The sequence below is a fragment of the Spongiactinospora rosea genome (assembly GCF_003315795.1).
Taxonomy (GTDB): domain Bacteria; phylum Actinomycetota; class Actinomycetes; order Streptosporangiales; family Streptosporangiaceae; genus Spongiactinospora; species Spongiactinospora rosea.
In genome coordinates this window covers 1-57671 of sequence record NZ_QMEY01000033.1, presented here as the reverse complement: position 1 = coordinate 57671, position 57671 = coordinate 1, and the positions used below count along the sequence as shown (strand labels likewise).

The 57671-nt window shown below is 71.7% G+C and carries 50 protein-coding genes and 2 rRNA genes (1 of these 52 running past the window's edge); 22 read left to right on the top strand and 30 right to left on the bottom strand.

From position 1 onward, the window contains the following. Positions 1–326, bottom strand: the 5' portion of a protein-coding gene (locus tag DP939_RS40705; RefSeq protein ID WP_225878809.1) for a hypothetical protein. The gene continues 217 nt to the left of window position 1, outside the view; 326 of the gene's 543 nt are visible here — the first part of the coding sequence; its start codon is at positions 324–326; its stop codon lies off the left edge, out of view. Positions 327–536: 210 nt separating this feature from the next. Between DP939_RS40705 and DP939_RS40700 the strand changes: the two genes are divergently transcribed. Together DP939_RS40700 and DP939_RS40695 are read left to right on the top strand one after the other, a co-directional pair. Further along, a complete protein-coding gene (locus DP939_RS40700; RefSeq protein ID WP_113986216.1) occupies positions 537–1856 on the top strand; it encodes an FAD-dependent oxidoreductase in 1320 nt (439 codons plus the stop codon). Next, entirely contained in the window at positions 1856–2992 is a 1137-nt protein-coding gene (locus tag DP939_RS40695) for a DUF6986 family protein (RefSeq protein WP_113986184.1), read from the top strand. The genes DP939_RS40700 and DP939_RS40695 overlap by 1 nt, the downstream gene beginning before the upstream one ends. 14 nt (positions 2993–3006) lie before the next feature. Here the strand turns inward: DP939_RS40695 and DP939_RS40690 are convergent, their stop codons facing one another. From DP939_RS40690 to DP939_RS40660, 7 genes are all read right to left on the bottom strand, one after another. Beyond that, on the bottom strand, positions 3007–3687 hold the full coding sequence (locus DP939_RS40690) for a copper homeostasis protein CutC (RefSeq protein WP_113986183.1): 681 nt from the start codon (positions 3685–3687) through the stop codon (positions 3007–3009). Between the two features lie 111 nt (positions 3688–3798). After that, the gene (locus DP939_RS40685) at positions 3799–4413 is read right to left on the bottom strand and encodes a GNAT family N-acetyltransferase (RefSeq protein WP_113986182.1); all 615 of its coding nucleotides are present in this window, start codon (positions 4411–4413) and stop codon (positions 3799–3801) included. Positions 4414–4565: 152 nt separating this feature from the next. Beyond that, entirely contained in the window at positions 4566–5315 is a 750-nt protein-coding gene (locus tag DP939_RS40680) for a GntR family transcriptional regulator (protein WP_113986181.1), read from the bottom strand. A gap of 657 nt (positions 5316–5972) precedes the next feature. After that, positions 5973–6236, bottom strand: a complete 264-nt coding sequence (locus DP939_RS40675) for a hypothetical protein (RefSeq protein WP_113986180.1) — start codon at positions 6234–6236, stop codon at positions 5973–5975. Between the two features lie 9 nt (positions 6237–6245). Then, positions 6246–7091, bottom strand: a complete 846-nt coding sequence (locus tag DP939_RS40670; RefSeq protein ID WP_113986179.1) for a pentapeptide repeat-containing protein — start codon at positions 7089–7091, stop codon at positions 6246–6248. Positions 7092–7133: 42 nt separating this feature from the next. Then, the gene (locus DP939_RS40665; RefSeq protein ID WP_113986178.1) at positions 7134–8687 is read right to left on the bottom strand and encodes a glycoside hydrolase family 3 protein; all 1554 of its coding nucleotides are present in this window, start codon (positions 8685–8687) and stop codon (positions 7134–7136) included. Positions 8688–8732: 45 nt separating this feature from the next. Further along, positions 8733–10157, bottom strand: coding sequence for an alkaline phosphatase D family protein (locus DP939_RS40660; protein WP_113986177.1), 1425 nt, complete (start codon positions 10155–10157; stop codon positions 8733–8735). Between the two features lie 164 nt (positions 10158–10321). On the opposite strand from DP939_RS40660, the gene DP939_RS40655 reads away from it, so the two are divergent. Together DP939_RS40655 and DP939_RS40650 are read left to right on the top strand one after the other, a co-directional pair. Beyond that, a complete protein-coding gene (locus tag DP939_RS40655) occupies positions 10322–10948 on the top strand; it encodes a TetR/AcrR family transcriptional regulator (RefSeq protein WP_225878805.1) in 627 nt (208 codons plus the stop codon). Then, positions 10945–11628, top strand: coding sequence for a DNA alkylation repair protein (locus DP939_RS40650; protein WP_113986175.1), 684 nt, complete (start codon positions 10945–10947; stop codon positions 11626–11628). Before DP939_RS40655 ends, DP939_RS40650 begins: the two co-directional genes overlap by 4 nt. 31 nt (positions 11629–11659) lie before the next feature. On the opposite strand, the gene DP939_RS40645 is transcribed toward DP939_RS40650, so the two are convergent. From DP939_RS40645 to DP939_RS40625, 5 genes are read right to left on the bottom strand one after another with little or no spacing between them, the layout of a single operon-like run. Continuing rightward, the gene (locus tag DP939_RS40645) at positions 11660–12571 is read right to left on the bottom strand and encodes a carbohydrate ABC transporter permease (RefSeq protein WP_199565740.1); all 912 of its coding nucleotides are present in this window, start codon (positions 12569–12571) and stop codon (positions 11660–11662) included. Positions 12572–12581: 10 nt separating this feature from the next. Further along, positions 12582–13484 carry a carbohydrate ABC transporter permease gene (locus tag DP939_RS40640; protein ID WP_113986173.1) on the bottom strand — a complete coding sequence of 301 codons (903 nt, stop codon included), beginning with the start codon at positions 13482–13484 and terminating at the stop codon, positions 12582–12584. Positions 13485–13511: 27 nt separating this feature from the next. Further along, positions 13512–14939, bottom strand: a complete 1428-nt coding sequence (gene ngcE / locus DP939_RS40635) for an N-acetylglucosamine/diacetylchitobiose ABC transporter substrate-binding protein (protein WP_113986172.1) — start codon at positions 14937–14939, stop codon at positions 13512–13514. Positions 14940–14975: 36 nt separating this feature from the next. Then, on the bottom strand, positions 14976–15737 hold the full coding sequence (locus tag DP939_RS40630; protein ID WP_113986171.1) for a sugar isomerase domain-containing protein: 762 nt from the start codon (positions 15735–15737) through the stop codon (positions 14976–14978). Between the two features lie 7 nt (positions 15738–15744). Then, on the bottom strand, positions 15745–16623 hold the full coding sequence (locus DP939_RS40625; protein ID WP_113986170.1) for a MurR/RpiR family transcriptional regulator: 879 nt from the start codon (positions 16621–16623) through the stop codon (positions 15745–15747). Positions 16624–16696: 73 nt separating this feature from the next. Here DP939_RS40625 and DP939_RS40620 point away from each other — a divergent pair, with 73 nt between their 5' ends. After that, positions 16697–17707: an N-acetylglucosamine kinase gene (locus DP939_RS40620; RefSeq protein WP_113986215.1), complete on the top strand. Its 1011-nt coding sequence runs from the start codon at positions 16697–16699 to the stop codon at positions 17705–17707. Between the two features lie 15 nt (positions 17708–17722). Beyond that, a complete protein-coding gene (locus DP939_RS40615; protein WP_113986169.1) occupies positions 17723–18379 on the top strand; it encodes a MerR family transcriptional regulator in 657 nt (218 codons plus the stop codon). 12 nt (positions 18380–18391) lie between these two features. Here DP939_RS40615 and DP939_RS40610 read toward each other — a convergent pair whose 3' ends face one another. Further along, positions 18392–18829 carry an ATP-binding protein gene (locus tag DP939_RS40610; protein WP_113986168.1) on the bottom strand — a complete coding sequence of 146 codons (438 nt, stop codon included), beginning with the start codon at positions 18827–18829 and terminating at the stop codon, positions 18392–18394. A 119-nt stretch (positions 18830–18948) separates the two neighbouring features. Here DP939_RS40610 and DP939_RS48320 point away from each other — a divergent pair, with 119 nt between their 5' ends. From DP939_RS48320 to DP939_RS45720, 6 genes are all read left to right on the top strand, one after another. After that, positions 18949–19794: a helix-turn-helix domain-containing protein gene (locus DP939_RS48320; RefSeq protein ID WP_158578957.1), complete on the top strand. Its 846-nt coding sequence runs from the start codon at positions 18949–18951 to the stop codon at positions 19792–19794. Positions 19795–19814: 20 nt separating this feature from the next. Then, entirely contained in the window at positions 19815–20015 is a 201-nt protein-coding gene (locus DP939_RS48315) for a DUF397 domain-containing protein (protein WP_225878804.1), read from the top strand. Positions 20016–20253: 238 nt separating this feature from the next. Further along, a complete protein-coding gene (locus DP939_RS40595; RefSeq protein WP_113986165.1) occupies positions 20254–22308 on the top strand; it encodes a protein kinase domain-containing protein in 2055 nt (684 codons plus the stop codon). A 46-nt stretch (positions 22309–22354) separates the two neighbouring features. Next, a complete protein-coding gene (locus DP939_RS40590) occupies positions 22355–23449 on the top strand; it encodes a sialidase family protein (RefSeq protein WP_113986164.1) in 1095 nt (364 codons plus the stop codon). 320 nt (positions 23450–23769) lie between these two features. Then, positions 23770–25257, top strand: coding sequence for a CHAP domain-containing protein (locus DP939_RS40585; protein WP_113986163.1), 1488 nt, complete (start codon positions 23770–23772; stop codon positions 25255–25257). A gap of 538 nt (positions 25258–25795) precedes the next feature. After that, positions 25796–27139, top strand: a complete 1344-nt coding sequence (locus tag DP939_RS45720) for a helix-turn-helix domain-containing protein (RefSeq protein ID WP_147268335.1) — start codon at positions 25796–25798, stop codon at positions 27137–27139. A gap of 60 nt (positions 27140–27199) precedes the next feature. On the opposite strand, the gene DP939_RS40575 is transcribed toward DP939_RS45720, so the two are convergent. After that, positions 27200–28132 (bottom strand): inositol monophosphatase family protein, encoded by a 933-nt coding sequence (locus DP939_RS40575; RefSeq protein WP_113986161.1) that lies wholly within the window; start codon positions 28130–28132, stop codon positions 27200–27202. Beyond that, positions 28129–28902, bottom strand: a complete 774-nt coding sequence (locus DP939_RS40570; RefSeq protein WP_199565739.1) for a phosphotransferase family protein — start codon at positions 28900–28902, stop codon at positions 28129–28131. Before DP939_RS40570 ends, DP939_RS40575 begins: the two co-directional genes overlap by 4 nt. A 257-nt stretch (positions 28903–29159) precedes the next feature. Here DP939_RS40570 and DP939_RS40565 point away from each other — a divergent pair, with 257 nt between their 5' ends. Then, positions 29160–30002 carry an NAD(P)-dependent oxidoreductase gene (locus DP939_RS40565; RefSeq protein WP_113986160.1) on the top strand — a complete coding sequence of 281 codons (843 nt, stop codon included), beginning with the start codon at positions 29160–29162 and terminating at the stop codon, positions 30000–30002. Here DP939_RS40565 and DP939_RS40560 read toward each other — a convergent pair. The 6 genes from DP939_RS40560 to DP939_RS40535 all read right to left on the bottom strand — a co-directional run bounded on the left by DP939_RS40560 (position 29950) and on the right by DP939_RS40535 (position 37598). Then, entirely contained in the window at positions 29950–31851 is a 1902-nt protein-coding gene (locus tag DP939_RS40560) for a PASTA domain-containing protein (RefSeq protein ID WP_113986159.1), read from the bottom strand. The genes DP939_RS40565 and DP939_RS40560 overlap by 53 nt on opposite strands. A 121-nt stretch (positions 31852–31972) precedes the next feature. Beyond that, positions 31973–32815: a GNAT family N-acetyltransferase gene (locus DP939_RS40555; protein WP_113986158.1), complete on the bottom strand. Its 843-nt coding sequence runs from the start codon at positions 32813–32815 to the stop codon at positions 31973–31975. A 108-nt stretch (positions 32816–32923) separates the two neighbouring features. Then, entirely contained in the window at positions 32924–34570 is a 1647-nt protein-coding gene (locus DP939_RS40550) for an alpha/beta hydrolase (protein ID WP_404828631.1), read from the bottom strand. A 187-nt stretch (positions 34571–34757) separates the two neighbouring features. Then, complete coding sequence (ispG, locus tag DP939_RS40545) at positions 34758–35927, bottom strand: flavodoxin-dependent (E)-4-hydroxy-3-methylbut-2-enyl-diphosphate synthase (protein ID WP_113986157.1); 1170 nt, start codon at positions 35925–35927, stop codon at positions 34758–34760. A 229-nt stretch (positions 35928–36156) separates the two neighbouring features. Next, positions 36157–37338 (bottom strand): 1-deoxy-D-xylulose-5-phosphate reductoisomerase, encoded by a 1182-nt coding sequence (dxr, locus tag DP939_RS40540; protein ID WP_113986213.1) that lies wholly within the window; start codon positions 37336–37338, stop codon positions 36157–36159. 29 nt (positions 37339–37367) lie between these two features. Then, a complete protein-coding gene (locus DP939_RS40535; RefSeq protein WP_199565737.1) occupies positions 37368–37598 on the bottom strand; it encodes a hypothetical protein in 231 nt (76 codons plus the stop codon). Positions 37599–37779: 181 nt separating this feature from the next. Here DP939_RS40535 and DP939_RS40530 point away from each other — a divergent pair, with 181 nt between their 5' ends. The 3 genes from DP939_RS40530 to DP939_RS40520 all read left to right on the top strand — a co-directional run bounded on the left by DP939_RS40530 (position 37780) and on the right by DP939_RS40520 (position 40817). Further along, positions 37780–38979 (top strand): sensor histidine kinase, encoded by a 1200-nt coding sequence (locus DP939_RS40530; protein ID WP_113986156.1) that lies wholly within the window; start codon positions 37780–37782, stop codon positions 38977–38979. Then, a complete protein-coding gene (locus DP939_RS40525) occupies positions 38976–39659 on the top strand; it encodes a response regulator (protein WP_113986211.1) in 684 nt (227 codons plus the stop codon). Before DP939_RS40530 ends, DP939_RS40525 begins: the two co-directional genes overlap by 4 nt. A gap of 213 nt (positions 39660–39872) precedes the next feature. Continuing rightward, the gene (locus DP939_RS40520; protein ID WP_113986155.1) at positions 39873–40817 is read left to right on the top strand and encodes a trypsin-like serine peptidase; all 945 of its coding nucleotides are present in this window, start codon (positions 39873–39875) and stop codon (positions 40815–40817) included. A gap of 16 nt (positions 40818–40833) precedes the next feature. Here the strand turns inward: DP939_RS40520 and DP939_RS40515 are convergent, their stop codons facing one another. After that, a complete protein-coding gene (locus tag DP939_RS40515; protein ID WP_113986154.1) occupies positions 40834–42261 on the bottom strand; it encodes an aldehyde dehydrogenase family protein in 1428 nt (475 codons plus the stop codon). 224 nt (positions 42262–42485) lie between these two features. On the opposite strand from DP939_RS40515, the gene DP939_RS40510 reads away from it, so the two are divergent. Then, entirely contained in the window at positions 42486–43115 is a 630-nt protein-coding gene (locus tag DP939_RS40510) for a TetR/AcrR family transcriptional regulator (protein ID WP_113986153.1), read from the top strand. Positions 43116–43124: 9 nt separating this feature from the next. On the opposite strand, the gene DP939_RS40505 is transcribed toward DP939_RS40510, so the two are convergent. After that, complete coding sequence (locus DP939_RS40505; RefSeq protein ID WP_113986152.1) at positions 43125–44585, bottom strand: PucR family transcriptional regulator; 1461 nt, start codon at positions 44583–44585, stop codon at positions 43125–43127. Positions 44586–44702: 117 nt separating this feature from the next. Between DP939_RS40505 and gabT the strand changes: the two genes are divergently transcribed. Together gabT and DP939_RS40495 are read left to right on the top strand one after the other, a co-directional pair. Next, on the top strand, positions 44703–46055 hold the full coding sequence (gene gabT, locus DP939_RS40500; protein ID WP_113986151.1) for a 4-aminobutyrate--2-oxoglutarate transaminase: 1353 nt from the start codon (positions 44703–44705) through the stop codon (positions 46053–46055). A 163-nt stretch (positions 46056–46218) separates the two neighbouring features. Beyond that, positions 46219–46503, top strand: a complete 285-nt coding sequence (locus tag DP939_RS40495) for a hypothetical protein (protein ID WP_225878802.1) — start codon at positions 46219–46221, stop codon at positions 46501–46503. A 6-nt stretch (positions 46504–46509) separates the two neighbouring features. Here the strand turns inward: DP939_RS40495 and DP939_RS40490 are convergent, their stop codons facing one another. Together DP939_RS40490 and DP939_RS40485 are read right to left on the bottom strand one after the other, a co-directional pair. Further along, the gene (locus DP939_RS40490) at positions 46510–47706 is read right to left on the bottom strand and encodes an extracellular solute-binding protein (protein WP_147268334.1); all 1197 of its coding nucleotides are present in this window, start codon (positions 47704–47706) and stop codon (positions 46510–46512) included. 395 nt (positions 47707–48101) lie between these two features. Beyond that, positions 48102–49631 (bottom strand): MFS transporter, encoded by a 1530-nt coding sequence (locus DP939_RS40485; protein ID WP_113986209.1) that lies wholly within the window; start codon positions 49629–49631, stop codon positions 48102–48104. 73 nt (positions 49632–49704) lie between these two features. Between DP939_RS40485 and DP939_RS40480 the strand changes: the two genes are divergently transcribed. From DP939_RS40480 to DP939_RS40470, 3 genes are all read left to right on the top strand, one after another. Next, complete coding sequence (locus DP939_RS40480) at positions 49705–50445, top strand: TetR/AcrR family transcriptional regulator (RefSeq protein ID WP_113986149.1); 741 nt, start codon at positions 49705–49707, stop codon at positions 50443–50445. Between the two features lie 71 nt (positions 50446–50516). Next, on the top strand, positions 50517–52127 hold the full coding sequence (locus tag DP939_RS40475; RefSeq protein ID WP_113986148.1) for a PucR family transcriptional regulator: 1611 nt from the start codon (positions 50517–50519) through the stop codon (positions 52125–52127). Positions 52128–52270: 143 nt separating this feature from the next. Beyond that, entirely contained in the window at positions 52271–53746 is a 1476-nt protein-coding gene (locus DP939_RS40470; RefSeq protein WP_113986147.1) for a phosphodiester glycosidase family protein, read from the top strand. Positions 53747–54053: 307 nt separating this feature from the next. On the opposite strand, the gene DP939_RS48310 is transcribed toward DP939_RS40470, so the two are convergent. From DP939_RS48310 to DP939_RS40455, 4 genes are all read right to left on the bottom strand, one after another. Continuing rightward, positions 54054–54758 carry a DHHA1 domain-containing protein gene (locus DP939_RS48310; protein ID WP_225878800.1) on the bottom strand — a complete coding sequence of 235 codons (705 nt, stop codon included), beginning with the start codon at positions 54756–54758 and terminating at the stop codon, positions 54054–54056. Continuing rightward, the gene (gene alaS / locus DP939_RS40465) at positions 54683–56752 is read right to left on the bottom strand and encodes an alanine--tRNA ligase (RefSeq protein WP_225878798.1); all 2070 of its coding nucleotides are present in this window, start codon (positions 56750–56752) and stop codon (positions 54683–54685) included. Before alaS ends, DP939_RS48310 begins: the two co-directional genes overlap by 76 nt. 326 nt (positions 56753–57078) lie before the next feature. Continuing rightward, positions 57079–57195 (bottom strand): 5S ribosomal RNA (gene rrf, locus DP939_RS40460). A 121-nt stretch (positions 57196–57316) separates the two neighbouring features. Next, positions 57317–57671: ribosomal RNA gene (locus DP939_RS40455) — 23S ribosomal RNA — on the bottom strand; the annotation flags it as partial.

The following is a 57671-nucleotide window of genomic DNA, read 5'->3' as shown; positions in this document are numbered from 1 at the left end:
CTGTCGCGCATCTGGTCGGCGAGCAGCGCCGCGACCTCGAAGGCGTACAGGCCGTCGCGCCACTCGATGTGCCAGCTGTGGTCGGCCCCACGCCACCAGGCGAGGTCGCGGCAGGACTCCACGATCTCGGTCTGCGCGGCCAGCGCGGCCATCACCCGCCCGAGCGCCTCGTAGCGGCGCGCGGCGGGCGCGATGAGGTCTTCGTCGATGCCCGGCAGGGCGGCCGGCCCGCGCGGAGGTCCCTGACGCGGTCCGCGGCCCGGGACCGTGCCGTCCTCCGGCCGCCGCCCGCGCCCTCTTCGCCGTTTGTTCGCCCCTGCGCCCACGAGGTCCAACTGTGATCGGGTAGGTCGGCATCCCGCAAGCCTCTGGCCGTATTCGGGGGTGGCTTCGGAATTGTCGGCCGCGTTGGCGGACGTCCGGCTTTGGTCTGCGCGGGCGCGGGCGAGAGCGGGGCGGGATGGAACCTTGATGCCCGGCTGTTCGTAGTGGGTGTGTAATGGGGTGCGGTGGACCCCGAGACGAGGGAGGCGGACGTGCCGCTGCGTGTGGCGATCGTTGGGTCGGGTCCTGCTGGGATCTATACGGCCGAGGCACTGACCAAGCAGTCGGTGGATCCGGTCGAGGTCGATGTGATCGAACGGCTGCCGACGCCGTACGGGCTGGTCCGGTACGGCGTGGCCCCCGACCACACCTCGATCAAGTCGATCGCGGGCTATCTGCGCCGGGTCCTTGAGCAGCCGGGCATCCGGTTCCTGGGCGGTGTGGAGCTGGGCCGCCATGTCACCGTCGATGACCTGAGCGCCTGCTACGACGCGGTGGTCTACTGCACCGGCGCGATGGTCGACCGGCGGATGAACATCCCCGGCGAAGACCTCCCCGGCAGCGTGGCCGCCACCGACTTCGTCAACTGGTACTGCGGGCACCCCGACGTGCCCGCCGACGCCTTCACTCTGGACAGCACCGAGGTCGCGGTCATCGGGGTCGGCAACGTCGCGGTCGACGTGGTGCGCATCCTGGCCAAGACCGCGGGCGAGCTGCGCTCGACCGACGTGCCCGAGGAGGTGCTGGGCGCGCTGGCCGACAGCCAGGTCAAGGCCATCCACATGATCGGCAGGCGCGGGCCCGAGCACGCCAAGTTCACCCTCAAGGAGCTGCGCGAGCTGGGCGAGCTGGCCAACGCCGACGTCTCCGTGCGGGCCGACGAGGCGGGCGACAGCGATGTCAGCGCCCTGTCCCGGCAGATCAGGGGCAACGTCGAGGTGCTGCGCGGCTGGGCGGCGCGCACTCCGGCGGGCCGCCCCCGGCGGCTGGACGTACGGTTCTGGCTGCGTCCCGTCGAGATCATCGGCACGGACCGGGTGGAGGGCGTACGCCTGGAGCGCACCGCGCTGTCCGACGGCAAGGTGGTGGGCACGGGCGTGTTCGAGACGATCCCGGCCGGGATGGTGCTGCGCTCGGTGGGCTACCAGAGCGTCCCGCTGCCCGGCGTGCCGTTCGACGAGCGCTCGGCGACGGTGCCGAACACGGCGGGCCGGATCGCAAGGGGCCAGTACGTCGCGGGGTGGCTCAAGCGCGGCCCGACCGGCGTGATCGGCACCAACAAGTCCGACGCGGCCGAGACCGTGCGCACCCTGCTGGCCGACCTGGCCGCCGAGCCCGCCCCGCCGCCCGCCGCGCGGCTGGACGACCTGCTCGCCGAGCGCGGCGTCCGGCCGATCACCTACACCGAGTGGCTGTCCATCGAGGCGGCAGAGGCCGAGCGGGCACGTTCGCTCGGCCGGGGCGAGCGGGTCAAGCTGGTCGGGCTGGCCGCGATGCTGGCCGCCTGCGGCAGGGAGCAGGCGCCGGCCTGATGCGGGTGACGCTCCCCGACCCGGCGGCGCTCATCCCGGGTTTCGCCGCGGCGTACGCCGGCCAGCGGGCCGCGGAGCGGGCGGGGGCCGAGCCCGCCTGGCAGCCGGTGCACACCGTCTACGTGCCCGCCGATGTCTTCCACGCCGGGACGCTCGCCGAGTGGGGCCGTACGGCGGCGGGGCTGCTGGCCGCGCACCTGCGCTCGCCCGGCGCGCTCGCCGGGGTGTTCGGCGTCTCCTCCCCCGCGCTCGCCGCCGAGGTCCACCGCCGGGTCGCCGCCAAGCTGGCCGCCGAGCCGGTGGAGGACCTGCGCATCGACTTCGAGGACGGCTACGGCGGCGGCGACGAGGACGCCCACGCCGAGTCCGCCGCCCGAGACGTGGCCGCGCTGCACGCGGCGGGGCGGCTGCCGCGGCGCTGGGGGGTGCGGGCCGGGTCGTTCGCCACCGGAGACCCGGTGCGGCCCCTGCGGACGCTGGACGGCTTCCTGACGGCCGTAACGGGCCTCGCCGGGGGTCTGCCACCCGGGTTCGTCATCACCTTCCCCAAAGTGCTTCAGGAGGCGTATCTCGGCCAGTTCGCCGGCTGCCTGGCGGCGCTGGAGCGCGGCCTCGGCCTCGCGGACGGCACGCTGCGGTTCGAGATGCAGGTGGACGACCCGCGCACGCTGCGCTTCCTGCGTCCCGGCCTGGTGGAGACGGCGGGCGGGAGACTGACCGCGGCCCGCTTAGGGGTGTCCGGTTACACGGCGGCCTGCGGCCTGACCCCGCACGAGCAGCGCCCGGACCACCCGGCGTGCGACCACGCCCGGCACGTGATGCAGACGGCCTTCGCGGGCACGGGGGTCGAACTGGCGGACGGCTCCCCCGCCGTCGTCCCGGCCACCGGCTCCGCCGCCGACGTACGCGCCCTGTGGCGCCGCCACGCGGGCCTGGTGGCCCACGCCCTGACCCACGGCTACTACCAGGGCGGTGACACCCACCCCGCCCACCTCGTGAGCCGCTACACGGCCACCTACACCTTCCATCTGGCCCACCGCGCCGACTACACCGCCCGGCTCCCAGAGGCCGGCCCGGCGACCCGCAAGGCCGTGACCACCGCCCTGACCCGCGCCCGCCACGCCCTCGACGACTGACGGGCCTTCAAGGCTCAGGTCTGGTCGGCGAGGGTGCGCCAGTGGCGGACGAGGGTGGGATCGACCGGCGCGTGCCAGGAGGGGCGGACGGCGCTGCCGACGTGGAAGGCCCGCACTCCGTAGTCGAGCAATGGCGGGACGTGTTCGGGGGCCAGTCCGCCGCCGGCGAGGATCAGGCCCGCGTCACCGGCTCCGGCGCGGGCGCGAAGGACGCCGAGGCCGCTCGCGACTCCCTCAGGGGAGCCCGCGGTGAGGACGGTCGCCAGGTTGGGCAGCAGCCGGACGGCCCGCCAAGCCGCCTGGACGTCGGCGGCGTGATCGACCGCGCGGTGGAAGGTCCATGGCAGCGGCGCGACGGCGTGGATCATCGCCTCCGTCGCGGCCAGGTCCACCGCGCCCTCATCGTCGAGGAAGCCGAACACGAATCCGGCCGCGCCGGCCTCGGCGAGGGCCCGCGCGCTCGCGCGGAGCCTTTCCAGCTGTTCGCCCGTCACGGTGAAGCCCGGTCCGGGCCGGAGCATCACCATCTGCGGGAGCGAGCACTCCTTGGCGATGTCCGCGACCGTCTCGGCCGCTGGCGTGAGGCCGTCGGACGCCATGTCGGCGACGACCTCCAGGCGGTCGGCGCCGCCTTGCTCGGCGGCGACGGCGTCGCGCACGTCCAGCGCGATCACCTCAAGCAGGGCTCCGGTCATGGATCGAGGCTATCGGCTGTGTTTCGCGGTCAGTACGGCATGCATCCCGAAATCGGGGCGCAGGCCCCCCGCCGGGGCCCTGTCGCGGGTCCCGGCGGGAGACGCCGCGGCCTACACCAGGGCCGGTGAGGTCTCGCGGCGGGCCGTACGGTCGAGCAGGTGGACGCGCGGCGCGCCCGTGGTGAGGCCCGCCGGACGCTGGAACAGCGCGCCGGAGGCGCGGTGCGGCAGGTCCACCGTCCGCAGGTGGGCGAACGCCCGCCCGCCGTAGTAGGACTGAAGCCGCTGGTTGTCCTTGGAGCAGTCCAGGCGCAGCCACCGGCGGCCCCGGTCGCGGGCCATCCCGCTCGCCCAGTCGAGCAGCGCGTCGCCGGCGCCCATGCCCGCGATCTCCCGGGAGACGGCGAGCTTGTGGACGTACAGCGCGTCGCCGGGGTGGTCGGCGGCGGTCCAGAAATCCGGGTCGGCGAATCCGTCGACCGCCACGACCGCCACCTGCGCCCGCCGTCCGGGACGGCCGGCGATGTCGGCGACGTAGAGCACGCCCTGCTCGATCAGCGGCTCGATCCGCTCGGGGCCGAAGCCGCCGCGCGGCCACTGGCGGACCCCCCGGCGGTGCAGCCACTCGGCGGCCTCGGCGAGCAGCCCGAGGGCGGCGGGGAGGTCGCCGCCGCCGGCCTGGCGGAGGGTGAGCGTCTGGGGGGACAGCACGAGGTTGGATTGCATGGTACTTCCCTTCGTTGCGATCTGTGTTTGGGTGAACACGAATCGTGCCTGAGTCAAGGCACACGGAAATGTCGGTACAAATCCGGATTTTTGGGGAAGTATCTAGCACCGCGCCGGCAAGATCACCGGGCGGTCACCGATGCCGCGATGGGTCAGCGGCGTTCCAGCTCGTACCGGATCAGGTGCTTGTCCGCTGGTAGCACCGACACGGCGACACGGACCGGCACGTCATCAGAGTCGTAACCGACCCTGACGTACTCCACGACAGGTGTGCCCGGCTCCAGTTCGAGCCGGGAACTTTCGGCCGGGGTGGGCATCCGCGCGGAGATGTCGTCCACCACCCGCACCTGGGGGTGCCCGAGCTCTTCGAGCACGCGGTTGGCCCCGCGCAGGATGTCGCCGGGCCGCACGATCTCCGAGTCGCGCACCAGGGCGTGCGGGAAGAAGGAGTCGTTGGTGTTGTACGGCTGGCCGTCCACGAACCGCAGCCGCCGCCGCACCACGGCGAGCCCGCCGTCGGGAAGTTCCAGCCGGATCGCGATGTCCTCCGGCGGCTCGACGATCGACACCTCGATGACCTGGCTCGGCTCGCGGCCCTCCTGGGACACCGCGAAGCCGAACGCCTCGCGCGGCACGCTGGCCGGCTGCGGTGTCAGCTCGCGCTGGGGGTACATCAGCAGCGGGCGGCGGTCGCGGACGATGCTGCCGCGCCGCGGGGTCCGGCTGATCAGCCCCTCGTTGACCAGCTCGCCGAGGGCGAGCCTGACCGTATTGCGACTGACCCCGTAGGAGGTCATGAGGTCGGCCTCGGTCGGAAGCTGGTCCCCGGGACCGAGGTCACCGGAGTAGATGGCCCTCCGTAGTTCTGAGGCCACCTGCTGGTACAGCGTCGACCGCGCCACATTCACCCCTTTTGTGCCAACGAATCTAGACGATCTGGTTCTAGTTTGAAACTCAGCCCTTGACCGCGCCCCCCTTTGAGCCTCATCATCCAAACGTTGGTACAAAACCATCGAAAGGTCGGCGAGGGGGTGACGGCCGGTGCTGTCGGTCCGTGCGGGCGCGCCAACACCGCCCTGGCACGATCCCTGCGACGCGACGCGTCTACTGCGCTACGCATCGCGACGCCACGGGTTCACCCACACCTACCAGAGCGATGGGGACGGGGTGTCCGTCAGGAGCGAAGGCGGGCACACGGCCGTTCATCCTGCGGACGGCCTCGCCGGGGCGGCACGCCTCGGCACCGGCCGGTACCGGCACCCGGGAGGCTCCGCCGAGAGCCTTTCCCCCCACCGGCTCCGGTCGCGGCCAATCGGCCTAGGACCTCATCCCTCGCCGGGGTTCTAACGCCGACGCGACCGGAAAGGGAGGTGTCCTGGCGGGTCCCCCACGCCCGCCAGGGCACCCTCCCGCCCGCAGCGGGCCACGACAAGCGAGAAACACGAAAAAGCGCCCCTGCGCGTCATCGCGCGGGGCGCCGGCCTGGATCAGGCGTCATGAGATGAGCGGCGCGGGCCGGGTCCACTTCGAGGACGCCCGGCCCGCACGTCGAGCGGGGATCAGCGGAACGAGTAGAACACCGTGACGCTGCCGTTGGTGGCGTTGGCGACGGTGCCGTTGATGTTGTTGACGTTGGCCGATCCGGCGCCGCCGGCCGCGGTGGTGACGAGCTTGCCGAACAGGTTGCCGGACTGGGCCGAGCGGTGGTTGCTCGCCCAGTTGGACCATCTGTCCGCGGACTCCGCCTGAGCGGGCGCCGCGACCAGCGCGGCGGTGGTGGCAGCGGCCAGGACGGCACCGGCGACGCACAGCTTCTTGATCACTTGATCTCCTTAGCGGTTGGACGCCGGACGGCCGCGGCGAAGGCCCGAAGGCCACCACACCCGGCCTTGACCCCCCGATCGACCGTCCGTAGACCTCAAGGTCAATTGCATCCCGATGCTATAGCCGAGAGTGACCAGAGCATAGCCCACAGTTATCAGAATTATCTTCTGTACCTGTCGGCACTTCAGCACCGTCAGCCCCCGCTCCCCCAGGATCCGCGCGGCCTGCTCCGCCGACAGGACCGCGCCCCGCAGGGCCCGCAGCCGGGTGTCGTCGACCTCGCCGAGGTCGGCTCCGCGCAGGTCGGCCCCCTCGAAACGGGTCTCCACCAGCCGGGTGCCGATCAGCCGCGAGCGCAGGAACACCGCCTTGGTGAAGTCGCAGCCGGAGAGGTTGGCCTCGTCGAGCCGGACGTCCTCGATCATCTCCCCGCGCAGCGTGCAGCCGGTCAGGTCGGCGAGGGTCAGGTTGCCGCCCGTGAAGCGGTAGCCGGTGCCGCGGCACCCGGACAGCACCGCGCCGATCATCCGGCAGCCGGTGAACACCGCGTCGGTCAGCAGCGCGTTGCCGAACTTGGCCGAGGTCAGGTCGACGTCGGTGAAGACCGCGTCGACCAGCTCGGCGTCCTCGAAGCGCACGCCGGACCCGCCGCCGCCGGAGAAGCGGGCGCCGTCGAGGTCGGCCCGCCGGAAGTCGGCACGGCCGAGCACGCACGCCTCGAAGACCGCCTCGAACAGGGAGAGACCCCGCAGGTCGGCCTGCGTGAGGTCGCACTCCCGGAAGACGTGCGGGCCGCCGTCGCGCAGCCGCTCCTCCAGGGAGGCGCTGGAAAGATCCTCCGACTCGAACTCCATACCGCGATTCAACCAGCGCCCACCGACAGGAACGCGCCCCGCTCAGGGGGCCAGCGGATGCAGGTCGCCAACCTCCCCGGAGAAGTGCCCGTCGATGCGGCCACTGAGGACTTCGGCGGCGGCCAGGCCGCAGACCCGGGCCGAGCCGTGCGTGGCGATGTGGACGGCGCCGAGGTCGCGGCGATTGGGCAGGCCCATCTCGACCACGACGGCGTCCGGGCGGGCGGCGAGCAGGTGGTCCAGGGCGGACATCTGCCAGGCGTGCCGGTGCGCGTCCCTGACCACCAGGACGAGCGGCCGGTCGTTCGCCGCGGAAAGGACCGCCTCCACGGCCCCTCCGGTGGCGGCGGAGGCCGTCAGCCTGGTCGTGGTGGTGCCGGGGACCAGTTCGGCGAGCGGGCCGCCGATCCCCCACGGGGTGCCCTTGTCGATCGCCAGGTTCATCTCCGGCGCGAACTCCAGCACGTACGCCGGGCCGCCCAGCGGAACGCAGGCGTCGGCCGAGCGGCGGGTGACCCGCAGCGCGCGGCGGGCGGCCCGCAGGCCGAGCGGAGATCCGTCCAGTCCCGCGCCGGGGTCGCCCTCGCGGTTGGCGGCGACGGTCCAGGTCGCCAGTTCGCGTACCCGGCCCGCAGCCTCGGCCAGGCGCTCCTCGCTCAGCCGTCCGCCGGTCACCGCGTCGGCGATGGCGTCCCTGGCCGCCTCGGCGGTCTTCTCGTCGGCGTGCTCGCCGCCGATGCAGATCGCGTCGGCCCCGGCCGCGATGGCCAGCGCGGACGCGCCGCCGATGCCGTACGGGCCGGACACGGCCGACATCTCGATCGCGTCGGTCACGACCAGCCCGGTGAAGCCCATCTCCTCACGCAGCAGCCCGGTGAGCACCCTGGGGCTGAGCGTGGCGGGCCGGTCGTCGTCCAGGGCCGGGATGAGCAGGTGCCCGGTCATGACCGCGCGCACGCCCGCCTCGATGGCGGAGCGGAACGGCAGCAGCGGCACCTTCCACAGCTCCTCCTCCGTGGCGTCCACGTACGGCACGGCGTGGTGGGAGTCGATGGCGGTGTCGCCGTGTCCCGGGTAGTGCTTGACGCACGCGGCGACGCCCGCCGACTGCATGCCGCGGACCGAGGCGACGGTGTGCCGCGCCACGAGTTCAGGATCGGCGCCGAACGAGCGCAGCCCGATGACCGGGTTGTCCGGGTTGGAGTTGACGTCGGCGGAGGGCGCGAAGTTGATCGTCACCCCGGCGGCGGCGAGGTCCAGCCCGAGACCCCGGGCGATCGCCTCGGTCAGCTCGACGTCGTCCACGACCCCGAGGGCGAAGCTGCCCGGCCTGCTGCTGCCGCCCGTGACCTCCAGCCGGGTGACCTCCCCGGACTCCTCGTCGATGCCGACGAGCAGGTCGGGTTTCTCCGCCCGTAGCGCGGCGGTGAGGCCGGCGACCTGCTCAGGGTCGCGGATGTTCCTGGAGAACAGCACCACCCCCGCGAGTCCGTCGCCGAGCCGGCGTCTCAGCCAGTCGGGGGGCGTGGTTCCGGTGAATCCCGGAAGAAGGACCTCATCGGCCAGGCGCAGCAGCTCGTGGTCGCGTCGGCTCATGCGTCACCGCTCTTGGGCATGCCGACAATCTAATAGGAAACTTTCCTAATTGCTAGGGGGCTGATCACGCGATTTCAGCCCCGCGTCAGATATCAAGCCTTTCAAGCGATCCCCTTCCACTCCGAACATCGCCACCGTCCGGACCGGGGAGCCGGGCCGGTCCACGAAGTCCACGACGCGGTAGGCGAGTTCCAGTCCGTCCGGCCCCGCCGTGCCCGACATGTAACCGCGATGGCCGTCGTGGAAGCGGATGTGCGGGTTGGCCGCCAGGATCGCGGCGTTGTCCGTCGCGGGCGGCGCGCTGGTGATCGCGGTGCCCACGAACTCCACGCCCACCGGCCGCCCGGCGTCGTCGGCGAGGTCGCAGGCCCAGTTGTTGTGCACATCTCCGCTCAGTACGACCAGGCCGCCGTCCACCGCGGAGAGCACGCGGGCCCGCTGGGCCGGGAAGGCGTCCCAGGCGTCCGTGCTGAGCGACCCGTCGGGGAACTGCCTGCGGGCGAAGAACGTCGGCTGGACGAGCACCTTCCACCGGGCCGTCGAGGCATCCAGCCGCCCGACCAGCCACTCCTCCTGCGCGCGGCCGAGCATGTCCCCCGGCTCGCGGTACTGCCGCGCGTCCAGGACCAGGAAGTCGGCGACCCGGCCGTAGGGCCGCCAGCGGTACATGTGCAGCCCGGTGCCGACCGGGCGGACCCGCAGCGGGAAGTGCTCGTAGTACGCCTGGTAGGCGGCCGTGCGGCGGCGCAGGAACTCCTCGGGGTCGGAGCCGTCGCCCGGCCGCGTTCCCGCGTAGTTGTCGCGCACCTCGTGGTCGTCCCAGATCGGGGTCCAGGGGGCCGCCGCGTGCGCGGCCCGCAGGTCGGCGTCGGTGCGGTAGCGGGCGTACCGGTTGCGGTAGTCGCGCAGCGTGCGGCAGGTGCGCTCGGGCCTTTCCAGCGGCCGGACGTACCGGCCGGGCGGCGGATCGGCGGGCCTGCCCCCCTCGTAGATGTAGTCGCCGACGTGGAAGACGATGTCGGGCCGCTCGTCCGCGATGTGGCCGAGCGCGGAGAAGTGGCCGTGCTCGTAGCGCTGGCAGGAGGCGGCCGCGAACCGCACCGGGTCGCCCGACTCGCGGGCCGGGGCGGTCCTGGTACGGCCCGCCGGGCTCGTGGCCCCGCCGGACGCGGCCGGGACCGAGAAGCGGTAGTGGTAGTCGGCGGCCGGGCGCAGGCCGTCCACCTTGACGTGCACGCTGTGCGCCCACTGCGGCCCGGCCTGCGCCGTGCCGGTCGCGACGATCTTGGTGAACCGCTCGTCCTCGGCCACCTGCCAGCGCACCGGGACCGTCTCGGCCGGCATCCCGCCCGGGCGGCCGGGGTCGAGGCCGACCGGGTCGGGCGCGAGCCGGGTCCAGATGATCACGCCGCTGGACGTGGGCTCGCCGGACGCCACACCAAGGGTGAAGGGATATCCGATCTTCGCCATGACACGATCGTCGCGTAGAGAGATACCCGATGTACCCGGTTCGGGTGGAGTGTTTGGTTTGCAAGGATAAGTGAGGAAATAGTGGAATATGAGGGTACTGAGGGTGAGAGCTTGCGAACCCGTATCGTCAACAAGCGATTCGGCGAGGGCCCATAATGGTGGGCGTGAACACGGGTAAGGCGACCCCTGTCTCGGACCGCCGCGATCATCTCGTCCGGCTGGCCGCCGAGATCTTCGCGCGCAAGGGCTTCCAGGCGACCACCGTCCGCGAGATCGCGCAGGAGGCCGGGATCCACTCGGGCAGCCTCTACCACCACTTCGACTCCAAGGAGAGCATCGTCGATGAGGTGCTCGCGAGCTTCCTCCGCGACCTGATCGGCCGTTACCGCACCGCCCTGGCCCGCGGCGGCGAGCCGCGCGCCGTGCTGTCCGACATGGTCCGCATCGGGTTCGCCACGCTGGAGCCGCACCGGGCCGCCATCACCGTCATGCAGAACGACTGGAGCTACCTGCGCTCGCTGCCCGGCGACCGGTTCGACTACCTGGTCAAGGCCGAGGACGAGGTCGAGCGCATGTGGGTCGACCAGATCATGAGCGGCCAGGCCAGGGGCCAGTTGCGCGCCGACATCGACCCCAAGCTCGCCTACCGCACCATCCGCGACACGATCTGGGTGACCGTGCGCTGGTTCCGCTCCGACGGCCCGCTCGACACCGGCGCGCTGGCCGAGCACTACATCACGGTGCTGTTCGACGGCCTTTCCACGGGCGAGCGCACCAGCCAGCGCGCATGAACGCGCTGCGCGAGGAGATCCGGCTGGCGCTCACCACCGCGGCCGAGCCCACCAAGGCCGAGGCCATGCGCGCCTACATGAAATCCGACATGCCCTTCCTGGGCGTGCAGGCCGTCCCGCGCCGGGCGGCGCTGAAGAAGGTCTTCGCCCGCCACCGCATCCCGGCCGCCCCCGAGTGGCGCAAGACCTCGCTGGCCATCTGGCGCGCGGCCGAATACCGCGAGGAGCGCTACGCGGCGATCGAGCTGACCGGCTACCGCTACTACCGGCCCTGGCAGACCCTCTACACGCTGCCGATGTACGAAGAGATGATCGTCACCGGCGCGTGGTGGGACTACGTCGACGACCTGGCCGTCCATCGCATCGGCGGCCTGCTCGCCGCCTTCCCCGACACCATGCGCCCGCTCATGCTCGACTGGTCGCGGGCCGATGATCTGTGGAAGCGCCGCGCGTCCATCCTGTCGCAGAATCGCTTCCGCCACGACACCGACCTGGGCCTGCTCTACGCCTGCATCGAGCCCAGCCTGTCCGACACCGACTTCTTCGCCCGCAAGGCGATCGGCTGGGCGCTGCGCGAGTACGCGAAGGTCGATCCCCGCGAGGTGGTCCGCTACGTCGAGCACAAGGGCATCAGCGGGCTCAGCCGCCGCGAGGCGCTGCGCAACGTGCTCGACGCCTGAGCCCTGTCTGTCCCTCGCTACCTGAGCCCCGCTACTTGAGCGCCCCGGCGGTCAGCCCGGCCTGGATCTGCCGCTGGAAGACGGTGTAGACCACCAGCATCGGCAGGATGGCCATGCTGAGCGCGGCGAACAGCGCCGACCAGTCGGCGTCGTAGCCCGCCGCCGTGGAGATGTCGGCGATGCCCTGGGTGAGCACCCATTTGTCCTTGGCCCCGGCCAGCAGCACCAGCGGAATCTGGTACTGGTTCCACTGCCCGAGGATGTTGAACACCGTGATGCTCACGATCCCCGGCCTGGCCATCGGCAGCATGATCTGGAAGAACACCCGGGTGTGCGAGGCGCCGTCCACGAAGGCCGCCTCCGCCACCGCCGTGGGCAGCGTGCGGAAGAACGCGGCCAGGAAGAACACCGTGAACGGCAGTGAGTAGGCGATGTAGACCAGCACCAGACCGGCGTGGCTGTTGAGCCCGATGAACGGGCCGATCACCGGCACCCTGCCCATGTTCTGCACCACGAAGAACAGCGGCGTGAGCGCCAGGTACACCGGGAAGGCCAGGCCGGACACGAACAGCAGGTACAGCGCCTTGCTCCCGCGGAACTCATACCGCGAAAGCACGTACGCGGCCATCGCCCCGAGCAGCATGGTGCCGGACACGCCGAAGAAGACGACCACGATGCTGTTCAGCATGTACTGGCCGATGTGCGCCTGTTCCCAGGCCCGCGCCCAGTTGTCCAGGCGCAGCGCGGCGGGCAGCGACCAGGCGTCACCGAAGATCTCGTCCTCGCTCTTGACCGAGGCCAGGAACGTCCAGATGATCGGTACCGCGACGAGGATCGTCCACAGCGCCAGCGCCACGTGCGAGAGCATGGCCATCGGCCCGAGCCGCGCCTTGCGCTCTTTCCTGGCCTCGGACCGTGAGAACGGCAGACTCTGAGAAGCCACTGGAGATCCCCTAGAACTCGATCCGCTCGCGCCGCGACAGCCGCAAGGACAGCGCCGCGAAACCAACGGTGAAGAAGAACAGCACCACGCCCATGGCCGAGGCGTAGCCGAACCTGAAGTACTGGAACGCGTTGCGGTAGATCTCCGCGGCCATGACGGTGGTGGAGGAGTCGGGGCCGCCGTGCTCGGCGGTCATCACCCACACCACGGCGAAGACGTCCAGCGCGGCGATGCCGAGGTACACCCAGCCGACCTGGATGGTGTCCCACAGCAGCGGCAGCGTCACGCGGAAGAACAGCGCGAGGCGGCCCGCGCCGTCGATGGCCGCCGCCTCGAACATGTCCTTCGGCACCGAGGCCATGCCCGCGGAGAACAGCACCACATAGAACCCGACGGCCTGCCACACCAGCACGCCGAGCACGGACCAGAACGCGACGTCCGGGTTCGACAGGAACCCGATGGGCTCCAGCCCGGCCGCGATCAGCGGCGCGTTCAGCATGCCGCTGCGGTCCGGGCGGAACACCTGCTGGAACAGCACCGCCACGATGGCGACCGCCAGGACCTGGGGGAAGAAGAACACCACCCGGTAGAACTTCGACCCCCAGATCCCGGTCACGCCCGACTTCCCGCCGACGTTCAGCAGGAAGGCGAAGAACAGCGCGATCCCGAGTGTCAGCACCGGCATGAGGATCAGCAGGAGCAGGTTGTGCCAGACGGCCTTCCAGAAGACGGAGTCCTCGAACAGGCGCCGGAAATTCTCCAGCCCGATGAACTCCGGGCTGGCGTTGACCCCTCTCCAGTTGGTCAGCGCGATATAGAACGCCTGCGCATAGGGCGCGATCACGTAGATCACGTAGAGGAGCACCGGCGCCGCGAGGAATCCGACGACGAATCCCGTCCTGCGATATCTCATTGGTCGCTCACATCGGTTGGGGCGCGCTCAGTCGCGCTTGTACTTCGTGACGGAGGAGTCGGCCTTGATGCCGGCGGCCTTCTTCTGGATGCGCTCGGCCCACTTGTCCACGGTCAGCCGGCCGTTCATCAGCTGGCCGGTGGCCGCGGCCACCTCGTCGTGCATGGGCAGGTACCACTGGCGCATACGGAAGAACGTGGTGTTGTCCCCCGCCGCGTCCAGCATGGCGATGGCCGACTTCAGGCCGGGGCTGAGCGGCACGCCCTCGGCCGCGCCCTTGACGATGGACGGCGTGCTGACGGCCTGCACGAACTTGGCCGCCGCCTGCTTGGACAGCATGGCCCGCAGGACCTCCACGCCGCCCAGCGGGTTGGGCGACTTGGCCCCGACCATGAAGTCCTCGCCGGGCCGCGCGTGGACCGTCCCGTACGGCAGCGCGTCTGAGGAGGTGAAGTCGGGCAGCGGGAAGACCCCGTACTCGAAGTCCGCGGGCGCGGTGCCCTTCTGCTCGTTCTCCAGCCACACCCCGCACGGCAGGATGGCGACCTTGCCCTTGTTCTGGGCGGTCTGGGTCTGGACGTGGTCCAGGCCCGCCGTACCGGGCAGCAGGTACTTCGCGCCGATCTCCTGGAACGCGGCGGCGGCCTGCTTGACCGGCTCGGCCGACCAGGCGCCGTCCTCCAGGTTGTCGATGTTCTTCAGCACGTCCTTGCCGCCGATCTTGGCGGCGAGGGTGAGGATGGTCTCGTAGATGTAGAAGGGGTGCTTGCCCGCGTAGGTGAACGGGGCCATCTTCCCGGACTTCTTGATGGTCTCCAGGAGCCCGGTGAACTCCTCCCAGGTCTTGGGCGCGGTCGGCCAGCCCTCCTCCCTGAACAGCTTCTGGGAGTACCACATCCCCCAGACGCCGTTCGTGTAGGCCATGACCTGGAACTTGCCCTCGAACGTGCCCCACTCGATCACGTTCGGCGAGATCGTGTCGCGCACCTTGACGTTGGGGTCGTCCCAGCTCGGCGCGTCCAGCAGGGTCTGCAGGTCGTAGAGCTGGCCGTCCTGCACCAGCGCGCCGACGTCCATCGCGTTGGCGCCGGAGTTGTGGATGACCTCGGGCGGGCTGCCGCCCGCGAGCCGCGGCTGGAGGGTCTTGGCGATCTCCTTGGTCGCGGTCTCCTTGATCTCGACCTTGGGGTGCTTGGTGCGGAACAGCGGCTTGTGGATGTCGGTGAAGTAGGTGTCGCCGAAGCCGCCGTCGAAGATGATGACCTCGACGGGCTTGTCCTCGGGGATGCCCAGCGGGTTGTTCGCGCTCTTGGCGCCCGCGGTGGGGGCCTGGGCCGGGCCCGAGTTACCCGCCGGGGTGGCGCAGGAGGCCAGTGCGCCGGCGGCGGGCAGCAGCATGCCCGCGAGGGCGGCGTTCCTCAGCAGCTCGCGCCGGGTGAAGGGGGTTGGTGCCATGGTGGGGTCCCTCCTGTGGTGATGTGACCTGGTGGTTCAGGCGCCCCGGCGGATCCGCCCGGCGTAGCGGGCCTCCAGCGCGCGGTTGTGCTCGTCGCCGCCGGCCACGTTGACCGACCGGTACATGGGCGGGGTCTCCCCCGCCTCCAGCAGTTCCCTGACGACCTCGGCGACCACCATCTGCGCGAGCAGCGCCGAGGTGATCGTGGACACCGCGCCGGTGGAGGCGCCGCCGGGCAGCGGCATGACCGCGTCGCCGTACGGCGCGCCGTTGTCGAGCACCACGTCGGCGAGGTCGAGCAGCTTGTGCCCGGAGGGGTGACGCGAGGTCATCTCCGTGCTGTGCCGCACGGAGGTGATCGCGATCAGCCCGTGGCCGTTGCGTTTGACGATCTCGGCCAGTTCCACGATCGAGCCGTTCACCCCGGAGCTGGAGATCAGCACGAACACGTCCTCCGGCCGCACCGGCGCCAGGTCGTAGATCCGCTGCGCGATGGTGGGGTCGCGTTCCAGCTCACGGGCGTTGGCGGCGGTGAGCATGCTCACCGGTTCGCCGCCGTAGACGACGACGTCGCGCAGCGCGAGCCGGTTGGTCGGGACGAGCCCGCCCGCCCGGCCGGCGATCTCCATGGCGATGGCCTCGGAGTGGCCGGAGCCGAAGGCGTTGACCACGCCTCCGGCGCGCAGCGCGGCGGTCACGAGGGCGGCGGCCCGGCGTACCGGCTCGGCCTGGGCCCGTGCGACCTCGCTCACCAGCTTCTCGATCTGCTCGACGTAGGCGGCGGCGCCGATGTCCACGATCTACTCAACCCCTTTCGACACGGTGGCTCTCGACCGCGTTGATGGTCAGCTCGTAGGCGTCCCTGGACCGCTCGTAGGTGCGCTGGGCGACCGCCACGTAGACCGCGTCGAGCACGAAGAGCTGGGAGTGGACGGCGGCCAGCCCGCCCGGGCGGAAGGTCTTGATGTCCCGGCCCGCTGTGGTGAGCACCAGGTCCGACAGCTCGGCGAGCGGCGACCTGGCGAACGACGTCACCGCGACCAGCGTCGCGCCGTGCGCGCCCGCCTCGGCCAGCGCCTCCAGCACCTCCCGGGTGCGGCCCCGGTGCGAGATGCCGATGGCGACGTCCTGGGCGGCGAGCAGTGAGGCGTCGGCCAGCGCCTCGTGCGCGTCGGTGTGGCTCCAGCAGGGGATGCTGATCCGGCGCAGCCGCGCCTCCAGCATGCCCGCGACCGCCCCGCTGATGGACACCCCGAACAGCAGCACCCGGCGGGCGGACACGATGGCCTCGGCCACCTTGGCCACCATGTCGGTGTCGAGCTGGGCGGCGGTCTCCTGGATCAGCCGCGAGTCGGACGCGGCCATCGTCTCGATCGCGGTGTCCAGCGGGTCGGTGGGCCCGATGTCCCGGCCCACGCCCCGGCCCCAGTTGGCCTGGGCCGCCCTGCCGGTCTCGGTGGCCAGGCTGACCCGCAGCTCGGCGTATCCGGCGAAGCCGAACACCCTGCAGAACCTGGTCACGGTCGCGGGAGAGCTGCCGCTCCGCTCGGCGAGCGTGATGATCGTCGAGCGTGCCGCCTCCCCCGGATCCGCGAGGATCAGCTCCCCGACGCGCCGCAGCGCCTCGGGCAGACCGGGCAGCTCGGCCTGGATGCGTCCGAGCACCCCTCCGGCCACAAGCATTCCTTTCACGATTGGGACGATTGGATGAAAATTATTCTTGCGTTCGCCAGGAGTCAAGTCCCAGGATGTGGTCATGTCTGAGGAACGCGCTCTAGACGGTGTGGTGCTGGGCCTGGACGTGGGCGGCTCCAACACCCGGGCGGTGGCCGCCGCGCTCGACGGCTCCCGGCTCGCCCGCGGGGTCGCGGGCCCCGGCAACCCCAGCGCGCACGGGGTCTCCGTGGCCTGCGCCGCCATGGCCGCGGCGGCGGGCGAGGCGCTGGACGCCTACGCGCGGGAGTACGGCCGGCCGCGGGTGCTCGGCGGGGTGGCCGGGATCGCCGGGGGCGGCCCGCTGTACCACGGCGAGGGACGCGCGGCCTTCACCGGCATCTGGGAGGCCCTGGGGGCCGCCGGGCCGGTGACCGCGATCGACGACGTACTGGTGGCCTTCGCCGCGGGCACCCCGGAGCCGGACGGCCACGTACTGCTGGCCGGTACCGGCGCGATCGCGGCGGCGGTGGCCGGGCGGGACCTGGGGGCCGTCGCCGACGGCCTCGGCTGGCTGTTCGGCGACCTCGGCTCGGGCCACTGGATCGGCCACCAGGCCGCCAGGCGCGTGGTGCACGCCATGGCCGCGGGCGATCCACCGGGGCCGCTGACCGGCATGGTCGTCCGCGCGATCCTCGGTACCGAGCCCGCGGGCACCGGCAGAGGCGCGGCCGGACCGGTGATCGCCGCCGCCCAGGCCCGCCCGCCGATCGAGCTGGCCAGGCTGGCCCCGCTGGTGAGCCGGGCGGCCGAGGCGGGCGACGAGATGGCGCTGGAGATCGTGGCGGAGGCGGCGCGGCTGCTCACCGGCACGGTGGCGAGCGTGCGCCCGCCCGGCGCGCGCACCCCCATCGTCCTGGCGGGAAGTGTGCTGACCAGCCATGGTCCGGTACGGCGGGCCGTGCACGCCCTGCTACGCGAACGCTGGGACGCCCCGGTCACGGTCGCCGCCGACGGCGCGGGCGCGGCGGCCTGGCTGGCCGCGCTGGACATCCTGGGCGAACGCGACGCGCCCGCGCACGACGTCTTCACCGGCGGCACAGGGGTTGGTTAGCGCTACTATCTAACAATGCGGATCTCCGAACTGAGCGCGCGGTCGCAGGTGCCCATCCCGACGATCAAGTACTACCTGCGCGAGGGCCTGCTCCCGCAGGGCGAGCAGACGTCCGCCACCCGGGCCGTCTACGACGAGGACCACCTGCGCAGGCTCCGGCTGATCCGGGCGCTGATCGAGGTGGGGCGGCTGCCGGTGGCCGCCATCCGCAAGGTGGTCGCCGCCGTGCAGGACGAGGACCTGCCGGTGCACCACATGCTCGGCACCGCGCACTACGCGCTCGCCCCGGACGTCGAGCCCGACGCCGACGAGACCGCCTGGCGGGAGGCCCGCGACCGGGCCCGTACGCTGACCGGCGACCTCGGCTGGTCGATCAACCCGGACGCGCCCGCCCTGGACGAGCTGGCCCAGAGCCTGCTGACGCTGGACCGGCTCGGCATGGCCACAGACCCGGAGGCGGTGCTGCCCTATGCGCGGGCCGCGCACGCGCTGGCCGAGCACGAGCTGGCCGGGGTGCCGTTCGAGGGGCCGCGGGACGCCGCCGTCGAGCATCTGGTGATCGGCACGGTGCTGTACGGGCGGCTCTTCGACGTACTGCGCCGGCTGGCCCAGGAGTCGGAGTCGAGCAGACTGCTCGGCCCTTCCCGCGCCGCCGACGGTCACTCTGTGTGACCGGATCGGGCCTCACGAGGCGTCCCGCCGCTCGACCTGTACCTCGCCCGCGTCCACCATGAACCACGTGGTGGTGCCGACGCCGTCGCGCTGGTGACCCCAGGTCGCCGCCAGCGCGTCGACCAGCCGCAGGCCACGGCCGTGCAGGTCGAACTCGTCGTCGGGCGCCCGCGGGGTCGGGCGCGTCGGCCCGCCCTCGTCGGCGACCTGGACCAGGATGCCCCCACCGGGGAACTCCATCACGCTGACGGTCACCTTGCCGCCGTCGCCCGAGGCGGTGTGGACGACCGCGTTGGTGACCAATTCGCTGGTCAGCAGGGTCACGTCGGCGATCGCGTCGAGCGCGTGCAGGGTGGGATCGAGGATCGTGCGCAGGTAGCTCCGCGCATGCGCGGGGGCGGCGGCCGTACCCGGGATGTCTAGTGATCCCAGCAACCTTGCCCTGGACATGGCCTCCCCCTCGGACTCGTCGAAACCCGCCCCCGTACAGGTTCCGTAGTCGTATGGTTACACCTTGTCGCGGCAGCTCGGGTGCCGCAAGGGAAATCGGAACATTATGCGGAGAAGCAATGGCCTACGTACCCACGGTTCGTGGCAGGCGTCTCGCGCATGAGATCCGGCGCATCCGGGAGGCGGCCGGGCTCAGCGGCGAACAGGCGGCACGCCTGGCAGGCTGGGACCAGTCCAAGATCAGCCGGATGGAGAACGCGCGCATGCGCATCACCTCGGGCGAGGTGATGGAACTGTGCGAGATCTACACCGTCACCGCCGAAGAGCGCACCGAACTGGTACGGCTCGCGCGTGAGGCTCGCAGGCAGGGGTGGTGGCACCCCTACCGCGCAGTGCTCAAAACGGGGTTCACCCAGTTCCTCGGCTTCGAGGCGGAGGCGGCGACCTATCGTGGCTACGACGCGCAAGTGATCCCCGGCCTGTTCCAGACCGGGGACTACGCGCGCGCCGTGCTGCTCGGATCGCGGCAGGTGAGTTCGGAGGAGGCGGACCGGGCCGTGCGCGTACGGCTCGGGCGGCAGGCACGGCTGACCGCCGGCACCAGTCCGCTGAACGTCTGGCAGATCGTCGAGGAGGCGGCGCTGCGCCGTGTCGTCGGCGGCCCGGCCATCATGCGCGCCCAGCTTCGGCGGCTGCTTGAGCTGGGCGAACTGGCCAACGTGTCGCTTCAGGTGCTCCCGTTCAGCGCGGGGGTGCACGCGGCGATCGACGGCTCGTTCGTACTGCTGACGTTCGACGGATACCCGGACGTGCTCTATCTGGAGCATCTCATGGGATGCGTGTACCTGGAGGAACCCGAGGAGACGCGGCGCGCCACGCTGGTGTTCGACCACCTGCGGGCGTCCGCGTTGAACACGGGCGACTCGGCGAATCTGATCCGCGATATGACAGACAGTCTCGTCTAACCGTTTGGGAAAGGGCACACGTGAACGAGTTCGCGAGAGAAGGCTGGGTCAAGAGCTCCTACAGCGGTGGCGGAAACTGCGTGGAGGTTTCCGTCGCGAGCGGCGCCGTCGGCGTCCGCGACTCCAAGCGCCCCGGTGGCGGTGAGCTGCGGTTCACCCCCGCGGAGTGGGGGGCGTTCGTCGCGGGCGTCAAGAGCGGGGAGTACGACCTGGGCCGATGATCGGCCGGTCCCCTCTCATCACTCGCACCACTTAGATCACACATATCACTTCCATCTTCACTGATATCGCCGCCGCTCGCGTATTCGCGGGCGGCGGCGATCATGTTGTAGGGCCGTTCAGATGGCCGCCGGGCGCCGATTAGGTGTGGCGACAAATAGCTAAATATCGGCTTCCGTGACAACCGACCCCCGGGGTGAGACCGTCAAATTTGTGGCGCAGTACTCGATAGGGGGGCGGATGGTATCCGGGTATGAGGAAGTACGCCAGTTGGGCAGTGGCGCGGCCGGGCGGGTCGTGCTGGCGACGTACACGGCGACCGGAGCCTACGTCGCGATCAGGTTCCTGCGTCCGCTGCTGTGGGCGGACCCCGCGTTCCTGGCCCGCTTCCGTGCGGAGGCGCGCCACCTGGTCGGGCTGGACGACCCGCATGTGGTGCGGATGCACGAGTACGTCGAGACGCGGACGAGCGCGGCCCTGGTGACGGAGCTGGTCGACGGGGTCTCGCTGCGCGCGATCCTGGACGAGCACCGCACGATGAGTCCGGAGGCCGCGCTCTTCCTGGTCAACGGGTGCCTCGCGGGTCTGGCCACGGCCCACGACCTGGGGATCGCGCACCGCTCGTTCAAGCCGGAGAACGTCCTGGTCCAGGCGGACGGGACGGTCAAGATCGCGGACTTCGGGCTGACGCCGCCCGGGAGCGCTCCGCCGTACCCCCTGCCGGACGGCCTGGCGGCCGGGGAGGCCGCCGCGGACCTGCACGCCGTCACCTGCGCGCTGGTGGAGTGCCTGACCGGCGGCCCGCCGCAGGAGGAGACCCTGCGCAAGGTCCCGGGCTCGGTACGGGACGCGGTCGCGGCCGGGCTGTCGGGCGACCCGGAACCGCGCCCGGCGAACGCCCGCGCGCACGCCACGGCGCTGGACGCCGCCGCACGCGCCGCCTACGGCCCCGAGTGGGACAAGCGGGGGCGGCGTCACCTGGCCGAACTGGCGACGACACTGGCCCTGCGCTTCCCCCTGGCGGGCCCCCTCCCCCGCGCCCGCACGGCCACCGACCGGCGACGACCTTCCCGCGTCACCCTGCTCCTCGGCAGGCTCACAGGGCCGCACCCCCGCGATGGTGAGCGCCCCACGATCGGCGACCGGAGCGAGCCGCATCCCCGCGACGGCGGGCCGAAGCACGGCTCCCGCGCCGCCGAACGGCGGCGGCCATCGCGGATCGCGCTGCTCCTCGGCCGGATCACCGGGTCCGGGGGGCGGCGGCGTACGCGGCGGGCCTCGCAGGCTCTCGGAGCGCGGCCGCGGCTCGCCGTGGCCGCCGGGATGGCCGCCGCCGCGGTCACCGTGATCCTGCTGGCCGCCGACGGCACCCCCGACACCTTCCTGGCCACGCCGCCGCGCGAGCCGCGCGGCCAGTCCCCCGAGCGTCCCCCCGGTGAGGAGCGGGACGCCAGGGCCACGCCCACCGCCACCACCACCGGGCAGGGCGAGCGGAGCCCGCGGGCCGTATGGACGGCCGCCCCCACCGAACCGCGTCCGGTGAGCGCCAGCGGCACTCCGGCGCCCGCGCACACGGTCAAGGGGTTACGCATCGCCGCCTTCGACGGCGGCCGGGGGACGCTGAGCCTTTCCGCGTCCACCCGGGGCAGCGTGACCGTGGCCGCGCTGTTCGCCGAAGGCCCCGCGCCCGACCGGCTGACCACCGCCCCGCCGCGTACGTTCACCCTCGCCGGGGCGAGCGCCTACACCCGGGTCCTCACCCATCCGTTCGCCCGCCCGGCGTGCGACACGACGGTCTACCGGCGGCTGACCGTGACGGCCGTGCCGGGCGGGGGCACCGCGTCCCGGACGGCCGTCGTACGAGGGGACGCGTGCCCGCCGCCCGCCGTGCGGGAGGCGCAGGTGGTCGCCTGGGACGGTTCGGCGGGCAGTCTCCGCGTCACGACCGGCGGTCCCGGCCCGGTACGCCTGACCGTGGCCTACACCCGCCGCGACGGCGAAGGCGCGGCCCGCACCCTGCGCACGGACCGCCGGATCCTGCGCGGGCGCACCGAGTACACCGTGGAGATCAAGAACCCGCTCGGCGACGTACCCTGCGGCGAACGGGCCCACCTGGGCGTCCTGGTGTCCACCGACCGCGCGGCCAAGGGCGGCCCCGAGGTCAGAGAGGCCCTGCTCACCGGGCCGCCGTGCGCGGAGGAGCCCACGCCCACCGATCAGCGCCCGGTGGACGAACCGCCCGGCGATGATGAGAGTTCCGCCGAAGCCGTCGCACCGCCCGCCGGTCGGGGTTAGCGTCGAAGCGCCGAAAGCTGCCGTCCATACGCGTACGGAGGCCCTGATGGCGGTCGTTGAGTCTGTCCCGTTCCGGGCGGGTACCGAGGGTTATCACACCTATCGCATTCCGGCGATCGTCGCGACGGGCGCGGGCACGCTGCTCGCGTTCGCCGAGGGCCGGCGCGACTCGGCCGGCGACACCGGCCGGATCGACCTTGTGCTCAGACGGTCCGCCGACGGCGGGCGTACATGGGGCGCGTTGCAGGTGGTCGCCGCCCGCGACGGCGGCGGCACGGTGGGCAACCCCGCGCCGGTGGTCACCTCGGGCGGCCCGATCGTGCTCGTCTCCGTCCAGAACGCGGCCTCGGCCACCGAACAGAAGATCCGCAGGGGCCAGGTCAAGGCCGAGGAGGGCCGCCGGGTCTACGTCCAGCGCAGCGAGGACGACGGCGCGACCTGGACGCCGCCCCGGGAGATCACCGCGAGCGTCAAGCGGCGGGAGTGGCGCTGGTACGCGACCACGCCGGGCCACGCGCTGGAACTCCGGGCCGGGACGCACGCCGGGCGGATCGTGGTCCCCGGCAACCACTCCGTGCCGCCCGCGAAGGGCGACACCGGTGCCGAGGGCAAGTACGACGGCGGCCACGGCCTGCTCAGCGACGACAGCGGCGAGACCTGGACGCTCGGCTACCTGGACGACGACCCGGACGGCCGCATCAACGTCAACGAGACCACCGCGGCCGAACTCCCCGGCGGCCGGATCTACCTGAACACCCGTACCGACTCGACCGCCCCCGGCACCCGCGCCGACGCCTACTCCGCCGACGGCGGGCAGACCCTCGAAGCGCCCTTCCAGGCGCAGGAGGGGCTGGTCGGCCCCGTGGTGGAGGGCAGCGTGCTGCAGTGGCCCGATCCCGAGGTGCTGCTGTTCTCCGGCCCGGCCGACCCCGATTCGCGGGCGCGGATGACGATCCGCGCGAGTGAGGACGCGGGCCGTACGTGGCGGGACGCCCTCACGCTCTCCAGCCTGCCCGCGGCCTATTCCGATCTTGTGGCGGTGGACGGGGAGACGGTCGGATTGCTGTACGAGACCGGCGAATCCGGTCCCTACGCCACGATCACCTTCGCGGCGATCCCGATAGCGGACATGATCCACTAAGTCACCTCAAAGGTTGATTTACATCACATATCCCTCAAGTTTGGGCAAAGGGGAACGCTGCTCGACCTGCGGCTACGCGCGCCGCGGGGATCGACCGTCGCTTGACTCTCCCTTTGCGGTGGTTTGACCTCTCATTACTCGCAGGTAGTCTCCGTCGTCACGGAAGACCTTGACCTGTGGTGCCGCCACGCGCGTACCGATCGGTTCCCCCGCGATCGGCCCGCGCGAACGCGCCATCGATCGACCCCACCTCCGTACAGCCCGGTCGCGAAGGCGGCGCGACCATGCCCAAGGGCTGCCCGGCGGTCCCCCACACATAGATGAGCCCTGAGACCGAAAAGTTCATCAAGCTCCTTGAGAAACAGCTCGGTTACGCCGAGAAGAAGGGCGGCCACACCAAGTTCGGCGCCTGGTACAACTCCGTCGAATCCGACGCCGACTACAGCGCCCAGCCCTGGTGCGACATGTACCTCTCCTGGGCGGCCAAGAAGCTCGGGTACGAGGAGTGGATCGGGCAGTTCGCGTGGACCCCCTCGCACGCTCGCTGGTTCGAGAAGCAGGGCGCGTTCGGCACCAAGCCGGAGCCAGGCGCCCTCGTCTTCTACGACTGGAGCGGCGGGAAGAAGATCGGCGGGATCGACCACGTTGGTGTGGTCACCGGGGTCAAGGGCCGGAAGATCCTCACCATCGAGGGCAACATCGACGGCGGGATCGCCAAGCGCAAGAAGCGCGACCAGGACAAGGTCGTCGGGTACGGCTACCCGGAGAAGGTCAAGGAGGCCCTGGAGGCCCCCGTTATGCCGCCGGACTCCGTGCTCGGCCAGGCGGGCCAGGACGCGGCGATGCCGCAAGGGCCGCAAGGGCCGCAGGTGAACGTCGCGCCCGACATCGCGGCCCGGCTCATCTCGCCCCGGCCGTTCGAACCGTCGCGCGACAAGCCCGCGCCGCGAGTTCCGGCGCGGGAGTCCAGCGCCCCCAGCAAGCCCGCCACCGCCAAGGCGGCCCCCCGAAATCCGCTCCCGAAGGCCTCCCCACCCAGCGCTCCAGCCGACGACGACCGCGCCGCACCGGCCCGAAGTTCCGCGCCCGACCCCGCGCCGAGGACCAAGGCCCTTCCCGACACGGCCCCGCTCACCGGCTCGCCCCTCTCGGCCCCGAGCGCCCTCCAGTCCCCCCTCCCGGACCTGAGCAGCCCTGTACTCCTCGCCCCGGTCCTCCTCGCCGCCATCGGCCTTCTCGCCCACGCCCGCTCCCGCCGGCTCCGGGTACAGGCCGCCACCGGGCTCACCGTCCGCCCGGCCGAGAGCGCCGCCACGCCGCCGGCGAGCCCCGAGCCCGCCCTGGCGGCGGCACCTGCCCTGCGGCACGCCCCTTCCGCGGCGCGGCACGCCTCCGCCATGGGCGAGCCGGCGCGTACGGCGGGCGGGCGCGCCGGGCGTACGTCCCGGACCCGTGGCCGCCACGCCGCCCAGCCCGACCTGATCATCGCCCACGACGTCCAGGCCGTGGCGCCGGGAAGGCACGCGACCGGGAAGGCGCCGGCGGGAGAGGATCGACACACGCCGTACCGGGGGCGGCGACGCAGGGTCGTAGCGTCCGACGATCATGTGTCCCCGGCCGTGGCCGAGCAGGCGCCCCGGGGCCGCCGCCACCGTCCCGTACCGAGCCCGCGCTCCCCGCTCCCCGCCGACCGGCACCCAGAGTGGAACTGGTTCCACCCGGCCGCCACGGCACCCCCCAATCGCCCGCCCCGCCCCCTCCACGACCCCCCTCACGCCACCCGCCGAGGCCGCCACGCCCGCCCCTGACAACCCTGATCAAAAGCCCCAGCCAACGCCAACCACACGGCCCTCGCCAAAACCGCGCTCCGCGCGAACCAAGCTCGGACTGTGCCCCCTTGGGGGCTTCGCCCCCAAACCCCCGGCGAAGGGGCCTCCGGCCCCCTCGCGCTCCCCCGGCGTACCGCCCCGTTAATCGGGCTATTCCACCCGATCAGAACGACCGTTACCCCACGACACCTGATGAGTCGCAGAGAACATTTTCGCCGTACGCTTAAAATCGGAAGTCGGTGCCAACAGGGCATACGGCTGAACCGGCAGCGCTTCCGCCAAAAGGCGCACACCGACCACTCATCCCAAAACAGGAATATCCCCATATATTTACACTGCGTGTGGCCATAACGGGACTTCGCCGCTTCGCGCCTGCACCAAGCCAGGGAGTGCTCGGCCAATATACGGTTAGGCGCGGCAAGGTCGGTTGATCACAGATACATTAGGGACCCGTTACATTAGGTGGCGCCGGATGCCCAGAAACGATCAGCGGACGACCTCCCCAAAGGACCTGGACATGACCGAGCGGTCCCCGAATCCAGAGAAGTGGAATCACCGGCTACGCGAAGCCCGCATGCGCATGAAATCCACCCTATGGCCCGATTCAGAGCTTTCCCGGCAGGAGCTGGCAGATCTGGTCAACCGCTGGATCCACCAGAACATGCAGCAGACCAGCGCTCTGGACGCTGGATACATCGGCAAGCTGGAGCGTGGTGAGGTCCGATGGCCCAGTGTGGCCTATCGTGCCGGCCTGCGGGCGGTGCTGGGCGTGGACACTGATACCGAGCTCGGCTTCGCCCCTCGCGGACGTTCATCCTCGATTGTTACCGTGAACGACGTGAACCGCAAACAGTTTCTCACCGCCACCTTCGGGATGGGCGCCGTCGCTCTGTCCCCAGCCTCTCTCGCTGTATTATCAGAGCCCGCACGTACCACTCCGACACCATCCACTATCGGGCCAGCCGAAATCAACGAAATTCGGACGGTCGCCCAACTGTTCGGAGCACTGGATCATCGATGCGGAAGCAGTGGCCTCGCCCGTGACGCGCTGGCCGCCCAAGTGCGCTACTCCCTGATCCTGCTGAAGGCTCACTGCCCCCATGCGGATTTGCGTGCCGACTTGTTCTCTGCTGTGGCCTTTCTCGCCGGCACATCCGGATTCATGGCCTTCGACGCGTATGACAATCAGTCGGCGTCGCGGCTCTACCGTCTCGCGCTCGCATGTGCCGAAGATGCCGGGGACTGGAACCATCGGGCCATCATCCTGGCGCAACTGGGACGGCAGGCGTTCTGGTTGGAGGACCCGGACTCGACGCTCACCTACATCGAAATGGCCCAGGTTCGCGCCGACCGCCTGACACCCGGGATTCGTGCCATGTTGTCCGGTGTGCGTGCCCGCGCACTCGCCAGGCTCGGCCGGACGGAGGACGCGATCTCGGCGGTGGGACACGCCGACGAACAGTTCGGAAAGGTCACCACCGGCGATGCTCCTCCCGGCCTGTACTGGTTCACAGCCGCTCAACATTTGGCGGAGACCGGGCACGCGCTGGTCGATCTGGCCTCGCCCAAGTCCATCGTCGAAGGAGCTGGGCGGATCACGAGGGCCATTGACACTCATGGCGATGTCAGCCGCTCGCGTGTTCTGTCCCAGGCCCGGCTCGCCATGGTGCATTTGAGTACGGGCGATACCGCAGCCGCGTCCACCGTCGGCTCGGCCGCGGTGGAGGAGGCGGAATCGGTACGTTCGCACCGGGTCACCATACTTCTCGCGCTGCTCCGGCGATCGGTCGAGCAGCACCCCGCGCGAGCAGAGGTGGCGGAGCTCCACGAGCGGGTCACGATGGCCTTGCCGCCGGCCTGACACTCTGAGCCCACAGCTTCTACGGGCAGAGAGCACCCCCGCGGTCGGCGGCCGGCCCGGTCAAGCGTTGCTCATGGCCGCGACGATCTCCTGGGCCAGCGACCGGCTGGAGGCGGCCACGAATCTGTCGCGGCGAGCCATGGCCTTCGTGATCTCGTCCACGGTCCCGAACCCGTAGTCCAGTGGAAGCGGGTGTCCCTGAAGATCAAGTACCACGCCTCCGGCCGCGCTCAGGATGTAGTGCCCCGGCGCGAGATCCCAGACCGCGAAGCCCTTGGCGAACTCGACCATCGCATCACTGAACCCGGCCGCGACGTGGCACAGGCCGATCGATCCGAAGTCCACGCCCAACCTGCCACGGCGCGCGCCGTCCTGCGAAGGTCGGCTCACTTCTTCGATCAAGCGGGTCTGGGTGGCGAGCGTCTGGAAGCGTTCGGTGGGCTTCATCAGGTAATTGGTGACCAGCGCCTCGTGCAGGGCAGCGGATCGGCGCAGCCGCAGGGCATGGCGTGTGCCCTCCCGCGTACACAGAAACGCCTGATCTCGCCCGCTCTCGTCGCGGGCCGCGAGGTACACCTGGAGATGGTGAAAGATGTCGCCCACGGCCGCGGCGATGGGACGGGCGAGGGCGCGCGAGTAAACCAGGACATGTGTGTAGCCGAAGAGGGCCCGGACGGCGAGTTCGCTCGTGTCGAGCGGATCTACCAGAACACACAGGTCAGGATCGGGGTCGCTGCCGATGACCAGCGGGTCCCCCTCCTCTGAGGCATAGACGAACGAGGGGAAGACCTCGGCCAGCAGCTCCTGATAGCGCCGGTGCGTCCACAGGTCGTGGGCCGACAGGAAGTTGCCGGCGTGGCGGACATTCCTGCTCTCCGAGCGTTCACCGGACAGCGCGGCCTCGATCAACCGAGGACGGATCTCATCGATCACCGTCGTGACCAGACAGGCGAGGTCTTCGGCGATGCGCGGAAGGGGCGGCTGCGCTGTCACGCTGTACTTCCCTTCGGCTCAGGAGACCGCGGTCCACGGCCATGGGCGGGGGCCGTGCTCACCGCGCAGGCATGCCACCCGGTGACGTCATACCCGTACGCCTCGGCGAAGGCCCGGTAATCCGCTCGGGTGATCCCGGCGAGGGTGAACGCCTTGACGGCTGTGGAGACGAGGTCCCATTCCGGTGGGCCCACCGCGCACCGCTCCAGGTCGAGGAGTACCACCCGCCCGTCGCTCGTACCGACCACATTGCCGATCCACGCGTCGCCATGCACCACGCATTCCGGCAGCCCCCCGGGCAGCGCGGCGTAACGCTCTCCAAGATCGGCCAGACGCTCGCGCATCCATGCCCGACCCCGTGCGTCAAGAGTGGTCGCCCGTTCGATCCGTTCGGGCAGGCGGACGAACGGGGCCAAGCGGCCGAGGGCGAAATCCACCGGCGGGGTCAGCGCGTGCAAGCGACGCAGCGCCCCGGCCACTTCCAGCGCGGTTCCGTGGCGGTGCGGCGGAAGTTCCCGCCACCAGGTGACCGCCCGGCCATCGACGTTGAACGGCTGCGGGACACCGGGGAGCGGCTCGACGGCGGGCACCCGGTGGGCGGCCGGCCAGCGCGCGATCAGTACTTCCCGCCGGGCGGCGGATTGCCGACCTGGCCGGGTGATGCGGGCGATCACTTTCGCGGGGAGGCGGTAGATGGCGTTCTCGCCGAGCCGCACCAGTTCAGCCCCCTCCACGGCCAGGTGAGCGCGGCGGCACGCCTCTTCCAACACTGCGCGGACCGAAGCTTCGCTTTCACCGGTCATATGTGAGTACGGCCCCTCGGGGCACTGCGGGTGGTACTTCTGGTGCGGTTGATCTCTTCCACGAAAAGGCAGCAGGCGGCGTTCCCGCCGGGCTGTACCGGCTCGGTTCCGGCAACGGCGCAGGTGAGGGCGGTGGCACGCCTCTTCCGGCACCGCCCGGACCGCCGTCTCGCTTTCACGGTGCCGTGGTGTTCGGTGGTGCTCCTGGCGGGAAAATGGGTGGAATGACGACGGTGTTGTTGTTGCATCCCGGGCAGATGGGGACCGCGCTCGGGGTGCAGGTGCGGCTTGGTGGTGGGCGGGTCCTGTGGTCGCCCGAAGGGCGTGGGGCCGCGAGTGGGCGGCGGGCGGCCGAGGGTGGGTTCGAGGCTGCCGGGAGCCTGCGGGAGGGGGTGGCGGCGGCCGATGTGGTGATATCGGTCGTGCCGCCGGCCGCTGCGGAGGAGACCGCGGAGCAGGTGGCCGCCGCCGGGGTGCCCAGGATCTATGTGGAGGGGAACGCGATCAGCCCCCACCGCGCCCAGCGGATCGCCGCGCTGTTCCCGCCGCAGGGCTTTGTGGACGGCTGCGTCATCGGCCCGCCGCCGGGTGATCGGGTCAGTGCGCGGCTCTACTTGTCGGGTCCGCAGGACGCCGTCGAGGTGGTCGGCGGGCTGTTCCGGCAGAGTGCCGTTGAGGCCGTCGCGCTGGGCGAGGCGATCGGTGCCGCGTCGGCGCTGAAGATGGCCTACGGCTCCTTCCAGAAGACGAGCCGGGCCCTGGCCGCGGTCTCGCATGCCTTGGCCGCCCATCACGGTGTGGAACGCGAGCTGGTGGCCGAGGCCGAGCGGATGGCGGCGTCCGCGCTGGCCGAGCCCGGGCAGTTGCCGGGGGTCGCCTCCCGGGCCTGGCGGTGGGCGCCGGAGATGGCCGAGGTGGCCCATGCGCTGCGCGCGGCGAACCTCCCTGCGGATCTCGCGCTGGCCGCCGAGGACGTGATGCACCGCTGGGACCCCGACAAGGACGCCACCGGCCTCACCCTCGACGAGGTGCTGCGCCACCTGCGTGACCCGTCCGGGGAGGACTGAGGGCGACGGCGGGCTCGAAGACGTCCGGCTGATCGGTCGAGTCCCCGTCGTCGCCGCGCGGGTCAGGGTCGGGGGCAGGGTCATCGGAGGGGCCCTCGACGCCCACGGTGATGGTGATCTTCGCACCGGGGGCGCCGCATGAGCCCGGTGACAGGCTCTGCGCGAGTACCGTGCCCACCTGGTCCGCCGAGTCGGCCACCCGCGTCCGGCGCTCCACCGCGAAGCCCAGGGCCGCGAGGGCGGTACCGGCGTTCGCCTCCGGCTTGCCGACCACGCCCGGCACCTCCTTGCCGTGCCGGGACACCACCAGCGACACCGCCGTGCCGCCCGCCACGCGAGCGCCGGCGGCCGGGCGGGTCTCGATGACCTGGCCGCCGGGGAGCCCGGAGCAGGTCCGGCTCACCTTGCCCGCCGACAGCCCGGCCGCCGACAGCGCCGACTCGGCGGCGGTCCGGCGCAGGCCCGTGACGACGGGCACCACGATCCCCGCCGACACGCGCAGACGTACCTTGGACCCCTTGCGCACGGACGTGCCCGCCGCCGGGGTCGCGGACAGCACGCGGCCGATCTTCTCCGGGGAGTCGGACTCGGTGATCTGGCCGGGCCGCAGCCCGGCCCGCCGGATCGCGCGGACCGCCGCCGCCCGGTCCAGCCCGGCCATCTCAGGGACCGTGACGACCACGGACGCGGCCGCGGGCGGCGCGGCCCTGTCGGTCACGGCCGGGGGGACCTTGGTGGCGGGCTTGTCCATCCTCTGGGGAGTGACGCCGAGCGTGCCGGTCGTGGTGGGGGACGGCCCGGACCGGGCGCCCCCTCCGGTGAGCAACCCCGGCAGCAGTACCACCGCGAGCACGATCGCGCTCACCACGATCGCCCCGAAGGCCGCCATGGACATCCTGGCCGCGGCCCTCCTCTGCCCGCCCCCAGAAGGACCACCGTCCTCGGCCTCTACCGGATCGGAGGGCGCGATGTCCTCCTCCGGGCGCTCGGGAGCGACGCCGGTCGCGGCCGTCCCCAGGTAGTACGAGCCGGAACCCGAGGGCACCTCCCCCAGCAGCGCGAGCACCAGTTCCCTGCTCGCCGGGCGGTTGCCCGGCGTCTTGTCCAGGCACTGTTCCACCAGGCCCCGTAAATGCCGGGGAATGCGCCCCATCTCCGGCTGCGCGGTGAGGATCCGGTGCAGGACCGCCGCCACCGAGTCCTGCCCGAAGGGCGCCTGCCCGGTGGCGGCGAAGCAGATCGTCGCCCCCCAGGCGAAGACGTCCACCGCGGGGGTCAGCTCCTCCGCGCCGATCTGTTCGGGCGACATGTACGCGGGAGTGCCCATGCCGCGCCCGCTGAGGGTCGCGGCGGCGTCGAGGGCGCGGGCGAGGCCGAAGTCGATCACGCGTGGCCCGTCCGGGCCGAGGAGCACGTTCTGGGGCTTGAAGTCGCGGTGTACGATCCCGGCACGGTGGATCGCGGCCAGGGCCGTCGCCGTACCGACCGCGAGGCGTTCCAGCGCCCCGCCCGTACGCGGCCCGGCCAGGGCGACGTCGGATTGCAGGGACGGCCCGTCCACGTATTCGCTGACGATGAACGGACGCCCCGCCATCACCCCCGCGTCGATGACCTGGGCGGTGCAGAACCTGGCGACCTGCTTGGCCAGCTCCGCCTCCCGCAGGAACGCCGCCTCCTCGTCGCCGACCGGCGCGTACAGCAGCTTGACCGCGTAACGCTCGGCGTCGCCGTCCGCGGGACGGGTGGCGAGGAACACCACGCCCTGGCCGCCCTCGCCCAGGCGCCCGGACAGCTCGTAGTCGCCCAGCCTCGGCGGGTCCCCCGTCCTGAGCGGCTGCGCCTGCGGCACCGGCAGCCTCCCCTCGCCGCCACCCAATGGTCGCCCCTCTACTGAAAGGGGCCGGACCAGCCGCCGTCAACGGCCATCACCTGCATGTATCCACCAGGCGAGACCGGGGCCGGGCGAAGGATCAGAAGAGCACCGACATGAAGGTGCCGACCTCGGTGAACCCCACCTTGCGGTACACCGCCCTGGCCGGGCTGTTGAAGTCGTTGACGTAGAGCGTGACGACCGGCGCGAAGTATCGCAGCGCCTGGTCCACCACCGCGGCCATCCCGGCCACCGCGTGCCCCTGGCCGCGCCGCTCGGGGTGCACCCACACCCCCTGGATCTGGCACGCCTGCGGGGTCACCGCCCCGATCTCGGCCTTGAACACCACCTGCCGGCCGTCCAGCCGGGCGTAGGAGCGGCCGATCCGGATCAGCTCGGCCACCCGGGTGCGGTACAGGGCACCGCCGTCGCCGGTGTCCGGGGAGACGCCGACCTCCTCGGTGAACATCGCCACGCACGCGGGCAGCAGCGCGTCGAACTCGTCCGGCCGCACCCGGCGCACCAGCGGGTCGGGGGCGGCCAGCGGGGCCGACGAGATCCGCATGACCGGCTGCTGCCAGCGGATCGCGCGGGCCGGGCCCCAGTACGGTTGCAGGATCTCCCACATCGGCTCGACGGCCTGCACCGGGCCCACGATCGAGGAGCAGCGCCTGCCCTGCCTGCGGGCGCGCTCGGCGAAGGCCTGTACGGCCTCCTGGCCCGCGTTGACGGGCACCAGGTTGGCACCGGCGTAGCACAGTGAGGTCAGTCCGCCGCGCGGGCCGAATCCCCACATCTGCCCGCCGAGCCTGGCCGAGTTCAGGCCCACCGAGCGCACCCTGGAGGCGACGAAGACGTTGGCGACAGGATCGAGGTCGAGAAGGGCCAGCACTTCTTCACGATCGTTGTCGTCGAGCACGCGCGACGCCGATGTTCGCAGCATCACGCGCCAAGCGTACGCGACCTCCCCGAATTTGGCAGGAACCGACGCAGACCCCCAAATCGATACCGCCCCCTGAGGCGCCTCCCCGAAGTCTCCCGACCTCCTGTGTCAGCTCGCGGCGGCGGTCGGCGTGGGGGCCGCGCCCGCCGGGCACTTGGCGTCCGGCGCGGCGCTCTTGCGCGCGGGCAGGGCGCCTTCGCGCAGGTAGGCGACCAGGTAGCGGTCGACGCAGGCGTTTCCGGCGAGTCCGGCGCCGTGGTTGCCGCCGCCTTCCAGGACCATGCTGGCCGTGCCGAGCGCGCGGCGCAGGCGCAGCGCCCCCGCGTACGGCGTGGCGGCGTCGTGCCGGGTCTGGAGCATCAGGATCGGCGGCAGCGCCCGGCTGGACCTGACCCGCACGGGCCCGGCGGCGGGCACCGGCCAGGACGCGCACGGGGCGTTGTACCAGGTGTTCGGCCAGGCCAGGAAGGGCGCCTTGGCGTGGATCTCGGTGGTGTCGGCGCGCCAGGCGCTCCACTCGCGGGGCCAGGCGGCGTCGCGGCACTGCACGCTCAGGTAGACCGCGTAGTTGTTCTCGGCGCCGGCGTCGTTCTCGCCGTGCCGGTGGTAGGCGTCGATCAGGCTCTTGGTGCCGCCCTTGCGGACGTACGCGGAGAACGCCTCGGCCAGCGACGGCCACACCCGGTCGGAGTATCCGGCCACGGTGTAGATGTCGTCCAGCTCGCTCGGCCCGACCAGCCCGCCCGCCGGACGGCCGCGCAGCCGGTCGCGCATCGAGTACCAGGCGAAGCGGACGTCGGTCGCCTTCGCGCCGAGCCGGTAGACCCGGTTGTGCCGGGCCACCCAGGCCAGGAAGGCGCGGTGGCGCTGTTCGAAGGCGTAGTCCTGGGCGAGGTTGGCCTTGTACCAGACGCCCTGCGGATCGACCGAGCTGTCCAGCACCAGCCGCCTGATCCTGGACGGGTAGAGGCTGGCGTAGACGGCCCCGAGATAGGTGCCGTAGGAGTAGCCGAGGTAGCTGATCTTCTCCTCGCCGAGCGCCGTCCTGATCGCCTCGATGTCGCGCGCGGAGTTCTCCGTCGTCATGTGCGGCAGCATCCACGACCAGCGGTTGCCGCACGCGGCGGCGTACTCCCTGGCCTGGGCGAGCAGCCGCTGCTCCTGGGCCGCGCCGCGCGGCACGTGGTCGAGGCGCGGCGGGGCGTAGTAGGCCTTGGCGTCCACGCAGGTCAGCGCGGGCTTGCTGGCCCCGACGCCGCGCGGGTCGAACCCGATCACGTCGAACCGCTCGGCGAGCGTGGCGGGCAGCCCCGCCGCGACGTGCCTGGCCAGGTCGCGCCCTGACGCCCCGGGGCCGCCCGGGTTGACCAGCAGCGCGCCCAGGTGGTTGTGGTCGCGCGAGGCGGTGCCCCGCACCCGGTTGAGCGCCAGCTCGATGGTCTGGCCGTACGGCTCCCGGTGGTCGAGCGGCACCCGCAGGGTCGCGCACTCGACCTTCTGCGCCGGAGCCGTCCGCGTGCCGGCGAGCACGGAGTGGCCTGGCATCCGGGCCGCGGTGTGCCGCTTGGCAGGCTCCGGGCAGGGCCGCCAGGCGAGCGTGGACGGCCTCGGGGCGCCCTTGCCCACCGGAGTCCGTCCCGGCCAGATCGGATCGTCCGGCCCCGCGGAGGAGCCGGAGCCCGGTCCCGCTCGCCCGCCGTCCACGCCCCTGGGATCGCCGTCGGCGCCGGCCGCTCCGCCGGGCACGCCCCCCATCCCCAAGGTAAGTACCGCAACGCCCGCGACAACTCCGACGACGCGCTTCACTCGACAGCTCTCCTCTGCTCATTCGACAGAGGTGATGTTCCCCTAAGTCACCGCTCGCTCACATAGGGTCATGGCCAATGATTGCCAACCTGTGATCGATCCATTGCGCGGCGCGCGGCGGCGGGCCCGCGGGCGGTCAGCCGACGACGACCTCCGGCCCGGTCGCGGTCCCGTCGTCGTCGAGATCGACGTCGACGCCCATCTCCTCGGCGAGCCGCAGGGCCTCCTCGATCAGGGTCTCCACGATCTGCGACTCCGGCACGGTCTTGATGACCTCGCCCTTGACGAAGATCTGGCCCTTGCCGTTGCCGGAGGCCACCCCGAGGTCGGCCTCGCGCGCCTCCCCCGGGCCGTTGACGACGCAGCCCATCACGGCGACCCTGAGCGGGACCTTGAGCCCGTCGAGCCCGGCGTGCACCTGGTCGGCCAGGGTGTAGACATCGACCTGGGCGCGTCCGCAGGAGGGGCAGGAGACGATCTCCAGGCCGCGCTCGCGGAGGTTGAGCGACTCCAGGATGCCGATGCCGACCTTGACCTCCTCCACCGGCGGGGCCGACAGCGACACCCGGATGGTGTCGCCGATGCCCTCGGCGAGCAGCGCGCCGAAGGCGACCGCCGACTTGATCGTGCCCTGGAAGGCCGGGCCCGCCTCGGTGACGCCGAGGTGCAGCGGGTAGTCGCACTTCTCGGCGAGCTGCCGGTACGCCTGGATCATCACGACGGGGTCGTGGTGCTTGACGGAGATCTTGATGTCCCGGAAGCCGTGCTCCTCGAACAGCGAGCACTCCCACAGCGCGGACTCCACCAGCGCCTCGGGGGTGGCCTTGCCGTACTTCTGCAGCAGGCGCGGGTCCAGGGACCCGGCGTTGACGCCGATCCGGATCGGCACGCCGTGGTCGGCGGCGGCCCTGGCGATCTCGCCGACCTTGTCGTCGAACTTCTTGATGTTGCCCGGGTTGACGCGTACGGCGGCGCAGCCCGCCTCGATCGCGGCGAAGACGTACTTCGGCTGGAAGTGGATGTCGGCGATCACCGGGATCTGCGACTTCCTGGCGATGATCGGCAGCGCGTCCGCGTCGTCCTGGGAGGGCACGGCCACCCGCACGATCTGGCACCCGGACGCGGTCAGCTCCGCGATCTGCTGCAAGGTCGCGTTGACGTCGGCGGTCACGGTCGTCGTCATGGACTGGACCGAAACGGGGGCGTCGCCGCCCACCGGGACCGATCCGACCATGATCTGCCGTGATTTCCTGCGCTCGGCGAGGGGCCGGGTGCGCACGGAGGGGATCCCAAGATCAATAGACATCTCAGCACCTTGACTGGTTAGTGTCGCAACGGGCCCTGGCAGCCGCATTCGTACGCCAACAGTCTAGGTAGTCCGGCGAACGCACGGCCCGCGAAGGTAACAACCGTCACTGTGACGTAGATAGCCGTTCATCCCCTAATCGCCATATCGGGCTGTCCGATTTACTAACACATGATGTGATACGTCACTTCAATCCGCTCGATCGCGCTCGATCATCGTCGGCTTTCACTCAGCGACCGGCCAGCTCACCGGCCCGCGCGCGGGCCCACGCGTCGGCCGCGAGCACCTCCTCGACCGTGCCCGCCTGGGTCACACCATGCTCGGAGACCACCTTGGCCACGGTGTCCACGATGCCGAGGAACGGCAGGCGCCGCTGTACGAACGCCTCCACACACACTTCGTTGGCCGCGTTGTAAACGGCCGGGGCGGTGCCGCCCTGGGTGCCGACGTGCCGGGCCAGCGCCACCGAGGGGAACGCCTCCTCGTCCAGCGGCTCGAACGTCCAGGACTGGGCGACGTCCCAGGCCACCGTGGGCGCGGCGTCGGGCACCCGCTCGGGCCAGCCGAGCGCCAGCGCGATCGGCAGCCGCATGTCGGGTGGGCTGGCCTGGGCGATCACCGCGCCGTCCACGAACTCCACCATCGAGTGGATCACCGACTGCGGATGGACGACGACCGTGATCCGGTCGAAGCCGACATCGAACAGCAGGTCGGCCTCGATGACCTCAAGGCCCTTGTTGACCAGCGTGGCCGAGTTGATCGTGACGACCGGGCCCATCGACCAGGTTGGGTGGGCCAGCGCCTGCTCCGGGGTGACATCGCCCAGCTCCGCGCGCCTGCGCCCGCGGAACGGCCCGCCGCTGGCGGTGACGATCAGCCGGCGTACGGCCCGGGCGTCCTCACCGCTCGGCGTCGCCGCCCACAGGCACTGCGCCAGCGCCGAGTGCTCCGAATCGACCGGGATCAGCGCGCCCGGCTTGGCCAGCCGCTTGACCAGGGCGCCGCCCATGATCAGCGACTCCTTGTTGGCCAGCGCCAGCACCCGCCCGGCCTCCAGCGCGGCCAGAGTCGAGGTGAGCCCGAGCGCCCCGGTGATGCCGTTGAGCACCACGTCGCACGGCCGGGCGGCGACCTCGGCCACGCCCTCCTCACCGGCCAGGACGGTGGGCGACACGCCGTGGGCGGCCAGCGCCTCGCGCAGCTCGGGCACCGCCCCCTCGTCGGCGACGGCCACCACCGCCGCCCCCGTCCGCGCCGCCTGCTCGGCCAGCAGGCCGACCCTGCCGCCGCCTGCGGCCAGCCCGGCGACCGTGAACCTCCCCGGATTGCGGCCGATCACATCGAGGGCCTGGGTGCCGATCGACCCGGTCGATCCCAGCACGGAGACAGAGCGCGTGATATCTGACTGCACCACCCCATTGTCCCTGCCCGGGCGGGCCGTCACGACGAGTCGACCCTTGTGGCCGCTACGAATACGGCGATGCCGAACAGGGCGAGCGTGAGGTTCGCGTACAACTCGTAGCCGGTCAGGAACTCCAGCCGCGGGATGACCAGGCGGTTGAAGACGTTGAGGAAGATTCCCATGATCGGCTGCACGGCCAGGTGGTCGATGGCCCCGCTGATCCCCTGCAGGGTCAGCACCACCCCTACGACCTGGAAGGCTTTTCGCATACCGGACACGCTAGGGACGCGGCCGGGGCGCGCGGATCGGCCGTCGGGCGCGCGGGCCGGTGACCCTCGGAGCCGCCCGCCGGGAGGGCGTACGACCAAAGTACCGGACCCGCCGACTTCGGTACCGAACCCCGGCCGCCCCGGACACCCCCGCCCGGCCTGCGCATAGGCTCCGATCAGGATGAACGCCTCCGCGACCAGTGGCCTCGGCCCTCCCCCTCCCGGCACGCCCGCCGCCCGCCGCAGGCGCGGCCTGCGCGAGTGGGCCGTGGACCTGGCGCTGTTCCTGTTCGCGGTGCTGTTCGGCCTGCTGGAGGTCGTCCTGCGGGTGGAGGCGGCGACCGTTCCCGAGCACCCGGAGTGGCTGTTCGCCCTCGACCAGCTGGTGGGCGTACTGGGGTGCGCCGCGCTGTGGCTGCGCCGCCGCTTCCCGGTCCAGCTGGCCGTGGCGCTGATCCTGCTGTCCACGTTCTCCGAGCTGGTCGCGGGCGCGCTGCTGGTGTCGATGTTCACGGTCGCGGTGCACCGGCCGCCGCCGGTGACCTGGCGGATCTTCCCGCTCAGCCTCGGGGCGACCGTCATCTACGTCGTGCTGCGCCCGGAGCCCGACCTGCCCGCCTTCGTGACCATGCTGTTCGGACTGGCCGTACAGGGGGCGGCGGTGGGCTGGGGGCTGTACGTCCACCACCGCCGCAGGCTGCTGTGGTCGCTGCAGGACCGCGCGGAGCGGGCGGAGACCGAGGCCCGGCTGCGCGCCGAGCAGGCCCGCCACCACGCCCGCGAGGAGATCGCCAGGGAGATCCACGACGTGCTCGGCCACCGGCTGTCCCTGCTCAGCGTGCACGCGGGCGCGCTGGAGTACCGCCCGGACGCCTCCGCCGAGGACGTCGCCCGCGCGGCCACGGTGATCAGGGAGAGCGCCCACCGGGCGCTCCAGGACCTTCGCGAGGTGATCGGGGTGCTGCGCGCGCCCGTGGGCGAGCTGCCGCAGCCGACCCTGGCCGACCTCCCGGCGCTGGTGGCCGAGTCCCGGCGCGCGGGCATGGCCGTGGAACTGCGCCGCGAGCCGCCGGGGCCGGTCTCCGACGCGGCCGGTCGTACGACCTACCGGATCGTCCAGGAGGCGCTGACGAACGCGCGCAAGCACGCGCCCGGGGCGGCCGTGGAGGTCGCCGTGACGGGCGGGCCCGGGGAGGGCCTGACCGTCGAGGTGCGCAACACGCCGCCGGACCCCGCGGCGGGGACCAGCGTGCCGCCTTCCGCGGGTCAGGGCCTCGCGGGGCTGGCCGAGCGGGTCGCGCTGGCCGGTGGGCGGCTTTCGCGCGGCCCGACCCCCGAGGGCGGCTGGCTGCTGACGGCCTGGCTACCGTGGCCGCCATGACGACACCGGAGCCGGGCACAGTGAGCGTGCTCATCGTGGACGACGACCCGCTGGTACGGGCCGGGCTGACGATGATGCTGGGCGGGGCGCCCGACGTCCGCGTGGTCGCCGAGGCGGGCGACGGCGGCGAGGCCGTGGCCATGGCCGCCCGGCACGGGCCCGACGTGGTCCTGATGGACATCCGGATGCCGGGCATGGACGGCCTGACCGCCACCGAGACGCTGCGGGCGCGCGCAGGGGCGCCGGAGGTCATCGTGCTGACCACGTTCGACGCCGACGAGCACGTCCTTCGGGCGCTGCGGGCGGGAGCGGCGGGCTTCCTGCTCAAGGACACGCCGCCGGGCGAGATCGTCACCGCGGTCCGCCAGGTCGCCAGGGGGTATCCGGTGCTCTCGCCCGGGGTCACCCGCCGGTTGATCGCCCGGGTGGCCGAGTCGGGGCAGGACCGCCGCCGCGACCTTGCCCGCGAACGCCTCGCGCGGCTGAACGCCCGCGAACGCGAGGTCGCCGTGGCCGTCGGCCAGGGCCGGTCCAACGCCGACATCGCCGCCACGCTGTACCTGAGCGTCCCGACCATCAAGACGCACGTGTCCAGCATCCTGGCCAAGCTGGACCTCAACAACCGGGTCCAGATCGCCCTGCTGGCCCACGACGCCGGGCTGCTCGACGAGCAGACCTAGGCGCGGTGGCATTTGACACACCGCATCCACTTAAAGCGATATATCCGCATTAACTGAATACAGAGCTTCATCTGCCGAGAAATGAAGTGACGCGCCCCGAGCGCCGATTTATCCGCCCTAGGCAATTTCACCGAGGATCGAGCGCCGAATAAGCCACGCACGATTCACCGAAAGTAGTGGCGAAAACACGATACGTATTCCATACTCGGGTTCATGGCCCCGAGTCTCCCCCTTCTCGCCGCCGCCACCCTGCTGACGACCACCGGCCCGGCCGTCCTCACGGCTCCCCCGTCCGCCCCCGCCCGGCCCGCCGTCGCGACCGGTACGGCGGAGCACCAGGCCGCCCCGGGCGCGGCCGAGCGCCGCAGGGTGCTGCGTTACTGGACGCCCCGGCGCATGGCCGCGGCCCTGCCCGCCGCGCCGCTCGCGGCATCGCTCCCCGCCCTGCGCGCCCCGGCCGGGAAGAGCACCGCCGGGGCGGTGTGGACCGGCAGGGGTGCGGCGGGGTCGGTGGGCCGCACGACCGGCAGGGTCTTCCTGACGATGGCGGGCGGCGACTTCGTCTGCTCGGCCAGCACCGTGCGCAGCGCCAGCCGCGATCTCGTGGTGACCGCGGGCCACTGCCTCAAGGACGGCACGGGCGAGTGGGCGGACAACTGGATCTTCGTGCCCGGCTACCGCGACGGCGGCGGGCCGTACGGATCGTTCACCGCCCGCCGGATGTTCGTGCCGCGCCAGTGGTCCCAGCGCGGCGACGACAGCCACGACGTCGGCATGGTCGCGCTCAACCCCCGCAGGGGCAGGCACGTCGCCGACGTCACGGGCGTCCAGGAGATCGCCTTCAACGTCCGGCGCGGCGGCGCCGCGCACATCTTCGGCTTCCCCGCCGACCCGCCGTACGACGGGCGGCGGCTGGTCTACTGCGCCGGGCGGCCCCGGCCCGACCCGCACGGCCAGACCCACGACCAGGGCCTGCCGTGCGACATGACGGCCGGGGCCAGCGGCGGCCCGTGGCTCGCCGGTTTCGACGCGCGCACCGGGCGCGGCACGCTGACCTCGGTGAGCAGCTTCAAGTACACCGACGACGAGACCGTGATGTACGGCCCCTACCTCGGCGCCGCCGCCAAGGACCTCTACGCGAGGGCGCAACGCGCCTGAGGCGAAGCCCCCGCCGTCACAGGGTCAGGCCGGTCAGCACCATGGTCTTCTCGTAGGTCAGGTCCTCCATGGCCGAACGCAGCCCCTCGCGCCCGATCCCCGACTGCTTGACCCCGCCGTAGGGCATCTGGTCGGCCCGGTAGGACGGCACGTCGCCGACGATCACGCCGCCGACCTCCAGCTCCCGGTTGGCCCGGAAGGCGATGTCCAGCGACCGGGTGAAGACCCCCGCCTGCAGGCCGTACGCCGAGTCGTTGACCGCGGCGAACGCCTCGTCCACGCCGGCCACCCGGGAGAGCACCATGACCGGCCCGAAGACCTCCTCGCGGTTGACCTTGGCGTCGGCGGGCACGTCGGTCAGCACGGTGGGGGCGATGGTGGCGCCCTCGCGGGTGCCACCGGCCAGCACCTGCCCGCCCGCGGCCACGGCCTCGGCGATCCACTGCTCCACGCGCTCCGCGGCGGCCTCCGAGACCAGCGGCCCGACCTGCGTCTTCTCATCGCCCGGGTCGCCGGTGACGAGCGCCTGGACGGCGGGCAGCAGCCGCTCCACGAACCGGTCGTAGGCGGCGTCCTCCACGATCACCCGCTGCACCGCGATGCAGCTCTGCCCGGCCTGGTAGTTGCCGAACACCGCGATCCGGGAGGCGGCCCAGTCCAGGTCGGCGTCGGCGAGCACGACGGCCGCCGCGTTGCCGCCCAGTTCGAGGGTGACGTGCTTGCGCGGCACCCGGTCCAGCAGCGCGTAGCCGACCGGCCCGGAGCCGGTGAAGGACACGACCGGCAGGCGCGGGTCGTCCACCAGCCCGGCGGCCCGCTCGTTGGGCACCGGCAGCACCGAGAACATGCCTTCTGGCAGCCCGGTCTCGGCCAGGATGTCGCCGAGCACCAGCGAGGAGACGGGGGTGGCGGGCGCGGGCTTGACCACGACCGGCGCGCCGACCGCGATGGCCGGGGCGACCTTGTGCGCGACCAGGTTGAGCGGGAAGTTGAACGGCGTGATGGCGAGCACGGGCCCGCGCGGCACCCGGGTGACGTACGCCAGCCGGCCCGCGCCGCCCGCGTCGGTGTCCAGCCGCTGGACATCGCCACTGAACCTGCGGGTCTCCTCCGCGGCGAACCTGAAGGTGGACACGGCGCGGGCGACCTCGCCCCGGGCCCACATCATGGGCTTGCCGTTCTCCCTGCTGATCAGCGTGGCCAGCTCGTCGGCGCGCTCGGCGAGCCGCCGCGAGACGTGGGCGAGCGCGTCGGCGCGTACGTGCACGGGCAGCGCCGCGGCCTGCGCGCGTACCGCCTCGGCGGCGGCGACGGCCTGTTCGACCTGCTCCTCCGTCGGCACGGAACAGATCGCCACGACCTTGCCGTCGTGGGGGTTCGTCACGGTCAGCTCGGCTTCGCCGGTGGCGGCGCGGCCGGCGAGCCAGAAGGGGCGCACGTCCATACCTGAACGCTATGCCACCCCACCGCCCAGAGCTTTACTCCAGTACGCACAATCGGTGCGCTTTTCCACGCCGCGGCGGATAATGCACATCGGCCGACCGCTTGCCTGTAACGAAATAGGCCATAAATCCGGATGACTTCGTGCAGGACGGTTTGAACCTGCGCGGCCGGGGTTAAGTCATGTGTGGGTCGCGTGCGGGCCCCGGAGTGAAAGGGCTGAAGCTCATGACCTCGTCGGCGCCTCGTGGGCTCCAGGGCGCCTACCTCCTTGGCGAGCGCACCTCCCACGACGAGCTGCGTACCCGGCTGCTCGATGTCGCCGGGGAGCTGCTGCTCACCCATGGGCCCGACAGCCTTTCCATGCGGCGCATCGCCACCGAGGCGGGCTGCTCCACCACGGTCATCTACACGATGTTCGGCAGCAAGGAAGGGCTCGCCGAGGCCCTGTACCTGGAGGGCTTCGAGCGATTCCGGCGCAGGCTGGAGGCCGTCCCCCCGCGCAAGGACCCTTACGACTACCTCATCGCGCTGGCCCCGGTCTACCGCGAGGCGTGCCTGTCCGAGCCCGCCTACTACAGCCTGATGTTCGAGAAGGCCATCCCGGGTTTCGAGCCGAGCGAACGGGCGCGCACGCTGGCCAGGGCCGCGCTCAACATCATCGACCGGGTGATCGCCGACTGCATCTCGGCCGGGTACATCATCCCGACCCAGCCGCGCAAGATCGCCGACGCGCTGTGGGCGGCCGCGCACGGCGCGATCAGTCTGGAGCGCGCCGGGCACTTCCGCGACTCGCGCACCTTCGACGCGGTGACCAGCGCCACCATCTGCTGTTTCCTGGTCCGCAAGACCGACTGAGCGCGGGGCTCAGCCGATGATGGAGCAGGCGACCCACAGTTCGGCCCGGGTGGCGGGGTCGTCGATGTCGCGGCCGAGCAGTTCGGCGACCTTGCGCATCCGGTAGCGCAGCGTGTGCCGGTGCACGCCGAGGCGTTGCGCGGCGGCGTCCCAGTGACCGTTGGCCTCCAGGTACGCGCGCAGCGACTCCAGCAGGTCGGCGCGCGTGCCGTACTCCAGCATCGGGGCCAGCAGCGCGGTCGCGAACGCCTGGGCCGCGCCGGGGTCGAGCACCGCGAGCAGGCCCTGGCCGGGCAGCGCCGCGTAGTGCATCACGGGGACGCCGGCCCGCTGGGCGGCGGCCAGCGCGCGCCGGGCCTGGTCCACACCGGCCGCCAGGCGGTCGATGCCGACCGGCTCGCCGGCGCCGACCGGCCCGTACGGCCCCAGCGCGCCCACCAGCGCCTCCCGCTCTTCCCCGGATGCGGCCAGCACGATGGTCTCCTCGCCGAGCGCGGCGGCGAACGCCCCTCCGGCCGCCTCGATCACCCCGTCGCGGTCGCCGCGGGTGGCGAGCGCCACCACCGGAGGTTCGGGCAGCGGATCGCCCAGCGCGGCCAGGGCGGCGCGGGCGCCGTCCACCTCGCCGGCCAGCAGCAGCCGCAGGACCGCGGCGCGCACCCGCCGTTCGGCCGCGGGCCGCCGCGCCTCCTGCTCCAGCGCGAGGGTCAGCAGCGAGCCCGCGACGTTGACCACGGTGTGCCTGACCGGGGAGAACGTCCGCTCCCCCGTCGCCGCCCCCACCGCGAAGTAGCCCCTGACCCGGCCCGCCCCGGCGAGGGCCTGGACGATGACGTGCTCGTCCGGCGTGGACAGGGTGAGGCTCGCGTGCCTGCCGCGCAGCCGCGCAAGCTCGGGCCGCAGCGCGGGGACACGCCCCCGCGCCCGCTCCCCGGCCGTGGCGATCACCTCGCCGGTGTCGTCGAGCAGCGCCGCCCAGCCGCCGATCTCGGCGACGAGCCTGCCCAGCACCGCGTGCGTCCCCTCCGGGCGCAGCGCGGCCCGGGTCAGCCGCCCCTGCACGGCGAACGCCCGGGTCAGCTCCTCGTACTGCTCGGCGGCCAGCAACTCGCTGACCACCTTGCCGATGGCCACGAACGCGGTCTCGCGGGGCACCTCGATGAGCGGCAGCCCGGCGCGTTCTGCGGCCTCGGCGAGTGCGGCGGGCACGGTCTCGTGGGTGAGCCCGAGGCCGACGCCGAGCCCGGCGACGCCGCGCTCCACCAGCCGCGTCACGTAGGGCCCGGCGGTCTCCGGGCGGATCCGCATCCCGGTGCTCAGGACGAGTTCGCCGCCCTCCAGGAACGGCGTCGGGTCTTCCAGCTCGCTGACCGCCACCCAGCGGACCGGCCGGTCGAGCAGGTCCTCGCCGACGAGGACGCGCAGCCGCAGCGGGGCGTGGGCGACGACGCGCCGCAGTGTCGGTGCCACGTGTCGATCTCTCCCCTGAGCGCCCGGGCGCGTTGTACTTTCTGGATAACCCAGGCCCTACCAGTCTGCCATAGTGCAGCATCGGCACCCGGCCCGGGCGCACGTACCGTCACGGGTATGAGCACCATCACGCAGGGCGGCCCGTCGCTTCCCCAGGAGCGCCGCGTCGTCACCGAGATCCCCGGCCCCCGGTCCCGTGAGCTGCTGGCCCGCAAGCAGGCGGCGGTGCCCGCGGGCGTCGGTACCACGCTGCCGGTCTTCGTCACCCACGCGGGCGGCGGCGTCGTCGTGGACGCCGACGGCAACTCGCTGATCGACTTCGGCTCGGGCATCGCGGTCACCAGCGTGGGCAACGCCAATCCGCGGGTGGCCGAGCGGGTGCGCAAGCAGGTCGGCGACTTCACGCACACGTGTTTCATGGTCACGCCGTACCAGTCGTACGTCGAGGTGTGCGAGGCGCTGAACCGGATCACCCCCGGAGACCACGAGAAGCGCACGTTCCTGGTGAACAGCGGCGCCGAGGCCGTGGAGAACGCCGTCAAGGTGGCCAGGCACGCCACCGGCCGGCCCGCGGTGGTCGTCTTCGACCACGGCTACCACGGGCGGACGCTGCTGACGATGACGCTCACCGCCAAGAACATGCCTTACAAGCACCGGTTCGGGCCCTTCGCGCCCGAGGTCTACCGGATGCCGCTGGCCTACCCGTTCCGCTGGCCGACCGGCCCGGACAACTGCGCGGCCGAGGCCGCGGCCCAGGCCATCGACACGATCAACAAGCAGATCGGCGCGGAGAACGTCGCGGCCGTGGTGATCGAGCCGATCGCGGGCGAGGGCGGGTTCATCGAGCCGGCCCCCGGGTTCCTGCCCAGGCTGGCCGAGTTCTGCAAGGCCAACGGCATCGTGTTCATCGCCGATGAGGTGCAGACCGGCTTCGCCCGTACCGGCGACCTGTTCGCCTGCGAGCACGAGGGCATCGTGCCGGACATCGTGACCACCGCCAAGGGCATCGCGGGCGGACTGCCGCTGGCCGCGGTGACCGGCCGGGCCGAGCTGATGGACAAGGTCCACGCCGGCGGGCTGGGCGGCACCTACGGCGGCAACCCGCTGGCCTGCGAGGCGGCGCTGGGGGTGCTGGAGACGATCGAGAGCGACGGGCTGGTGGAGCGGGCCCGGCGGATCGGGTCGATCATGCTGCCCCGGCTGCGCGCGCTGGCCGAACGCCACCCGGTGATCGGCGACGTCAGGGGCAGGGGCGCGATGGTCGCCATCGAGCTGGTCAAGCCCGGCACCAAGGAGCCCGACCCGGTCACGACCGGCGAGGTGGCGCGGCGCACCCACGCCGAGGGGCTGCTCACGCTGACCGCCGGCACCTACGGCAACGTGCTGCGCTTCCTGCCGCCGCTGGTGATGCCGGACCACCTGCTGGACGAGGGGCTCGGCATTCTGGACAAGATCTTCGGCGACCTCTGATCTTCTCCGGGTCGCCACGGCTTGCCCGGCAATTAGGACATCAGGCTTATATGTCTGGTGTCCTAATTTATTGCCCTACGCCAAGCGTGACGCCGGTGATTTACCGCACCTTGACGCCCGATTAGGCGATCAGTGAGCGAGACAGGGTTATAACGGTTCCCGTATGGCACTGACGATCACCTCGGGGAGCGTGATGGACGGGGGTCCTGCCGCGACGGCACGGCTGTTCGATCCCGACGGCCTGACATACGCGCAGCGGTGCGGCGACGCGTGCGTGGTCTGCCACAAGAAGTGGCCGAGACCGCGCGTGCGGGTGGGCCGGTTGCCGGACGGCGTGGCCGTACTGGCCTGCGGCGAGTGCGCCGACGCGCTGGTGCCCGCCGTGGCGGCGACGCCCTGCCCGTTTCCCGCGCCCATGCCCGGCAGACGCCGGGCCGCGCTGTCGTGAGCGGCGTCAGCCGACGAGGCCCTGCCAGCGCTTCTGCCATTCGGCGTAGTCGGTGCACTTCGCCGCGCCCCCGCTGTGACCGCAGTCGGCCGACGGCCGGGTGGCGAAGGTCACCTTGTCCAGCCACTTCTCATCGCCCACGCGGAACGCCGCGCACACCCGCCCGGCCCGGCCCGTGCACGCGCGGGGATTGGCCGGGGCCAGCCCGTTCCAGGCGGCGGCGTCGCGCTGCGCCCGGGGCGTGCTCATCCACCGCAGCCACCGGTAGGCGCAGCCCGGGTGCTGCGGCTCGGCCGCCAGCATCCAGGCGTCGGCCCGGCCCGGGCCCGGGTCGGCGGAGGCCGCGCGTACGGGCCGCCCGGCCCTGCGCAGCAGGTTCAGCACGTATGGAGAGGTCTGCGCGAGCGGGGTCGAGCCGTCGGCGAAACCGGACACCACGTCGAGCGGGTCGGTCCAGTAGACCCGTCCCTCGCCCTTGCGTCCGGCGAGCAGGGTGAGCGCCCGATCCAGTTGCGCGGGCGTGAGCTGGAAGGGGTCCTTCACGCCGAGATCGGGCTCGGTGCGGCTGAGCGCGAGCGCCGCCACCGCGATGCTCAGCGGATCGTCCTCGATGGCCGCCGCGTCGGAGCGGAACAGCGCGTCCGCGCCGCGCGGGCGCTCCCCTTCAGCGTCATAGGCGAGCTGGGTGGTCTCCCACAGGTACGGGACGCCGTAGACCTTGCCGCCGCGGTTGTAGGCGGGCAGCGTGCGCAGCCGTTTGGGGATGTCGTCGTAGTCGGGCAGCAGGGCGGTGTTCACCGGCCCCACCTTGCCCTCGGTGATCAACCGCCCGGCCGCCTCGGGACCGGCGGCCACCACGTCGTAGGGCGCGGCGTCGTACGCCTTGTGCAGCTCCTCGGCATTGCGCACGTGGTCGAGCGTGGTCACCTTGCAACCGGTCTCCCGCTCGAACGGCGCGACCCAGTTGACCTTGGGGTCGTTGCCGCCCCACTCGGTGTAGCCACGGTAGGAGAGCACGGTCAGCAGGCCCTCCCCCTCGTCCAGCGACGCCGTGGGAGTGGGGGTGGGAGTGGGTTTGGGGGACGGCGTGGTGCGGGTGGCGGCCCGGGACGAATCGGCGGTGGCCACGCCCGCCCCGCCGCACGCCGCGAGCGCGGCGCCACCGGCGCACACGAACGCCGCCATCCGCCTGCCACGCCTCACCTGGGGCCCCTTCCACCGCCTACGTGCGGGAGCCTACCGCCCACCGGCCATCCCCGACGCGCCTCACGCCGATCCCGATGAGCACCGTCGCGCGGCGACGGTCAGACCACCACGCCAAAAACGCTCGCGCCGAAGGCCAGGCTCGGCAGTCAGCCCAGCACAGCGTCCCGACGAGGCGGCCCGGCCGCAGCGGACCTCGCCGGAGCACGCAGCACCAGACAGGCCAGCACCGCGGTGACGACCTCGAAAGCCGGGCTCAAAGGTCAGCCCAGCCCGGCATCCTGACGGGACGGCCCGGCCGCAGCAGACTTCGCCGGAGCACACAGCACCAGACAGGCCAGCACCGCAGCCCCCACACAGCAGCCCACCACAACCTCGAAAGCCGAACTCGGGAATCAGCCCAGCACGGCATCCTGGCGGGGCGGCCCGGCCGCAGCCGGCCTCGCCGGAGCACGCAGTACCAGGCGGGCCAGCACCGCAGCCGCTACGCAGCAGCCCACCCCCACCCATGACCCGAACGACAGTGCCGAGACGAAGGACTCGCGCGCCGCCCCGGCCAGCCCCGCGTCGTGCAGCGCGAGCGCCCCTGCGATCGACTCGCGGGCGAGGTCGGGAGCGCCGGCCGGCATGCCGGACGCGTACACCCCGGCCAGCACGCTGCCCAGGATGGCGACGCTCAGCGCCATGCCCACCTGCTGCACGGTGTCGTTCATCGCCGAGCCCACGCCCGCGCGCTCCGGTGGCACCGCGCCCATGAGCGTGGCGTAGGCGGCCGGGCCCGCGAGCCCGGAGCCCAGGCCCATCACGATCAGGGCGGTGATCATCGTGCCGTAGCCGTCCACCGGGCCGGTGAAGGACAGCACCGCGAAGCCCACCGCCATCACGCCCAGGCCCGCGACGATCAGCAGCCGGTTGCTCACCCGCTGCCCGAGCCCCGCGCCGACCGCGTTGAAGACCGCGCCCGCCACCGCGTACGGCACCAGCGCCACACCCGCCTGCAAGGGGCCGTACCCCAGCACGAACTGCAGGTACTGGGTGATCATCAGCAGCAGCGCCCCGGTGCCGAACGAGAGCAGCACGATGGAGAACGACGACCCGCTGAAGTTCCGGTCCCGGAACAGTTCCAGCGGCAGCATCGGGTTCCTGCTGCGCGCCTCCCAGACCACGAACCCGCCGAGCGCGACCACGGCCACCGCCATCGCGGCCAGCGACGCCGGCGTCGTCCAGCCCGCGTGCGGCCCGGAGATCACGACGTAGACGAGCGCGGTCATCCCGGCGGTGGACAGCAGTACGCCCAGCGGGTCGATCGGCCGCGCCGGACCGCGCGTCTCGGGCATCAGCGCCACCGCGGCGATCACCGCGACGACGGCCACCGGGATGTTGATCAGGAAGACCGAGCCCCACCAGTAGTTCTCCAGCAGGAAACCGCCCAGGGTCGGTCCGGCGATGACGCCGACCATGGCCACGGCGCTCCAGGCGGCGATGGCCTTGCGGCGCTCCTCGGCGTCGAAGACGGTGATCAGGATCGACAGGGTGCTCGGCATCAGGATGGAGCCTCCGACGCCCATCAGCGCGCGGGCGGCGATCAGGTGCCACGGCTCGGCGGCGAGCGTGGCGACCATGGACGCGCCGCCGAAGACGACCAGGCCGATGATCAGGAAGCGCCGCCTGCCGTACCGGTCGGACAGACTGCCCGAGGTGAGCAGCAGGCCCGCGAAGACCAGCACATAGGCGTCGATGATCCACTGGATGTCCCCGTTGGTCGCCCCGAGGTCGCGCATCAGCGCGGGGATCGCGAGGTTGAGCACGGTGTTGTCGACCACGAGCACCAGCAGGCTCAGACAGAGCACCCCGAGGATCAACCAGCGCCGGGGGTCGCGTTGTGGCGCCGCGCCGGGCGCATCTCGTACGGTGTTCGATTCCACCCGCACAGCGTACGATATCTCTCGAACGCTGTGCGAGCGGGTTTAGAATGTTCGCCGGAGAAGGAGGGCTCCGGTGACAGCGAAACCGCAGTACATCTCGGTCTGGGCGCGCGAGGCGGCCGAGCGGGCACGGCCCGCCACCGCCAAGCCGGCACGCGACCAGCCGAGCCGGGCCCAGATCGTCCGCGCCGCCATCGAGATCCTCGACACCGAGGGCCTGGACGCGCTCAGCATGCGCCGCCTCGGCGCCAAGCTCGGCATGGGCGCGACCTCCATCTACTGGTACGTGGCCAACAAGACCGACCTGCTCGACCTCGTGATAGACGAGGTGTTCGGCGAGATCGCCGTCCCGGCAGGCGGCGGGATCGGCTGGCGCGAGGCCACCAGCGTGTTCGCACACAGCCTGCGCCGCGCTCTGATGCGCCACCCCTGGCTGGCTCGCCTGCTCGGGGGCCGCCCCAACATCGGCCCCAACGCGCTGCGCATGGCCGATCGGATGGCGACCATCTTCGGCGACGCCGGCCTCGGCCACACCGACATCGACTTCACCGTCACCGCCGTGATCGGCTACGTCATCGGCATCTCCGGTACCGACGCCGCCTGGCGGGAGACGGTCAACGCCTCCGGCCTCACCTACGAGGAGTGGACCGAGCAGCACGATCCCGCACTCCGGGCGGGCACGGCCGACCTGCCCCGGCTGCGCGCGGTCATCGAGGCACAGCGGCGCCTGCCGGACACGGCCCGCGCCGTGGAGGCGCGGTTCGAGTTCGGGCTGAACTGCCTCCTGGACGGCATCGCCGTCCGCGTGACCTGACCCGCGATTTCCCCCACCGTGTAAGGCTTTTACGATCCGGATTTACAGCCTGATCAGATAGTGTCGGGCGCGTGCTCCCTACCATCGCCGACATCCTGGCCTTGGAACCGGTGCGCCGCGGCAACCCCCGAGTCGTGGCCGGCGCGGATCGGCTGGACACCCGGGTCCGCTGGGTGCACGTGGGCGAGGTGACCGACATCGCGCAACTGCTGCGCGGCGGCGAACTCGTCCTCACCACCGGGGTGGCGCTGCCCGACGATCCGCGCAAGCTGATCGACTACGTGGGCGCGCTGGCCGAGGTGGGCGCGTCCGGGCTGATCGTCGAACTGGGCCGCAGGTTCATCGGCGAGCTTCCCGCGCTGGTGGTCGCCGCCGCCGAAGAGCAGGGCCTACCGCTGGTCACGCTCGCCCGCGAGACGCCGTTCGTGCAGATCACCGAGTCGGTGCACGCCCGCATCATCGACATCCAACTGGAGGAGCTGCGCGCCTCAGAGCACCTGCACGAGGTGTTCACCGAGCTTTCCGTGGAGGGCGCGTCGCCCGCCGAAGTACTCGGCCAGGTCGCGCGGATCTCCGGCAAGCCCGCGCTGCTGGAGAACCTCGCCCACCAGGTGCTCGCCTGCGAGAGCGCCGGTCGCGACACCGGCACGCTGCTCGCGACCTGGGAGACCCGCTCGCGGGCCGTGGCCCCCGCCGAGCGCACCGCCTACGACGCCACCTCCGGCTGGCTCGTGGCCATGGTGGGCGCGCGCGGCCAGGACTGGGGCCGGCTCATCCTGTTCTGCGACGAGCGGCCGGGCCCGCGCGACATCGTGCTCGCCGAGCGCGCCGCCACCACACTGGCCCTCGGCCGCCTGCTGGAACGCCACCAGCGCAGCCTGGAGCGCCAGGCGCACGGCTCGATCATCACCGGCATCCTCACCCACGCCTACGCCGACCCCGAGGAGGCCGCCGCCCGCGCCCGGGCGGTGGGCGTGCCGCTCACCGGCCGCAAGCTGGTCAGCGTGGTGCTGCGGCTCACCGAGTCCGGCGGCACCGCCCTGGACGGCCAGGCGCAGCTCGGCGACCTCGCCGAGGCCGCCGCGGGCGCATGCCGCGACGTACGCCTGCCCGCCCTGGTCGGCTCCCTGGACGAGGACAGGGTCGCGGTCCTGCTCCCGCTGCCGCCGCGCGGCGTGGCCGAGGCCGCGCTCACCGCGCTCGCCGAACGCCTCCGCATCGCCTTCAACCCCGCCTTCGTGCTGGCCGCGGGCTCCACCGTCGAGTCGATCAAAGACGTCCGGCGCAGCTTCCTGGAGGCCGAGCAGGTGGCCGACGTCGCGGTACGGCGGCCGGACGGCCGGGTCTTCTACCGCATGACCGACCTGCGCCTGCGCGGGCTGCTCCACCTGCTGCGCGACGACGCCCGGCTGCAGACCTTCGCCGAACGCGAGCTGGCCGCGCTGCTCGCCCACGACGCCCAGCGCGGCGGCGACCTCACCCGCATCCTGCGCGTCTACCTCGACGCGGGCCGCAACAAGGCGGTCGCGGCCCAGCGCGCGCACCTTTCCCGGCCCGCCTTCTACGACCGGCTGCGCCGCCTGGAACGCATCCTCGACACCGACCTCGACGACGTGGACTCCTGCCTGTCACTCCACGTGGCGCTGCTGGCACTCGAATCCTTCCGGCGGGCGCCGCACTGACCCGGAACCCCGTGGATGTAGGCGAATTGCCATACCTTTCTCGGCGTTTTTAGCGTGTTTCGCTGACGTTCCGGGTCAAAGATCGGCACCATGGTTGACCGACGATCAACGCCCTCAGCCCAACCTGTGCCGGAGACAACATAATGACGCGTCGTATCCTCGTCGGCCTGTCGGCCGCCACCGTTCTCGTGGTCGCCGCCGTACCGGCCGCATCGGCGGCGCCCGCGTCCGTGGGCTTCCCCACGGCCCAGTTCCCGCTCGGGCTGCGTGGCGTACCGGCCCGCGCGCACAGCGCCGTGGCACCGGGGATCGACCTGTTCCGGGTCGGCAGCGGCAAGGCCACCGAGGGCTGGACGGTCACCGTCCTGATGCCCAACGGCCGCGACCACGGCTCCCAGGCCGACGCCGACGCCAAGGCCGCCGAGGTACAGGCGGCGGGCGAGACGCCGATCGTGACGCGGTTCGTACGCCCCGGCGTGGCCGACGACCCCGAGCGGGAGTACTTCTCCGTCCGGATCGGCCGCTGGACCCTCAAGGAGCGCGCCAAGGCCGACAAGCTGGTCGCCAAGCTGAAGAAGGACGACATCCGCGCCAAGACCGACTACCTGGGCGACGACGGCTTCGAGACCACCGGCCCGTGGAGCATGCAGGTGCTGATGGTGGACGGCCGCCGCTTCCGCGGCTCCTACGTGGCGAGCGTCGGCAAGAGCGTGGCCAAGCGCGAGACCACCTCGTCGATGTCCAAGCAGGTGAACGCGATCGCCGGGGTCAACGGCGGGTTCTTCAACATCCACACGCCGAAGCAGCTCCAGGGCGACCCCATGGGCATCTCCGTGGTGGGCGGCAGACTGCTCAGCGAGGCGGTGGCCGGGCGCAGCGCGCTGATCCTCAAGGGCGGCACCGCGCGCATCACCGAGTTGAAGACCCAGATCGGGGTCTCGGGCGGGGAAGGCGGCGGGTCCGCCGTCCAGGGGATCAACCGCGCGGCGGCGGCAGACGAACTGGTCGTCTACACCGAGGAGTTCGGGGAGAAGACGGCCGCCGACGGCGGAGCGGAGGCGGTCGTGGAGGCCGCCACCGGCAAGGTGGTCAAGGTGCGCGCGGCGGGCGGCACCGTGCCGCGCGGCACCTGGGTACTGCACGGCAGCGGCGCCACCGCCGACTGGATCAACCAGCACGCCTGGACCGACTGGACGCTCACCCTCAACACCAAGGTCATCGACCAGCGCACCGGCAAGGCCGTGCCGCTCACCCCGGACACCCACATCCTCGGGGGCTCGGTCGGCCTGGTCCGCAACGGAACCGTCAAGATCACCGCCAAGGCGGACGGCCACGCGTCGGTCAACATGATCCTCCGCCGCCACCCGCGCACCCTCGCGGGCATCAGCCGCACCGGCGGGCTCATCCTGGCCACCGTCGACGGCCGCAAGCCGGGCGAGGCGGTGGGCGCGTCGATGGTGGAGGCGGCCAAGCTGATGCGCTGGCTCGGCGCCAAGCAGGCCATCAACCTGGACGGCGGCGGCTCCACGGCCATGGTCGTCAAGCACAAGGTCGTCAACCGCCCCTCCGACGGCCGCGAGCGCACCGTCGGCGACGCCCTCTTCATCACCGCCCGCTGACCCGGCCCCTTTTGCCCCTTTGAAAGGGCATGAACCCCGGATCGGGTTCATGCCCTTTTCGCTTCGTGCCGCCCGTCAGATGATCGACTTGCGCACGCGGGCGCCCGGGGCGCCATCGAGTGACCCGTCCTCTCGCGAAAAGGGCATGCCCCGGACCCGGGTTTATGCCCTTCCCCTTTGTTTTGTGCCGCCCGTCAGATGATCGACTTACGCAGGTGGGCGCGTATCACTGCCCGCTGCCCCAGCCACTCCTGAAAAGGGCATGCCCCGAACCTCGAGTTCACGCCCTTCCCCTTTGTGCCGCTCGTCAGGTGATCGACTTGTGCAGGTGGACGCGCGCGGCCTCACCCGCGGTGCGCAGGGCGCCGTCGAGGTGCCGGCCGTCGGGGCCGCCCGCGTTGGCGATCGCGCCGCGGCCTCCCGCGCCGCCGCCGATGGTCCTGCCCGCCTCATGCAGAATGTCCCGGGCCCGTACGCCCGCCGCGTACAGGTCCGCGCTCACCGCCGCGACCAGCCGGGCCCGGTCCGCGTCGCCGCTCGCGAGCACCACCACGGCGGGACGGCCCTCGCGCCGGTCGAGGACCGCCTCGGCCAGGGTCCGCAGGTCGGCGGGCACGTCGCCGTCCACGCGGGCCGCGACCAGCCACCCTTCGCCGGGGCCGTCGCCGTCCACCCGCACGGCCCGCTCCGCCAGCCGCGCCGCCGTACGCTCGACCTCGATCCGGTGGAACCGGCCGAGTTCGCGGCGCGCGGACGCCAGCGCCTCCAGCCGCTGCCGCAGCCGCTCGGGCGCCTCCTCCGGCCGGGCCACGCCCAGGATCGCCGACAGCTCGGTCAGCAGGTGACGCTCGCCGCTCTGCCTGCGCAGCGCGTCGTACCCGGTCAGCGCCTCGATCCTGCGCAGGTTCGCGCCGATCGACGACTCCCCGACGATCTTCACCGGCCCGGCGAGCGAGCCATGGGTGATATGGGTGCCGCCGCAGAGCTCGCGGGAGAAGTCGCCGATGTCCACGATCCGCACGGTCTCGCCGTACTTCTCGCCGAACAGCGCGAGCGCGCCCGCCGCCTCTGCCTCAGCCCGGCTCGCGTACCAGACCCGCACCTCCGGATCGTCCAGGATGCGCTCGTTGACCAGTTCCTCCACCTGGTGCAGCAACTCGGGCCCGACCGCGGAGAAGTGCGCGAAGTCGAAGCGCAACCGCCCCGCCTCCACCAGCGAGCCGTGCTGGCGGGCGTGGTCGCCCAGAATACGGCGGAGCATCGCGTGCAGCACTGCGTCGCCGAATGGGAACGCGCGATCGCCGCCCGGCGCGGCCCGTCCACGGACGCCTCCACCGCCTCGCCCGTGCGAACCTCGCCCGAGATCACCTTCGCGGTGTGCACGTGCAGCCCGTCGAGTCCGTACCGGGTGCCGGTGACCGCGAGCACCGCGCCGCCCGACGTACGGACCGTGCCGGTGTCACCGACCTGGCCGCCCGCCTCCGCGTAGAACGGCGAACGGTCCAGGACCAGCTCCATCTCCTGCCCCTCCCCCGCACCGGGGACGACCGCGCCGCCGGCGATCAGCCCGACCACCGTGCCCTCGCTGGTCAGGTCGGTGTAGCCCACGAAGTCGGTACGGCCGTGCCGCGCGGACAGATCGCGGTAGAGGTCGGTCCGGCGCAGCGCCTCCGCCGTCCTGGCCCTGTCCCCCGCCTGCGCCCGCCGCCGCTGCTCGGTGAGCAGTTCGGCGAACCTGTCCTCGTCCACCGAAAGCCCCGCGTCCCGCGCCGCCTCCACGGTCAGCTCGACCGGGAAGCCGAACGTGTCGTGCAGCTCGAACGCGGTCTCCCCCGGCAGCACGGACGCCGACGAGCCGCGAACACGCTCGATCGCCGCGTCCAGCAGCCGCGAACCGGACCGCAGCGTACGCGTGGACGACTCCTCCTCCGCGCTCACCACCCGGGAGATCAGCTCCGCCTGCGCGGGCAGCTCCGGCCACACCTCCCCGAGGTTGCCGACGACGCTCGCGGTCACCGCGGGCAGCACAGGCCCCTCGATGCCGAGGAGCCGCGCGTGCCGGACGACGCGGCGCATCAGCCTGCGCAGCACGTAGCCGCGCCCCTCGTTGCCCGGCAGCACGCCGTCCGCCACCAGGAACGCGACCGTACGCGCATGCTCGGCCACCACCTGGAAGGACAGCGCCCGCGGCGAACCGTCCCGGCCGGGGAAGCCACGGCCCGCCAGCTCCTCAACCGTGCGCAGCGTCGGCGCGAGCAGGTCGGTCTGGCACACCGTGTCCACGCCCTGGAGGATCATCGCCAGGCGGTCCATGCCGAGACCGGTGTCGATGTTCCTGCGGGGCAGCTCACCGACGATCTCGTAGCCCTCCTTCACCGAGCCGGTCCCCCGGGTCTCACCGCGCACGGTGTGCATGAAGACGAGGTTCCACAGCTCGATGTACCGCTCGTCATTCACCGCCGGCCCACCCTCGGGCCCGAACGCCGGGCCCCGGTCGTAGCACAGCTCGGACGACGGCCCCGCCGGGCCGGGCACGCCCATCGACCAATAGTTGTCCTTCATGCCGAGCCGCTGAATCCGCTCGGCCGGGACACCGCGCGACCGCCAGTGCAGCGCGGCCTCGTCGTCATCGAGGTACACGGTCACCCACAGCCGGGCCGGGTCGAGACCATAGCCGTTGACGAACAGGTCGTGGGCGAAGTCGATCGCCTCGGTCTTGAAGTAGTCGCCGAACGCGAAGTTGCCCAGCATCTCGAAGAAGGTGGCATGGCGGGTGGTCCGGCCGACGTTCTCGATGTCGCTGGTACGCACGCACTTCTGCACCGACGTCGCCCTGCTGTACTCCGGCTGCGCCGTACCGAGGTAGTAGGGCTGAAACTGGTTCATTCCGGCGTTGGTGAGGAGCAGGGTGGGTTCGGAAGGGATCAGCGAGCTGGAGGGCACACGCTGATGTCCGCGCGCGGTGAAGTAGTCCAGGAAAGTGTCCCGGATCTGCGGGGAACGCATGGAACGGCCTCACATGGGTGGAGCCGGACGAACACCGGAATCTCCTCGCCACCTGACCGGTGACGTTCGTCCGAAAGGATCGATGGGCGGGCAGCACACGCCGAGCCGGCCGAGGGGATCAGGCGAGGACGTGGTCCTCGGAGTGTCCCAGCTCGGCGCGACTAGCTCGCCGCCCCACCATGCTCGTCCTTCCGTAGGTCGTTGGGTCCAGTGTAGACGGTGGTGGGGGTGAGGGTAGTAGGGCATAAAAAAGGGAGGCCCTCATCGCCCGGCACGGAACCTCAACTCCGTGCCGGGCGACAAGGGCCTCCCCATATTCAATATTTGTGCGGCAGCGACCTACTCTCCCACACCGTCCCCAGTGCAGTACCATCAGCGCAGGCAGGCTTAACTTCCGGGTTCGGAATGTAACCGGGTGTCTCCCCACCGCCATAACCACCGCAACACATTGAAACCACCAACCGGCGCAGACCCACCCCCCAAAAGAGGCAGACCGCAGCCTGGTTGCAGTCTCAGAATCACACAGTGAACGCGAGCACCACACACAGCACAGACGTGTTTGTTGTGGTCAAGTCCTCGGCCTATTAGTACCAGTCAGCTCCACGCCTCACAACGCTTCCACCACCAGCCTATCAACCCGGTCATCCACCGGGAGCCTTACCCCACCTTCGTGGGAGGGAGACCTCATCTCAAGGCAAGCTTCCCGCTTAGATGCCTTCAGCGGTTATCCTTCCCGAACGTAGCCAACCAGCCATGCACCTGGCGATACAACTGGCACACCAGAGGTTCGTCCGTCCCGGTCCTCTCGTACTAGGGACAGCCCCCTTCAAGTCTCCTACGCGCGCAGCGGATAGGGACCGAACTGTCTCGCGACGTTCTAAACCCAGCTCGCGTACCGCTTTAATGGGCGAACAGCCCA

Bases quoted from the DNA above. Each gene is read 5' to 3' on its own strand.
- DP939_RS40555 (WP_113986158.1), bottom strand. From the start codon at position 32,815: ATGCTGCGAACATCGGCGTCGCGCGTGCTCGACGACAACGATCGTGAA.
- ngcE (WP_113986172.1), bottom strand. From the start codon at position 14,939: ATGGCACCAACCCCCTTCACCCGGCGCGAGCTGCTGAGGAACGCCGCC.
- DP939_RS40525 (WP_113986211.1), top strand. From the start codon at position 38,976: ATGACGACACCGGAGCCGGGCACAGTGAGCGTGCTCATCGTGGACGAC.
- DP939_RS40510 (WP_113986153.1), top strand. From the start codon at position 42,486: ATGACCTCGTCGGCGCCTCGTGGGCTCCAGGGCGCCTACCTCCTTGGC.
- DP939_RS40520 (WP_113986155.1), top strand. From the start codon at position 39,873: ATGGCCCCGAGTCTCCCCCTTCTCGCCGCCGCCACCCTGCTGACGACC.
- DP939_RS40650 (WP_113986175.1), top strand. From the start codon at position 10,945: ATGAACGCGCTGCGCGAGGAGATCCGGCTGGCGCTCACCACCGCGGCC.
- DP939_RS40610 (WP_113986168.1), bottom strand. From the start codon at position 18,829: ATGTCCAGGGCAAGGTTGCTGGGATCACTAGACATCCCGGGTACGGCC.
- DP939_RS40470 (WP_113986147.1), top strand. From the start codon at position 52,271: ATGACGCGTCGTATCCTCGTCGGCCTGTCGGCCGCCACCGTTCTCGTG.
- DP939_RS40585 (WP_113986163.1), top strand. From the start codon at position 23,770: ATGAGCCCTGAGACCGAAAAGTTCATCAAGCTCCTTGAGAAACAGCTC.
- DP939_RS40695 (WP_113986184.1), top strand. From the start codon at position 1,856: ATGCGGGTGACGCTCCCCGACCCGGCGGCGCTCATCCCGGGTTTCGCC.
- DP939_RS40670 (WP_113986179.1), bottom strand. From the start codon at position 7,091: ATGGAGTTCGAGTCGGAGGATCTTTCCAGCGCCTCCCTGGAGGAGCGG.
- DP939_RS40625 (WP_113986170.1), bottom strand. From the start codon at position 16,623: ATGCTTGTGGCCGGAGGGGTGCTCGGACGCATCCAGGCCGAGCTGCCC.
- DP939_RS40660 (WP_113986177.1), bottom strand. From the start codon at position 10,157: ATGGCGAAGATCGGATATCCCTTCACCCTTGGTGTGGCGTCCGGCGAG.
- ispG (WP_113986157.1), bottom strand. From the start codon at position 35,927: ATGTCTATTGATCTTGGGATCCCCTCCGTGCGCACCCGGCCCCTCGCC.
- DP939_RS40690 (WP_113986183.1), bottom strand. From the start codon at position 3,687: ATGACCGGAGCCCTGCTTGAGGTGATCGCGCTGGACGTGCGCGACGCC.
- DP939_RS40515 (WP_113986154.1), bottom strand. From the start codon at position 42,261: ATGGACGTGCGCCCCTTCTGGCTCGCCGGCCGCGCCGCCACCGGCGAA.
- DP939_RS48320 (WP_158578957.1), top strand. From the start codon at position 18,949: ATGGCCTACGTACCCACGGTTCGTGGCAGGCGTCTCGCGCATGAGATC.
- DP939_RS40535 (WP_199565737.1), bottom strand. From the start codon at position 37,598: ATGCGAAAAGCCTTCCAGGTCGTAGGGGTGGTGCTGACCCTGCAGGGG.
- DP939_RS40685 (WP_113986182.1), bottom strand. From the start codon at position 4,413: ATGCAATCCAACCTCGTGCTGTCCCCCCAGACGCTCACCCTCCGCCAG.
- DP939_RS40550 (WP_404828631.1), bottom strand. From the start codon at position 34,570: ATGGGGGGCGTGCCCGGCGGAGCGGCCGGCGCCGACGGCGATCCCAGG.
- DP939_RS40595 (WP_113986165.1), top strand. From the start codon at position 20,254: ATGGTATCCGGGTATGAGGAAGTACGCCAGTTGGGCAGTGGCGCGGCC.
- DP939_RS40615 (WP_113986169.1), top strand. From the start codon at position 17,723: ATGCGGATCTCCGAACTGAGCGCGCGGTCGCAGGTGCCCATCCCGACG.
- DP939_RS40590 (WP_113986164.1), top strand. From the start codon at position 22,355: ATGGCGGTCGTTGAGTCTGTCCCGTTCCGGGCGGGTACCGAGGGTTAT.
- DP939_RS40620 (WP_113986215.1), top strand. From the start codon at position 16,697: ATGTCTGAGGAACGCGCTCTAGACGGTGTGGTGCTGGGCCTGGACGTG.
- DP939_RS40565 (WP_113986160.1), top strand. From the start codon at position 29,160: ATGACGACGGTGTTGTTGTTGCATCCCGGGCAGATGGGGACCGCGCTC.
- DP939_RS40530 (WP_113986156.1), top strand. From the start codon at position 37,780: ATGAACGCCTCCGCGACCAGTGGCCTCGGCCCTCCCCCTCCCGGCACG.
- DP939_RS40495 (WP_225878802.1), top strand. From the start codon at position 46,219: ATGGCACTGACGATCACCTCGGGGAGCGTGATGGACGGGGGTCCTGCC.
- DP939_RS40640 (WP_113986173.1), bottom strand. From the start codon at position 13,484: ATGAGATATCGCAGGACGGGATTCGTCGTCGGATTCCTCGCGGCGCCG.
- DP939_RS45720 (WP_147268335.1), top strand. From the start codon at position 25,796: ATGACCGAGCGGTCCCCGAATCCAGAGAAGTGGAATCACCGGCTACGC.
- alaS (WP_225878798.1), bottom strand. From the start codon at position 56,752: ATGCGTTCCCCGCAGATCCGGGACACTTTCCTGGACTACTTCACCGCG.
- DP939_RS40665 (WP_113986178.1), bottom strand. From the start codon at position 8,687: ATGAGCCGACGCGACCACGAGCTGCTGCGCCTGGCCGATGAGGTCCTT.
- gabT (WP_113986151.1), top strand. From the start codon at position 44,703: ATGAGCACCATCACGCAGGGCGGCCCGTCGCTTCCCCAGGAGCGCCGC.